The sequence below is a fragment of the Actinophytocola sp. genome, assembly GCF_036378875.1.
GTDB lineage: Bacteria > Actinomycetota > Actinomycetes > Mycobacteriales > Pseudonocardiaceae > Actinophytocola.
Map to the genome: position 1 here is coordinate 1 of NZ_DASUVO010000060.1, position 57,671 is coordinate 57,671.

General features: G+C 66.2%; 53 protein-coding genes, 2 tRNA genes and 1 pseudogene (1 of these 56 running past the window's edge). 27 read left to right on the plus strand and 29 right to left on the minus strand.

Annotation, left to right across the window (positions count from 1 at the left end; translation table 11 throughout):
- Nucleotides 1–197 precede the first annotated feature (197 nt).
- Nucleotides 198–2,357, minus strand: coding sequence for an InlB B-repeat-containing protein (locus tag VF106_RS17390; RefSeq protein ID WP_330840775.1), 2,160 nt, complete (start codon nt 2,355–2,357; stop codon nt 198–200).
- A 1,178-nt stretch (nt 2,358–3,535) separates the two neighbouring features.
- On the opposite strand from VF106_RS17390, the gene VF106_RS17395 reads away from it, so the two are divergent.
- Nucleotides 3,536–4,018 (plus strand): hypothetical protein, encoded by a 483-nt coding sequence (locus VF106_RS17395; RefSeq protein ID WP_330840776.1) that lies wholly within the window; start codon nt 3,536–3,538, stop codon nt 4,016–4,018.
- 527 nt (nt 4,019–4,545) lie between these two features.
- Here VF106_RS17395 and VF106_RS17400 read toward each other — a convergent pair.
- A complete protein-coding gene (locus tag VF106_RS17400; RefSeq protein ID WP_330840777.1) occupies nt 4,546–6,465 on the minus strand; it encodes a Calx-beta domain-containing protein in 1,920 nt (639 codons plus the stop codon).
- A 587-nt stretch (nt 6,466–7,052) separates the two neighbouring features.
- Between VF106_RS17400 and VF106_RS17405 the strand changes: the two genes are divergently transcribed.
- Both VF106_RS17405 and VF106_RS17410 read left to right on the plus strand, forming a co-directional pair.
- Nucleotides 7,053–7,508 carry a hypothetical protein gene (locus VF106_RS17405; protein WP_330840857.1) on the plus strand — a complete coding sequence of 152 codons (456 nt, stop codon included), beginning with the start codon at nt 7,053–7,055 and terminating at the stop codon, nt 7,506–7,508.
- Nucleotides 7,502–7,693, plus strand: a complete 192-nt coding sequence (locus VF106_RS17410) for a hypothetical protein (protein WP_330840778.1) — start codon at nt 7,502–7,504, stop codon at nt 7,691–7,693. Before VF106_RS17405 ends, VF106_RS17410 begins: the two co-directional genes overlap by 7 nt.
- Here VF106_RS17410 and VF106_RS17415 read toward each other — a convergent pair.
- Nucleotides 7,677–8,465: a hypothetical protein gene (locus VF106_RS17415; protein WP_330840779.1), complete on the minus strand. Its 789-nt coding sequence runs from the start codon at nt 8,463–8,465 to the stop codon at nt 7,677–7,679. The genes VF106_RS17410 and VF106_RS17415 overlap by 17 nt on opposite strands.
- Nucleotides 8,462–8,722, minus strand: coding sequence for a hypothetical protein (locus VF106_RS17420; protein ID WP_330840780.1), 261 nt, complete (start codon nt 8,720–8,722; stop codon nt 8,462–8,464). The genes VF106_RS17415 and VF106_RS17420 overlap by 4 nt, the downstream gene beginning before the upstream one ends.
- 163 nt (nt 8,723–8,885) lie before the next feature.
- Between VF106_RS17420 and VF106_RS17425 the strand changes: the two genes are divergently transcribed.
- The 3 genes from VF106_RS17425 to VF106_RS17435 all read left to right on the plus strand — a co-directional run bounded on the left by VF106_RS17425 (nt 8,886) and on the right by VF106_RS17435 (nt 10,402).
- A complete protein-coding gene (locus VF106_RS17425) occupies nt 8,886–9,179 on the plus strand; it encodes a hypothetical protein (protein WP_330840781.1) in 294 nt (97 codons plus the stop codon).
- Nucleotides 9,180–9,518: 339 nt separating this feature from the next.
- Nucleotides 9,519–9,821: a hypothetical protein gene (locus VF106_RS17430; RefSeq protein ID WP_330840782.1), complete on the plus strand. Its 303-nt coding sequence runs from the start codon at nt 9,519–9,521 to the stop codon at nt 9,819–9,821.
- 425 nt (nt 9,822–10,246) lie between these two features.
- Nucleotides 10,247–10,402 carry a hypothetical protein gene (locus tag VF106_RS17435; RefSeq protein ID WP_330840783.1) on the plus strand — a complete coding sequence of 52 codons (156 nt, stop codon included), beginning with the start codon at nt 10,247–10,249 and terminating at the stop codon, nt 10,400–10,402.
- Between the two features lie 161 nt (nt 10,403–10,563).
- Here the strand turns inward: VF106_RS17435 and VF106_RS17440 are convergent, their stop codons facing one another.
- Entirely contained in the window at nt 10,564–11,064 is a 501-nt protein-coding gene (locus VF106_RS17440; protein ID WP_330840784.1) for a hypothetical protein, read from the minus strand.
- A 625-nt stretch (nt 11,065–11,689) separates the two neighbouring features.
- On the opposite strand from VF106_RS17440, the pseudogene VF106_RS17445 reads away from it, so the two are divergent.
- Nucleotides 11,690–11,782: pseudogene (locus VF106_RS17445) on the plus strand (RNA polymerase sigma factor WhiG); the annotation flags it as partial.
- 444 nt (nt 11,783–12,226) lie between these two features.
- Nucleotides 12,227–12,637, plus strand: a complete 411-nt coding sequence (locus tag VF106_RS50905; protein WP_414639001.1) for a DUF190 domain-containing protein — start codon at nt 12,227–12,229, stop codon at nt 12,635–12,637.
- 25 nt (nt 12,638–12,662) lie between these two features.
- On the opposite strand, the gene VF106_RS17455 is transcribed toward VF106_RS50905, so the two are convergent.
- Together VF106_RS17455 and VF106_RS17460 are read right to left on the minus strand one after the other, a co-directional pair.
- A complete protein-coding gene (locus tag VF106_RS17455) occupies nt 12,663–13,076 on the minus strand; it encodes a response regulator (RefSeq protein ID WP_330840786.1) in 414 nt (137 codons plus the stop codon).
- Between the two features lie 514 nt (nt 13,077–13,590).
- Nucleotides 13,591–14,091, minus strand: coding sequence for a site-specific integrase (locus VF106_RS17460; protein ID WP_330840787.1), 501 nt, complete (start codon nt 14,089–14,091; stop codon nt 13,591–13,593).
- A 193-nt stretch (nt 14,092–14,284) separates the two neighbouring features.
- On the opposite strand from VF106_RS17460, the gene VF106_RS17465 reads away from it, so the two are divergent.
- Nucleotides 14,285–14,431 (plus strand): hypothetical protein, encoded by a 147-nt coding sequence (locus VF106_RS17465; protein ID WP_330840788.1) that lies wholly within the window; start codon nt 14,285–14,287, stop codon nt 14,429–14,431.
- A gap of 374 nt (nt 14,432–14,805) precedes the next feature.
- On the opposite strand, the gene VF106_RS17470 is transcribed toward VF106_RS17465, so the two are convergent.
- A complete protein-coding gene (locus VF106_RS17470; RefSeq protein ID WP_330840789.1) occupies nt 14,806–15,678 on the minus strand; it encodes a hypothetical protein in 873 nt (290 codons plus the stop codon).
- Between the two features lie 185 nt (nt 15,679–15,863).
- Here VF106_RS17470 and VF106_RS17475 point away from each other — a divergent pair, with 185 nt between their 5' ends.
- Entirely contained in the window at nt 15,864–16,190 is a 327-nt protein-coding gene (locus tag VF106_RS17475) for a hypothetical protein (RefSeq protein ID WP_330840790.1), read from the plus strand.
- 1,332 nt (nt 16,191–17,522) lie between these two features.
- Here VF106_RS17475 and VF106_RS17480 read toward each other — a convergent pair.
- Nucleotides 17,523–17,657, minus strand: coding sequence for a hypothetical protein (locus VF106_RS17480; RefSeq protein WP_330840791.1), 135 nt, complete (start codon nt 17,655–17,657; stop codon nt 17,523–17,525).
- A gap of 228 nt (nt 17,658–17,885) precedes the next feature.
- Between VF106_RS17480 and VF106_RS17485 the strand changes: the two genes are divergently transcribed.
- The 3 genes from VF106_RS17485 (at nt 17,886) to VF106_RS17495 (ending at nt 25,980) form a co-directional block, all read left to right on the plus strand.
- Nucleotides 17,886–20,417 (plus strand): tetratricopeptide repeat protein, encoded by a 2,532-nt coding sequence (locus VF106_RS17485; RefSeq protein ID WP_330840792.1) that lies wholly within the window; start codon nt 17,886–17,888, stop codon nt 20,415–20,417.
- A gap of 468 nt (nt 20,418–20,885) precedes the next feature.
- Complete coding sequence (locus tag VF106_RS17490) at nt 20,886–21,695, plus strand: alpha/beta hydrolase family protein (RefSeq protein WP_330840793.1); 810 nt, start codon at nt 20,886–20,888, stop codon at nt 21,693–21,695.
- Nucleotides 21,685–25,980 carry an nSTAND1 domain-containing NTPase gene (locus VF106_RS17495; RefSeq protein WP_330840794.1) on the plus strand — a complete coding sequence of 1,432 codons (4,296 nt, stop codon included), beginning with the start codon at nt 21,685–21,687 and terminating at the stop codon, nt 25,978–25,980. Before VF106_RS17490 ends, VF106_RS17495 begins: the two co-directional genes overlap by 11 nt.
- A 55-nt stretch (nt 25,981–26,035) precedes the next feature.
- Here VF106_RS17495 and VF106_RS17500 read toward each other — a convergent pair whose 3' ends face one another.
- On the minus strand, nt 26,036–26,347 hold the full coding sequence (locus tag VF106_RS17500; RefSeq protein ID WP_330840795.1) for a hypothetical protein: 312 nt from the start codon (nt 26,345–26,347) through the stop codon (nt 26,036–26,038).
- Between the two features lie 449 nt (nt 26,348–26,796).
- On the opposite strand from VF106_RS17500, the gene VF106_RS17505 reads away from it, so the two are divergent.
- Together VF106_RS17505 and VF106_RS17510 are read left to right on the plus strand one after the other, a co-directional pair.
- On the plus strand, nt 26,797–28,842 hold the full coding sequence (locus VF106_RS17505; RefSeq protein WP_330840796.1) for a GNAT family N-acetyltransferase: 2,046 nt from the start codon (nt 26,797–26,799) through the stop codon (nt 28,840–28,842).
- A gap of 59 nt (nt 28,843–28,901) precedes the next feature.
- Nucleotides 28,902–29,366 carry an ASCH domain-containing protein gene (locus tag VF106_RS17510; protein ID WP_330840797.1) on the plus strand — a complete coding sequence of 155 codons (465 nt, stop codon included), beginning with the start codon at nt 28,902–28,904 and terminating at the stop codon, nt 29,364–29,366.
- 82 nt (nt 29,367–29,448) lie between these two features.
- On the opposite strand, the gene VF106_RS17515 is transcribed toward VF106_RS17510, so the two are convergent.
- Nucleotides 29,449–30,201, minus strand: coding sequence for a hypothetical protein (locus VF106_RS17515; protein ID WP_330840798.1), 753 nt, complete (start codon nt 30,199–30,201; stop codon nt 29,449–29,451).
- Nucleotides 30,202–30,543: 342 nt separating this feature from the next.
- On the opposite strand from VF106_RS17515, the gene VF106_RS17520 reads away from it, so the two are divergent.
- A complete protein-coding gene (locus tag VF106_RS17520) occupies nt 30,544–30,738 on the plus strand; it encodes a hypothetical protein (RefSeq protein WP_330840799.1) in 195 nt (64 codons plus the stop codon).
- 264 nt (nt 30,739–31,002) lie between these two features.
- A complete protein-coding gene (locus tag VF106_RS17525) occupies nt 31,003–31,269 on the plus strand; it encodes a hypothetical protein (protein ID WP_330840800.1) in 267 nt (88 codons plus the stop codon).
- Nucleotides 31,270–31,566: 297 nt separating this feature from the next.
- Here VF106_RS17525 and VF106_RS17530 read toward each other — a convergent pair whose 3' ends face one another.
- From VF106_RS17530 to VF106_RS17545, 4 genes are all read right to left on the minus strand, one after another.
- A complete protein-coding gene (locus VF106_RS17530) occupies nt 31,567–32,019 on the minus strand; it encodes a hypothetical protein (protein ID WP_330840801.1) in 453 nt (150 codons plus the stop codon).
- 120 nt (nt 32,020–32,139) lie between these two features.
- Nucleotides 32,140–32,313: a hypothetical protein gene (locus VF106_RS17535; RefSeq protein ID WP_330840802.1), complete on the minus strand. Its 174-nt coding sequence runs from the start codon at nt 32,311–32,313 to the stop codon at nt 32,140–32,142.
- A 191-nt stretch (nt 32,314–32,504) separates the two neighbouring features.
- Nucleotides 32,505–32,642 carry a hypothetical protein gene (locus VF106_RS17540; RefSeq protein ID WP_330840803.1) on the minus strand — a complete coding sequence of 46 codons (138 nt, stop codon included), beginning with the start codon at nt 32,640–32,642 and terminating at the stop codon, nt 32,505–32,507.
- A 209-nt stretch (nt 32,643–32,851) separates the two neighbouring features.
- Nucleotides 32,852–34,153 (minus strand): response regulator, encoded by a 1,302-nt coding sequence (locus VF106_RS17545; protein ID WP_330840804.1) that lies wholly within the window; start codon nt 34,151–34,153, stop codon nt 32,852–32,854.
- Between the two features lie 1,183 nt (nt 34,154–35,336).
- On the opposite strand from VF106_RS17545, the gene VF106_RS17550 reads away from it, so the two are divergent.
- Nucleotides 35,337–36,533, plus strand: a complete 1,197-nt coding sequence (locus VF106_RS17550) for a hypothetical protein (protein WP_330840805.1) — start codon at nt 35,337–35,339, stop codon at nt 36,531–36,533.
- Between the two features lie 416 nt (nt 36,534–36,949).
- Here the strand turns inward: VF106_RS17550 and VF106_RS17555 are convergent, their stop codons facing one another.
- The gene (locus VF106_RS17555; protein ID WP_330840806.1) at nt 36,950–37,495 is read right to left on the minus strand and encodes a hypothetical protein; all 546 of its coding nucleotides are present in this window, start codon (nt 37,493–37,495) and stop codon (nt 36,950–36,952) included.
- Nucleotides 37,495–38,343: a sigma factor gene (locus VF106_RS17560; RefSeq protein WP_330840807.1), complete on the minus strand. Its 849-nt coding sequence runs from the start codon at nt 38,341–38,343 to the stop codon at nt 37,495–37,497. The genes VF106_RS17555 and VF106_RS17560 overlap by 1 nt, the downstream gene beginning before the upstream one ends.
- Nucleotides 38,344–38,833: 490 nt before the next feature.
- Here VF106_RS17560 and VF106_RS50910 point away from each other — a divergent pair, with 490 nt between their 5' ends.
- Nucleotides 38,834–39,250, plus strand: a complete 417-nt coding sequence (locus VF106_RS50910) for a WD40 repeat domain-containing protein (protein WP_414639004.1) — start codon at nt 38,834–38,836, stop codon at nt 39,248–39,250.
- On the opposite strand, the gene VF106_RS17565 is transcribed toward VF106_RS50910, so the two are convergent.
- The gene (locus VF106_RS17565; RefSeq protein ID WP_330840808.1) at nt 39,247–39,363 is read right to left on the minus strand and encodes an aromatic-ring hydroxylase C-terminal domain-containing protein; all 117 of its coding nucleotides are present in this window, start codon (nt 39,361–39,363) and stop codon (nt 39,247–39,249) included. The genes VF106_RS50910 and VF106_RS17565 overlap by 4 nt on opposite strands.
- A 45-nt stretch (nt 39,364–39,408) precedes the next feature.
- Here VF106_RS17565 and VF106_RS17570 point away from each other — a divergent pair, with 45 nt between their 5' ends.
- Nucleotides 39,409–39,801, plus strand: coding sequence for a DUF402 domain-containing protein (locus VF106_RS17570; RefSeq protein WP_330840809.1), 393 nt, complete (start codon nt 39,409–39,411; stop codon nt 39,799–39,801).
- A 483-nt stretch (nt 39,802–40,284) separates the two neighbouring features.
- On the plus strand, nt 40,285–43,107 hold the full coding sequence (locus VF106_RS17575) for a TIR domain-containing protein (protein ID WP_330840810.1): 2,823 nt from the start codon (nt 40,285–40,287) through the stop codon (nt 43,105–43,107).
- Nucleotides 43,108–43,558: 451 nt separating this feature from the next.
- Here VF106_RS17575 and VF106_RS17580 read toward each other — a convergent pair.
- The 4 genes from VF106_RS17580 to gltX form a co-directional block, all read right to left on the minus strand.
- Nucleotides 43,559–43,631, minus strand: a tRNA-Glu gene (locus tag VF106_RS17580).
- A gap of 44 nt (nt 43,632–43,675) precedes the next feature.
- Nucleotides 43,676–43,747: transfer RNA gene (locus VF106_RS17585), tRNA-Gln, on the minus strand.
- 53 nt (nt 43,748–43,800) lie between these two features.
- Nucleotides 43,801–44,619 (minus strand): HAD family hydrolase, encoded by an 819-nt coding sequence (locus tag VF106_RS17590; RefSeq protein WP_330840811.1) that lies wholly within the window; start codon nt 44,617–44,619, stop codon nt 43,801–43,803.
- A gap of 143 nt (nt 44,620–44,762) precedes the next feature.
- A complete protein-coding gene (gene gltX, locus VF106_RS17595; protein ID WP_330840812.1) occupies nt 44,763–46,232 on the minus strand; it encodes a glutamate--tRNA ligase in 1,470 nt (489 codons plus the stop codon).
- 90 nt (nt 46,233–46,322) lie between these two features.
- On the opposite strand from gltX, the gene VF106_RS17600 reads away from it, so the two are divergent.
- Nucleotides 46,323–47,555: an FAD-dependent oxidoreductase gene (locus VF106_RS17600; RefSeq protein ID WP_330840813.1), complete on the plus strand. Its 1,233-nt coding sequence runs from the start codon at nt 46,323–46,325 to the stop codon at nt 47,553–47,555.
- A gap of 18 nt (nt 47,556–47,573) precedes the next feature.
- On the opposite strand, the gene VF106_RS17605 is transcribed toward VF106_RS17600, so the two are convergent.
- Nucleotides 47,574–48,944, minus strand: a complete 1,371-nt coding sequence (locus tag VF106_RS17605; RefSeq protein ID WP_330840814.1) for an L-serine ammonia-lyase — start codon at nt 48,942–48,944, stop codon at nt 47,574–47,576.
- Between the two features lie 403 nt (nt 48,945–49,347).
- Between VF106_RS17605 and VF106_RS17610 the strand changes: the two genes are divergently transcribed.
- Nucleotides 49,348–49,677, plus strand: coding sequence for an Rv1352/Rv1906c domain-containing protein (locus VF106_RS17610; RefSeq protein WP_330840815.1), 330 nt, complete (start codon nt 49,348–49,350; stop codon nt 49,675–49,677).
- Nucleotides 49,678–49,691: 14 nt separating this feature from the next.
- Here VF106_RS17610 and bla read toward each other — a convergent pair whose 3' ends face one another.
- From bla to VF106_RS17625, 3 genes are all read right to left on the minus strand, one after another.
- Nucleotides 49,692–50,600 carry a class A beta-lactamase gene (bla, locus tag VF106_RS17615; RefSeq protein ID WP_330840816.1) on the minus strand — a complete coding sequence of 303 codons (909 nt, stop codon included), beginning with the start codon at nt 50,598–50,600 and terminating at the stop codon, nt 49,692–49,694.
- Between the two features lie 121 nt (nt 50,601–50,721).
- A complete protein-coding gene (locus VF106_RS17620; protein ID WP_330840817.1) occupies nt 50,722–51,618 on the minus strand; it encodes a serine hydrolase in 897 nt (298 codons plus the stop codon).
- The gene (locus VF106_RS17625; protein WP_330840818.1) at nt 51,605–52,462 is read right to left on the minus strand and encodes a LysR family transcriptional regulator; all 858 of its coding nucleotides are present in this window, start codon (nt 52,460–52,462) and stop codon (nt 51,605–51,607) included. Before VF106_RS17625 ends, VF106_RS17620 begins: the two co-directional genes overlap by 14 nt.
- Nucleotides 52,463–52,537: 75 nt before the next feature.
- On the opposite strand from VF106_RS17625, the gene VF106_RS17630 reads away from it, so the two are divergent.
- A complete protein-coding gene (locus VF106_RS17630; RefSeq protein WP_330840819.1) occupies nt 52,538–53,602 on the plus strand; it encodes an NAD(P)H-dependent amine dehydrogenase family protein in 1,065 nt (354 codons plus the stop codon).
- Between the two features lie 3 nt (nt 53,603–53,605).
- The gene (locus tag VF106_RS17635; RefSeq protein ID WP_330840820.1) at nt 53,606–54,091 is read left to right on the plus strand and encodes a carboxymuconolactone decarboxylase family protein; all 486 of its coding nucleotides are present in this window, start codon (nt 53,606–53,608) and stop codon (nt 54,089–54,091) included.
- Here the strand turns inward: VF106_RS17635 and VF106_RS17640 are convergent.
- The 3 genes from VF106_RS17640 to VF106_RS17650 form a co-directional block, all read right to left on the minus strand.
- Complete coding sequence (locus tag VF106_RS17640) at nt 54,078–55,553, minus strand: GMC oxidoreductase (RefSeq protein WP_524535856.1); 1,476 nt, start codon at nt 55,551–55,553, stop codon at nt 54,078–54,080. The two genes, VF106_RS17635 and VF106_RS17640, sit on opposite strands and share 14 nt — an antisense overlap.
- A 233-nt stretch (nt 55,554–55,786) precedes the next feature.
- Nucleotides 55,787–56,467, minus strand: a complete 681-nt coding sequence (locus VF106_RS17645) for an alpha/beta fold hydrolase (protein ID WP_330840821.1) — start codon at nt 56,465–56,467, stop codon at nt 55,787–55,789.
- 54 nt (nt 56,468–56,521) lie between these two features.
- A complete protein-coding gene (locus VF106_RS17650) occupies nt 56,522–57,019 on the minus strand; it encodes a hypothetical protein (protein WP_330840822.1) in 498 nt (165 codons plus the stop codon).
- 54 nt (nt 57,020–57,073) lie between these two features.
- Between VF106_RS17650 and VF106_RS17655 the strand changes: the two genes are divergently transcribed.
- Both VF106_RS17655 and VF106_RS17660 read left to right on the plus strand, forming a co-directional pair.
- On the plus strand, nt 57,074–57,460 hold the full coding sequence (locus VF106_RS17655; RefSeq protein ID WP_330840823.1) for a RidA family protein: 387 nt from the start codon (nt 57,074–57,076) through the stop codon (nt 57,458–57,460).
- Nucleotides 57,457–57,671 carry the start of an SDR family NAD(P)-dependent oxidoreductase gene (locus VF106_RS17660; RefSeq protein ID WP_330840824.1) on the plus strand. The gene runs 706 nt beyond the window's last position, so only the first 215 of its 921 coding nucleotides appear in the window; its start codon is at nt 57,457–57,459; its stop codon lies off the right edge, out of view. The genes VF106_RS17655 and VF106_RS17660 overlap by 4 nt, the downstream gene beginning before the upstream one ends.

Consider the following 57,671-nt stretch of genomic DNA (forward strand, 5'->3'; position numbering starts at 1 on the left):
GGCGACCCACTCGAACTCACCGTGACCGACGGCTGGTGGCACCTCGTCATCGCCATCGTCGGGTTGCTACTCGCCATGAGCCCCGCCCACAAAGCGGTACACCTACACCGCCCCCGCGTCGCACCCACTCCCAGCCCGGACATGGCCACGTCCGCCCAAACGGGTCCGTCAAAGGAGCTCTTTTTACAGGCCCGGAGTCAGCGGAGCACGACGAAACCGTCCACTTCTAGCGGGCCGTAACTGCTGGCGGTTCGGACGATGCGCACGGTATGAGTGCCCGGCGCGATGCTGAAGGCAGCGAGGATGCGGCGATCGACCCGCAGAATGGACCAGTTGTGGACGGTTTCTCGCAGAGTCCCGTCGATGTAGACATCGAACGTCGCGGGCAGCAGCCTCGCGCTTCCCACGATCGCGAACTCGCTACCAGTGAACATCACGGTCGCCGACGCGGATGGCTGGTTGGTCGAGCGGAGGCTGCCGCCCCAGGCCGACGACACCGAGCGGGTCGTCCAGCCCGGCGAGTAGCCGGCCGCCGTCTCCTGGAAGGCATCCACCGTGAAGGGGTTGCCGCTGCTCCAGTCACCGGGTCGGCCCTGGGCGTCCACCCCACGGGCCCGGAACCGGTAGCTCGCGGTCGGTACCACCGTCGACTCGGTTCTCGATGTCGTGGCGTTGGGCAAGGGAACCGGCGCGAAACCACCATCGTTGACCGACACCTGCAGCTGAACAGCGCTGATCGCGCCGTGCACCGAGGTCGACGTCCACGAGGTCACCACCGGGATCACCGCCGGTGTCTGCGCGGACAGTTGCCGACCCCGAGGAAGGACCGAAACCGGTGGGGTCGACCGTGCCGGAACGAAGAACCGCGCGTGCACCGTCGCCGGCGCGAGCAGCCGCAGAGCACAGACGCCGCTTCCGGCACAGGCGCCGCTCCATTTCTCCAACCGCCACCCCGGGTCCGGAGCGGCGGTCAACGTGACCTCGGCACCGGCCGCGTACCGGAGCGTGCAAGAGGTGCGGCACGTCTGTCCATACGGGTCGACCGTCACCGCGCCCTGCCCCTCGATCTCGACGGTAAACACCAACGGAGGCGCCTGGGTCAGGGCATACAGTGTCCCCGCGATCACCAGATGTCCTCGCGCGTCGAGCGATTTCACGAAGTTGAACTGCGGCGATCCGTAGCGCGAGGTCCAGCCACCCCATCCCGAGGCGAGCAGAACGGGCGGCTGCCCAACCGCGGAGAGATAAAGACTCACCGGACCGCCAACCTCGTCCGGTTCGGCCGAGTAGAGAACCGTCCCGTCCTCCCCGAGAGACACGATGGACAGGGGCCGCGCAAACAAACCCACATGTGGGCTCTCGACGAGCTTGTCGAGCGCACCGTCCGGGCTCCGGCGCCACACCTGCATTCGGAAACCTTCACCGTCGACCTGGTAAGCCGTGTAAGCCGCCCAACGACCGGCGACGTCATAGTCGCTACCCGGGTTGGGGATCATCCAGGTGTCCGCACGCGCCGTCAGTCCGAACTCCCGCGTGCCGTCATGCAGGGCCACCATGTGATTCCCGCACGCTGGGCAAGTCTGGATCCTCTCGGTCTTCCGGTACACGACAGTAGTGCCATCTGATACCGGTGACCATTTGTCCCAACGAGGATCGTCGCCGACGAGCACGTCCGTCACGCCGTCGCGATAACGGCTTATCCAGTTTTCGGCGATAAAGGGATGGAATGCGATATTGGTGACCACATCGCTGTAGACAACATCACCGTTGTCGGCCAGGTCGCCGAGCACGAAGGTCTCCTCGAGGTACTCGCCCAAGTCTCTCGCGCGCGCCACCTCCACTGTCTGGCCCGTGGCGAAGTCCCGACGGGAAATGGATGTCGGCCTACTCCATTCCGTGTTCTCCCAAGCCGCGTAGGGACCCCTTACCAGCACCGTCCCACCGGCACCCAGGTCGGTGAGACCTTCTCCGCCCGTCCATTCATACAGACGGTTGTCCGACGTGCGGAGGAACACGCCGCGCGGCGTCAGCCACCCTCGTGCGATCTGCCGTCCCGCCACCAAGGGAAGGGGCATGTCCATGCCGGTGCCACGGTCCCGGACCTTCAGCCTCGGCGCACCCGAGGAGGAGTCCAGATAAAGCACACGAGCATCCGAAAAGTCCTGAATTCTTCCCGGAACCTGGGCGACCTGCACGAGGTTCGGATTGAGAAACGGCGAGTCCTCACGAGCCGGCTGCTCGCGAGGCGTCGCCACCGCTGGCACGGATACCGTGGTAAGGAAAAAGCAGACCAACACCAGAGCAAGACGACGCACGTTCACCTCCGGATCCGCGAAAGAACGGCCGCTGACCATCATGTCCGCTGACGACGGTCAGGACCTGGTGTTGCACGCTCCCGATCGAGTGAACTCCCACATCGCCCCGTCTGGATGACACCACACCTCAGCTAGAGCCATCCCCGAACGCCGACGCCTTCCACACCTCATAACCAGCGACACAGCGCCGTCCAGCTCGCGCCACGTAACCGCGACGGCCAACCAGGTCCGCGAGACCAAGGGCTCCCACCTGCTCCTCGCCGAACTGTCAGGGCGCACGTGCATTGCTCCTCCGGAACCCCACGTCGAACACTCAAGCCAACCCCAGCGTCCGGGATGCCTCCGCAGTCTCCGTCCGCGCCGAGTACTGCATCGGCGCCGTCAAGGCCGAGCTGGAGCGTTAGGGTTCTGTCTGGCGGTGTGTGGAGGATGGGTTCGATACCAGGTTGCGGACCACGCGGGCCAGTTCCGCACACAGGCCGAGGACAACCGACGCTGTCGGCGCGTCAGCCAGCACCGCACGTGTTTCAGGTCGCCTCCGGCGCCTTCCTTGACATAGAGCGTTCCTGGACCCCGCGCCTGGGGTCGTGGTAGACGTGAAGGTGAACGCGCCGCCGGACTCCATGGGGGCGTTCGCCCTGCTCGCTGGGCAGGGTTCCCGGCCGCTGCACGCCGAACTGGACGCCTTGTCGCAGGAACCGAGTCGTCATACATCCTGGGACTGATCACCGTGTGGCGACAATGAGAGCTCAACGTTAACGTCTCGGTGTGATTGTCCGGCAGGCTAGAGGATCGGCCGGGCACAGGCAGGGAGGTCTGCAACCGATGAGCTCGTCGGAGCGGGCGACGGCGACTTCACCCTTTCTTGGTGTTGTCCCACTCCGGACTATCCATTGATGATGGATGGCACTGCGGAGGTGTTGTCCAGTTGACCGCGGGGAGACCTGCGGGTCCGAGGGTCAGGACCTGCCTCGCTGGCTAACCTCCCACGACGCGTGATAAGTCTGGAGGGCGCGAGTCACCGTCCAATGTAGAGCGTTGTTGCGCGTAGGCTCGACGCGGCCGCAGGTCTGCCCGGGCACACCAGGAGATCGCCGCTGATGCTTTCGCCCTGCTCCCGACCGCACTACTGATCACACAGAACAACCCGCAGGTTCTCGGAAGGGCTCACTGACGTGCGAGGAACAACAAAGCTTGGCCCACTTCTCGCGGCCAGCGTGATGACCGCCGTGTTCGTCGTCTCATTCATTTCTCCGGCAGCTGCCGACGCCGCGTCGCGCACCGCGACGGATCGTTTCTGCGCTAGGGCGCACGTGCAGAACATCGGTTGGATGTTCACGGTCTGCTCCGATGGCGCAAACATCTTTGTTGGCACGACCGGAGCGAGCCTACGTATGGAGGCCTTGTCACTGTCGATGAGCGGAAGCCGTTTCTGTGCCCAGGCGCACGTGCAGAACATCGGTTGGCAGGACGAGCGGTGCGCCGAAGCCGGCGGACAGATCACGGTCGGCACGACCGGGCAGAGCCTGCGCATGGAGGCGCTGGTCCTCAGGGCGGACGACAGAACGATATGTGCGATTGCGTACGTTCAGAATATCGGCTGGCAGAACCAACAGTGCGCCGTGCCCGGGGGGCATGCTGCTGAAGTGGGCACCGTTGGGCAGAGTCTCCGAATGGAAGCGCTGAACCTTTGGAGTTACTAGCTGAGTCCAGGGCATGCCGACTCTCCATGTCCGCCCGGTGCTGGCGGTTGGTCACGGCGTTCTCTGTCGACGGCGAAGTCAACCCCAACACACCGGGCGTGCTACTGCGTCTACTCCGTAGCAGGGCCCTGCCCTCCCCCGTACTGGCCTGAATACACAGCGCGGGCCGGTCATGTTCGAGACCGAGCAAGCCGTGGCGTGCTGCTGGTTCGGAGGCCGCATTTTGATGGAGGTTGGCGGCGATCGAGCGGTGCTCATGGCGGCGTCACGGTCCGCACGGCTTGTCACCCCTATCCCGATCACGGCCGGAGGCCTACCTCGACCGACCGTCGCGCGTCCCGCGATCCCGTGCCAGGCCGGCTCGCAACACGTCACCGGATGATGCCGGAGCACACTGGGCAGCGCGGGCGCCGTGAGGTTGCTGGGCCTCGTCCTCGGCGACCAGCGGCCTGTGTCACGAAGAGCTCCTTCCTCACGTCCAGCGTGAGGAAGGAGCCCTTCGTGACCCTTGTATTGGGCAGCCGTGATTACCGGGTGCAGGGCGTGCCGCTTGGGTGGGCGCTCGTGCCGTGCACGTCGGCCTGGGATTTCGCCAGCACGATGCGTGTCAGCGGGGTCTCCAGTGCGACGGCCTCCTGCGTCACCACGCCGTTCGCGACGGTGGTGCTGTTCAGCTTCAGCGAACCGATCACCAGCGGGACGGTCAGCGGAGCCGACCCGACGGTCACCGGCACTCCGTTGATCTTCAGCGACGCGACGTTCGAGCTGCCCGCGAACCCTGGCGTCAACCCGCCCGGCCCGGCGACACATGATGCCGTCGCCTGCGACTGGATGACACCCAGCTCGATGTTCAGCCCCAGGGTGCTGATCGTCGTCTTGTCGATCCTCGCGGACGACTCGGCGCGGTCACCCGCGGCGGGGGGCAGCGCTTGGTTGTCCGGGGTGAGGTTCGTGTGCGCGGTCAGCGCGGTCGTGTTCACGTTGATCAGACCCGCGTTGAGCGACGCCGACGCGACGGTCTTGCTGTCGTCGACACACGGCAGGTTGGCGGGATTCGCCACCGCCGCGGTGATCCCGGCGACGTCCGCGGCGGTCGCGGTGCACGACCAAACACCGTCACGGTCGTCGTCGACGATCGTGCCGACACCCTGGCCGTCCACGATGCCCACGCCCGTGCTTGGCGACGACAGGTTCAGCGTGAACGTCTCGTTCGGCTCGTCCACCGCGTCCGGGACGACCGGGACGGTGACCGGTTTGCTCGTCTCCCCAGGGGCGAACGTGACGGTGCCACCGGTGACCGCGTAGTCCGCCGGGGCGGCCGCGGTCCCGTTGGCCGTCGCGTAGTTCACCGTGACCGGCGTCGGGCTCGGTCCGCCAAGCAGCGACACCGTGAACGTCGCGGGGGTCGGCGCGCCGCCGGTGCCCTCGGTGACCATGACGTCGTTGACCGAGAGGCCGCGGACGTGCACCGTCGTGTTCTCGACGAAGCCCCGCGAGACGCCGTCGACCAGGTAGTCCACCGTGCAGTGGTACTCGCCGGGCGCCGCGCCGTTCGCGACCGTGATCGTCTCGTCGAAGGTGGCCGTGTCACCGCTGGCCACCGTCGCGTTCGGCGGTGCGTTGGTCACGGTCAGCTGCGGGTCACAGCTGGTCACCGTTGGGGTGACCATGGACTCGATGGCCTGGATGCCCTGGAGGATCGCCTCCGCCACATCGTCGTCCGCCGCGTTCAGCAGGATCCCGCCCGTCGCTTCGGCGATCGCAGTCGCCTGACCGGACTCGTCCTCCGGGGTGTCGACGGCGTCGCCGTCGAGGCCGGGCTGGAGGACGGGGTCGTCACCGACGTTGACCGCGACGACGCGGATGTTCGCGGCCACCAGCGCGTCGATCGTCGCCTGCAGGGCGCGGCCGTTGGTCGGGTCGTGCGATGGCGCGTCACCGAACCACGCGACGATCCTCGTGCCATCCGGCCGGTAGTTCATCGCGCCGTTGGCCAGCTCGAACAGCGCGTTGATCGCAGACTCCGGGGTGTCCCCACCCTCGTCGGCCGCCCACTGGTCGATACCGTCCTGCACCGCCACGGTATTGGCCGTGATGTCCTCCTCCACCCGGAACAGGTAGCTGTCCCCTTCGTCTCGGTAGGAGGCGACGCCGAACTGGGCGGTCGGCTGAGCGTCGAGCACGGTGCCGGTCACCGCGCTCGCGTTGGCTTGCACGTCGTCGATCGCCTCCGCCATGCTGCCGGTGGTGTCGGCGAGCAGGACGAGGTCCGGGTTCGGCGGGATCTCCGCGGTCGTGACGTTCTTGGTGATCACAGCGCTCTGCCCCGGCAACAGCGTGATGTCCACACTGGACGGATCCACGCCCGGCGCGGCCAGCGCGGGCGTACCGGACACGAGCAGGGCACCCGTGGTCGCGCACGCGACAAGAGTGAATCTTCGGATCATTTATCTCCCCTTCAGGTGAACTGAACACCTGAAAGAGGGGAGCGAGCCGGACGGAATACCGGCGTCACCCGAACGCCGGGATATCACTGCCCCAAAGGGCGGAAATCCCCGCCAATATGGTCAGGATCCCGAATAGCTCTCTGGCTGTGGCGATCACCGCCTTGCAATGCCGCCGGGCCACCGACGGCATGTAGTCACGCCCCGACATCGTCAGCGTCGAGGTCCGCACCTTCGCCTATGTCCCCCGGCAAGTACCTCGAAGTCTCACCTTCGAGGTCAACGCCGCCAATGCCATCAACGTCCAAGCCGTCTATGAAGCGCTCGCCCACCGTCGGGCCAGGCGAGGCGTTGGCGCCACGCTCTGCGCAATAACCACTTGTCAATAACTCGCCGGGAGCGTCACGTTGACGGCAACGACAGGCCAGGCACTTCACAATCCAGTAGTTCAGCGGGCGATCGGACGGCCCCAAGGGGTTGACGAATAGGAGGTAGCCCAGGCCATTGCAATTCCGCCTGATCGGGGCGGTGACCTTCAGCTCGGAGGGTAGGACACTCGTGACCGCGAGCAGACGGGCTCGTACACGGGGTTGTCCCTGAACGCGCCGTCGGTCTACCAGTTCCTCCCGGCGAGCGCCGACGTGGCGGTGATCCGGCCCATCGGCGTCGCCGTGGCCGGGCTCGTGGTCCTCGGGCTGTGCCTCGGCGTCCTGCTCAGCCGGGAGCCGCTGACGGCGACGAGGATCGTGCTGGTGGGAGCGGCGTCGGCCGCCCTGATGCCGTTTCTCCTGCCGTCGATGCACGAGCGCTACTTCTACCTGGCCGAGGTACTCGCCGTGATCGCCGCGTGCTACCTGGCCGTCGACATCATGGACACGCTGGGCGGGCCGGGCGCGGCGCTGCTCGTCGGCATCGACAACATCTTCCCGCCCGTGCCGAGCGAGCTGGTGCTGCCCCTGGCCGCGTCAACGAGGCGCAGGACGCGGTCCTGCTCGACGAGCTGCGGGCGCTCGCGCACGGCAAGGGCGCGGTGCTGCACGTGGTGACGGGCCCGGCGGTGCCCGACCGGCTGGCGCCGGAGGTGCTCGCCCAGCTCGTGCCGGACCTGCGGGACCGGGACGTGTTCGTGTGCGGGCCGCCCGGAATGACCGGTGCGGTGATGCGGAGCCTGCGTGCACTGCGGGTGCCGAAGCCACAGATCCACGCCGAACGCTTCAGCCTAGCCGCGTGAGGAGAGGAACGTCGTGAAGCGAGCACTCCCCGTCCTGGCGCTGACCGCTGCCGCCCTGGTCCCGCTCCTGCGGTTCCAACCATCGGCGTCGACCACCACGTCCACGGTCGCCGAGGCGCCGGCCACCACCGGTTCGACCGGCTACACCGGCTCGACCAGCGAGGTCGTCGCGGGCCCGAACGTCAGCACCCGCCATGGTGACGTGCAGGTCGAGAGGTGGGCTCGCGGTGCACGTGTAGGTGGGTGCGGTGTCCGGGCCGCCGGTTCGTTGGCACGATTGGGTGCGGCCGTCGCCGTCTACCCAGGTCCAGCCGGCCGGTGGCGGGCCGGGGATGACCGGGTCTGGGTCGTCCGGATCCGGGTCGTCGATCTCCGGGTCTTGGACCTCCGGGTCGTCGACCTCTGGGTCTTGGGTCTCGGACTCCTGCACTTCCGGGTCCTGGATCTCGGACTCCTGGCGCTCGGGGTCGTCGATCTCCGGGTCCTCAGGGTCCGGGTCGTTCACGGCTGGCGGCTGGACACGTGGCGTGCCACCGAGGTCGCGTACCTGGTCACCCAGTTCCTGGGCGATGCGGGCGTTGTCGTCGGCGGCCCCCTGGAGATGGTTGATCCGCAGCAGCGCGTACACCGAGCCGAACACCAGGGACACGGCGAGTACGACTCCGGCGACGATCACGACGATCCGGAAGTGGCGTGGGGCTGGGTCGTGTCGCTCGACTGCTTGGTGGGCCGCGGCTTCCGCGATGGCCTGGACCTTGTCGTTACCGGTCATGCCGTCCCGCCTCGGTGGTGCCGGCCGCCTTGGTCGCCGGGGTTGAATGCGCGGCGGATGGTGTCGACTTCGTCCGGTGTGAGTTCGCCGTCTGCCAGTGCTTCGGCGATGGCTGCGGCGGTGGACTCTGCGGCGGAGCGGGCCACGTCGTCCGGCTTGGTGGAGCGCTTGACGGTGGTCCACACGAGCACGAACGCCGACGCGAGTGCGGGGACGAGAGCCGCGAGAGCGACGAGCAGGTCAGACAGCTCACTCACCTACACCCCCGGTCGGGGTGGTGTGCGGAGTGGTTGACATGACGCGCTCCGTTCGCTTCTCGCACAACACCTCAATCAATTCAGAAACGATTGGTGGCTCACGACGTGGCAGACAGCCAGGTAGGTTGAACCGCTCCCCCGAACGCACAGGAGGATCGTTCGCATGAGCGGCGACAGCTTCGAGTACCTGCGCCAGTACCTGCTCGGCAAAGGCCGACGAGAGGCCATTGAGACCATAGCCAACCGGCTCGACCATGTGGGCAGCGGCACGTGGGCTGCGCTACAGACCCGCTACGTGCTCGCGCTACTCGACGACGCTAACCAGCGCATCGAGCAGCTGGACAAGGTGTGGAAGGCGGTGGAGCGGCACGACTCCGGCGACGGCGGCCCGGAACAGGTCGAACAGGCGATCGCGAAGCACGAGCCCCGCGACGAGCGGCCACCGTACTTCCTGTAGCGGCGTCACGGTCACCGATCCCGCACGTCTACTGGTCGACAACCGCCCGACCACCACATGACAGGACTGGGGAACGTGACCAACCTTGTGAAGCGCCCTTGCGCTCTTCCTGCGCCGCGCTCGCACTGACCGCCTGCGGCAACGACTCCAGCACGCAGCGGCGAGAACGCACCTGACCTACCCGCTACCGGGTCGAGCGGGAACGCCGCGGCCGACACCGACCAGGCCCGGCAGCAGACGAACGAGCGCGGGTTCATCGTCAAGCACCTCGGCGAGACCGCGTGCTTCGGCGGGGCCGGCAAGAACTGCGAGGTTGGAGTCTCGTTCGCCATCAACAAGGTGGAGGTGGACCCGCCGTGCAGCGAGTTCGGCTCCCACCCCGAGGGCGGGCACACGCTGCAGCTGCGCCTCCGTATCGCCACCGGCAACGACGCGAAGGTCGTCGACCGCGTCGACGGGATCAGCAACCCGTTCAGCTTCGTGGAGATCGACAAGGACAGCGTCACGCGTGACACCAACTTCGGGATGTGCGCGGACCCCTCTGTCAACAAGTTGCCGGACACCCACGGCCCAACCAGCAGCATCAGGGCGTCATGGACCTTGAAGTCACCGAGGCGTCCGGGATCATCGCGTTGCAGCTGATGGGCGGCGAGGAGGACGGACAGCGCGGCTGGAAGTGGAACTACCCTCCACAGTCATGAGCGGACGCAGCAAGGACCCATACACCGCTACCAGCGCGATGACATCGAGAACATGGTCAACCGGCTGGACGCGCTCGGCTTCACCCACACCTCGGCCGGCGAACAGGCCCGCTACGTGCGCGCTGATCGACGACGCCAACCAGCGCCTCGCCCAACTGGAGAAGGTGTGGCAGGCCGTGTAGCGGCACGACTCAGGCGAGTTCGACCCCGACAAGGTGGACCAGGCCATCAAGACGAGCGACCCCGGCGATCTGCGGCCACCACCGGTGTAAAGGGCTGCCACCTGCCACGACACGGACGTATGGTGGCCGCGTAACCACCACTCCCGACACCACACCGGCCGGTCTGGACGACGCCGAGGTCTACGTGCGCGCCGACGCCCCCGACAGCTATGGCCGCTGGTACGTGCGCACTGACGACACCGTGGTCTACCAGTGGCCCAACGGGAAGTGGAACGAGAACCCGATCGTGTCCGCGGCGACGCTGCGCACGTCGCCTGTATGGGCGAGAGTAGGCGATTAGCGCACCACCCTGGACTCGCTAACGTCCCTCACCTGGACAACCCCGGTAACCCTGCTGTCCACACCCGACGGTGGCAGTGCGGAATTCACGCACCAGCAGACAGGAAAGTGGGGCGGACCGGTCGGGTAGACCGGCCCGCCCCACTTCGCGGTATTGATGGGTCAGCACGCACCGCGCACGTTGGGCAGCAGGCACCCTGTGGTGAACGTGCCGGCGATCGGTTCTGTGACGTTGTTGGTCGTGTCCGTGATCGCCACGTTCGTGTAGCTCGCGGACGCGAGTTGCCGACTCTGTCCCGACGGGCAGGTGAAACTGCCCGGTCCCGGCGGGCTGATCGTGAGCGATGCGGTGATCGAGCCGTTCTTCCCCGACGTGAACGTACCGGTCTCCGACACCGGTGCGGTCACGGTGGTCTTGTTGGCGGCGCTCGGGTTGGATCCGCCTCTGTTCACGCAGACGTAGGTGGCCGTCGCGTCCGCGCTGGCCACGTAGTCGATCTGTGCGTTGTTGCCCAGCCCCGCTTCCTTGAACGAAACCGTCAGCTCCGTGCCGCTCAGGCTGGCCGACGCCCGCAGGAAGTGTGGACTGTCGGCGCTGGCCGGCAGTGCGAACGCCACCAGCAGAAGCAGCGGCGTACACAAAAGTACCAATACTCGTTTCATGGATGTTCGCCAATCTTTCCGGCATCAGTGTGTTGACTGTCGAGCGCTGGAATCCAGAATTCCGGCAGGCGTCACACAGCACGGACCTCCGCCGCGTGTGCCGCGACGCCCTGCGGGCGTCGTCATCCTGACGTTACGACTGTTCGAACCACGACCTGCCGGATTTGTTCCAATCGCCGGACGTTGTATTGGATATTTCCTCAGTACCCACCTCGAATTCCGCACTCAAGGTGAACCGAAGAAGTTTATACCCAGAACCGGACCCTGCCTAGGAATCGCCGATTCTGTCACCGAGATGGCGCGATCGTTTCCATGCAGTGAACTCGATCGTCCACTCCAGACTCGGCCACGCTATCTACCCGACCGCGCAAGCACTTCGGAGAGAACTGCTTACTGACTGAACAGAAGGCTCGGCAGATACTATCTCACGTGGAGCGGTCACGATACCTTTCAGATCAAACGTAAATTTTGCCTTGCAATGATCACATCGCCAATAATGCTCGGACATTTGCGGGGCGTGAGCCACTCCGCGAACACAAATCGCTCCGCCCTGAAACCGACGTGCTCGCGATGCCACCACCGAGAGATCACAGGCCGTTATCGCGCGCACCAGGAGGCGTAGGTTCCCGTCGCGCCGCTCGTCGACCCGGACAACCGGCGCCAACTCGCCCAGGTGATCGCGCACCTCGCCCAGCGGGACCGGGTCGTGGTCACGCTCAGAGGCGCAGGAGGCACCGCGTAGACCGGCCCGGCTGGCCTGGCGGGCGGTGGCGAGTTGGTTCTTGAGCACTCGGATGTCGGATTGCATCGCGGTGTGTTCGCCCTGTGGTCGACCGCAGAGCAGATCAGAATGATCTCGTCATTCGGGAGGTGGACCGGCCCCACATGCAATTTTGTACCGGCCCACCTCACCCCGTATTGGAGCATGGTGAGGGCAGACACGCCCGTCGACGCAACGAGTTTGCCTCGTCGCGTTCCGTACGGGTCCGTCGTGCTGTCGGCTACACGTATGGGGGAAACGGCCACGAGCCGTTGACCGCATGACCAGAGCGGGCGTTCACTCGATCGTTGCGATGGAAACCGCCAGGCCCGTGGGCATGGCCTGATCTCGGCCTCGCCGTGGAGGCCGCATGGTTCCTGGCCGGAACATCACGGAAACGCTGTGGCTCGTCATCCGCGAGCGGGAAGCGAGCCGGCTCTCGGGGCAAACGCTTCGATTGTCGTCCTCACCGGACAGGGCGACATCTGGCATCACTGGTCGCTGTACGCCGAAATCGTCCATCGCGCTCGCACGGCCAGGCTGGTCGAGGCGACCGTGATACGCGAGATCGACAGATCCGACAGCATCGCCCGTATCCATCTCCAGCACCGGTTCCAACCCGGCAGACTGCCGCAACTGATCGTCATCATCGCCGAGAACCGCGTCCATGGTTTCCTGCCACGACTGGACAAACTGGAGATCAATGGGTTCTTAGACGCTGGACACGATCGACGTCATCCGCTGTTTCACCGAACAGCCGACCGAACAGCGGCCTCAACGTCGGGGCAGCGGCACCGCTGGGCCCAGCGGTGAAGAAGACCCTCGTTCATGGTTCGCATTAGTCCGCAGGTGATCCGATCTCGTTGATCGCCGCCGACTGGGGCGACACACACCCGCCGAGCTCCGCCTCGACCGCAGCACACAGTTTCTCCAAGCTGTCCGCTTTGGTCAGCACATGCCGCACGCCATAGGCGCGGGCGAGCGGCATAACCTCCAGCTCCACAAAGTTGGCAGTCGCGAAGATGACCGGCAACCTCGTTGTCTCCGGTTTCGAACACAGCTCCCGCACCAGCTGGTAACCGTTCATCCCGGGCATCACGATATCGGTCACCACCAGGTCAGGCATCTCCTCACCGACCGTGACCAAGGCTTCCGCCCCGTCATGAGCCTCCAACACCCGATGACCCCGACTGCTGAGGATCGTGCGCAGCACCTCACGGTTGACCAGGAGGTCATCGACGATCAAGATCATGGCCATCGACTTACCCACACTTCATCGAGCACGCCAGCACCTAGCTGACGGACCCGATCGCCGCCTCGGCCCCACCGATAACCGCGGAGTCGAACATCATCTCCGTTGCCTGCGTTGTCACAGACACCCCTCGGCGAGCCCCTACATCCAGAGGTTTGTTGCGAACTCTCAGACAACCACAAACCAGAATCATCGTGGCACCGAAAAGGCAAGGTCGGCGCAGAATGCCACCCGTTCGCGAAGAAGCGGGTCTCCATGACTGGAGCACAAGCACAAGCCGTTACGGATGACACACGCGCTCGTGCAAATCGCGGCCGCCCTCATGGAGAAGCCGAACGAACGACACTGGGGCTACGACCTCGCCAGCTCGTCCTCGGCCAGCGCGGCCTTGCGGGCCTTGTCCCACACCCGGGCGATGGTGCACTCGGCAGATGGCCCCCGGTCAGGTTGCGGACAGCCGGCCGTCTGCAGCTGTGCCGAACTCCTTCAGGTGCTCGTGCAGGATCTTGGTGAGCTACGGCGGGGCCGGGACGTGCCGGACCTCCTCCGCCTCCGCTCGCTGTTTCAGTTGTCGTCGATCGCGTCGTTCCCCCGAGTCGGTCCACGCGGCGCCTGCGGTGGGGGCCGTCTGCGACAGCAGCAGTTCGCCCCAGCCTTCCTCTGGCAATTGGAGGTCCGGCTTGCTCAGCATCGCGGCCTCCTCAGGTCGCAATGCCGAGTAGTACATGACCGCGAAGAAGGCCTTCAGACGCGGGCCGGATGACCGTCGCGGCTGGCCCTCCACCAGTTGTGCTGCCACCTCGTCCAGCAGCCGTTTCGCCTGCTTCTTGTTGATGACTACCCTCTTGTCGATGGCCCGTACAGTCTTCGGAGCGGTCCATTTCACGTCGTGCAGATTGTTTGCCGATAGGGCTTTCAACTCGACCGCGTAGTCGAGCGCGTTATACAGGACGGCACGCTTCCGCGTGACCGTTTTGGCGGCTCCCTGCTTGCCATCAAGTTTTGTGGACAGCATCTCGAGCGCGGTCCGGGAGCATCGCGACATCGTCCAACCGCGACACGGGTAGCGTGTTCGAGGCCATCCATTTCAGCGCCCGCTCAATCTCCTCTGGTTTGGCGCTGTCACGCTTCTTGATGTTGAACGCCCACCCAGTCAGCGCCCGCCGGAGTATCCGCGCATCCGGCGCTCGACTGCGTTGTGACCTGCCGTGCCGGTCGTGCTCGACGAGGACGGGCCGTGGCTCAACCCGGTGCTGGCCGGGTTATGGCTCGGGGTGTTGGGGCTCGTGCCCGCGTGGTCCGGACTCTCGCCGTGGTGGTGGCTGCCGGTCGGCAGTCCTGGCCTGGCTGCCTAACCTGATCAGAGGTTGACGCCGTGTCCTGGTCCGACCAGCTCACGTCCACCGCGCCAACCGGCACCGACCCGATCACTTACAGCGCCGCGACCTGGCTCACGTGGACGCACTGGTACACCCCAGCTGATTCCAGCGCTCATGGCGACGTCCTCACAGATCCTCGCTGCGGTCACCAGCGACGAAGAGATCGCCCCCGATCTGGAGATCGTGCGGGCCGCCAAAGGGTCTCACTCGCCACGCTCGTCGGCAACGCCGTCCGCGCTGTCCGCCCGGACCGACGAGGATCCCGGCCTGGCCGCCGTGCTAACCACCGTGGTCGCCGCACCGTGCTCGACAGCGTGCGTGGCGCCGACAAGAAGCGTCAGTGAGCGCGCCTATCGCCTCGGCGCAGCCACCTCGACCCGGATGTCGGCGGAGTCGCGTAGCACCAGCACGGATGACCGGTAGCCGGTCGCGTATCGGCCGCTGATCAGGAACCATATGCCGTTCGAATGCGTGAGCAGTGACATCCCGGAGTAGCGGTAGTACGTGTCGCCGTCGGCACCAGGTACCTGTGTCGCCTGCGTCTGGGAGCCGGGCAGATCCAGGTAGTTCTCGCTGAAGATCGTGACGAGCGGAAGTCCGGCGGGGTTCGTGTCGGTGACACGCGCGGCTCGACGGCCGAGGTCCTGTGCGTAGACGGTCGCCGCCCAGAACAACGCGATAACGAGCACGACGTGGAGGGTGACCGTCGTCGGCATGCCGAGCGAGGCGGCCTTGTCGGCGAACAGGGTCGACCCCAGCCGCAGGACGAGCCCGGTGCCGACGGCGAGGACGGTGGCCGCGACCAGCGGCGGAAGGCCCAACCCGCCGGCAACACCGAGCGCGGAGACCAGCCCGGTGATCGACAGCGCCGCTCCGACCGCGACCAAGGCTATGACGAGCCGATCGGTATCGGTGCCCCGCTTCCTGAGCAGACCCACGAACACCTGATCGAGCATGAGGAGCACGATCCAGGCCGCGACGAGACGCACGACGGCACCGAAGGTCACGTCGGCGCTGCGCAGCACGTAGTCCTGAACGGACGGTTGCAGCAGTTCCTGCCCGAGGCCGAAATAGCCGTAATAGGCCCGGTTCCGCGTCCAGCCCGTATAGACCAGCAACGCGGTCACAACGGTGATCGGCGCGGCCGCGCTCAGGATCAGGTCGACGAAGCCCTGGAGGGTGAACCTCCCTGAGGGCTTTGTCTCCCGCTCCTGCTCCAGCACGGCCGCGTCACCCCGGCGATTCGCTCGACTCGGAGGGTGGCTCAGGCGGCTCCCCGCTGGCGCAGTCGCCGCCGCTGTTCTCCTCGAACCGTATGCCGCATGCGTATGTGTAGTCCTCAGCGGATGATGACCGAGCGGGTGGAGATAATCCGGGAACCGACAATGTGGATGGCCCCGGTGCACCAGTGAAGTGGATGGTCGTTGGCGTCTCGCACGGCGCGCTCCGCGTGCCGCACACGTACGCGTCGTCCGCCGCGGCCGAAACCTCTGCCGTGGCCGAGATCTTTGCAGTGGCCGAGATCTCCGCCGTGGCCGATGATCGATCCGGTGGGGAGAAGCCGGGGTTGGGCAGGTCGGATTGCCCAGATGTGTCCGTGGAAACAGCCTCCGGTGTGGGCGGCCCGGGCTCAGGGACACCCGTGCAACCGGCGAGCATCAGGATTCCCATCGCCGCCATGCCGCAGCCGGCAATCGCGATTGCCATGCCTTTCCCCACCGTGATCCCTCCTTGAGTGTCGCCTCAGAGAGAGAGTCGTGGGCGCGAGCGATCCATGACGGGCAGGGGTCAAGATTCACCCGACATGGGTGACCGCGCCTTAGGATGGATTGGTGGTGGCTACCCGGTGCTGCGCCCGGCCGCGTCAGACGCCTACCTCGGATCCGCCAACCTCACCCGCCGGCCAACTCGGTCGCGCCGAGGCCGGCTTTCACCCGTACCCCCGCCGGGGGTACTAACCGCGTATCGAGCCGTATTCGCCTGTACCGAAACGTACTGAACCGCATGACCGAAAAGGTTCGTCCTGCGAAAACGCAGGTGCGACACGCCCACGTGACGGGTTCAAGTCCCGTCACTAGAGGTCAGTGAATCTATCTGGCCTGCCGATCGGGTAATCGTCCTTGACGACTACGACCTTGAGACGACCCGCCTCAGCTCACCCCTCGGAGATCTGAGATGACTGATCCAGCACCGACAATCCGTGCAGCCAAGCGAATCACCGATCATTGGCGGGATCGACCAGGCTGGAAGCCTGGAAGACGATTCGACAAATGGTACCTCGTATTCAACGATGTCAGCGAAGTGCGGGATATTGCGGCGCGATGCCGGGCAGAACTACGGGCGCTGCCGGGGCTAAATCCTGAGCCGGACAAATGGCTCCACATGACAATTCAGGGTGTCGGTTGGTCCGACGAACTTAAGCAATAGTCGATCAGTTCGCTCTCTACAGATCGAGGTCAGCAGGTAGCGCGATGTGCTGCAGCATGCAGGTTTCGGGTGTGGATAAACGTGCACGGCCTAGGGTGAGGTTCCGTCAGTTCCAATGATGGAGGCTCAGTCCACGTGATCGATCTTCATCCTGGGTGAAGTGGTCGGTGTTCACCCGTTAAGGGGACGTCGCGTCTGGTACGCGGTTGGCGAATCTCTGAACCGGCTTCTGGGGCTGCATTGACGACCTTGCGAACATTAAGAACAAAAGCATCTGGAGGCATATGAAACTTCGACCGCCGCGATAATCGGCATCACACGCCCACGCCCCATCGGCGGTGAATACGGCACGATTGCGCACGTGCGTCAAGGAATTTCTATAGCTGACCTGCTCCTGGAGAACTCCCGATGGCAACGGCGTGGTCCGCCTCTGTCGTTCTCGTCGTACAGAGGTAGCGCCGAAACGCCCAACAGCGTGAGCCATCACATCGTCACCTGCGCTTACCGTACCCCTCCCTGGTACATCCGAACGGGTACAGCAAGTAGCCCGTTCGGGGGAAGAGACGAGTTGGTCATCCAACTCGAGAGCGGGCCAGCACAGGACATGAAGTGCGCAGGCTCGCTGCTCGGGTTGGTTTGGCTAGGGAAGCAGGTGTTCGAGGATCCAAGCGGTGATCGCTCGGACGACGCCGGACACGGCGCCGGCGAGTGCGGCGATACCGATCTTGCGTTGTCGCGTCGGCCTCGCGGTTTCGGTGGTCTTCTCGCAGGTCAATGCTTCTCCTGAGGTTGTGGTGTACGACGGGAGCCGACCGGTCTCCTTGGACGCTGGTAGTGCAGCAAGAGCGAGGGGTGTCCGGTCAGGGGATCGGAGCGACTCGGCCACGCCGAGGCGACGAGCCCGGCCGTGACTAGGGGAGGAACGCCGAGATTTGATGCGCTGGTTACGGTGTCCGGTGCGGTCCGGTGTCGAACAGCCGGACAGAGCAGAAGGGCGCAAGCGGTGGATGGCGATCCGGAACAGGTCCTCGACCCAGCGGACATCCAGACACTGAAAGAGTTGGCCCGCAGGTTCACCGCGCTTGCCGGCACGCGTACGCGAGCCTCGCTGATAAAGAGCGCCGCTGCGCTGCCGGTGCGCGACGGTCGCCAGCCGACGCTCCCGAAAAGCACACTGAGCGACCTGCTCGGCGGCAAGTCGATGCCGTCGCGGGACACAGTCGTCACGTTCCTGACCGTGTGTGGCCTCAGCACCGCTCAAGATCAACAACCGTGGCTCGCGGCCTGGGAGCGGGTCAACACCGCCCACCTGCGTCGCCCGGCCGGCACGGTGCGGGTCCGGGAGGCCCGCGCCCGACTGCTGGGCGTGCACGCCGCTATCCAAGCCAACTTCAACCAGCCCAGCTGCGGCAACCCGAATCACCACGGCCCAGCCATCAAGAATGGCGTCGAGGACGAACTGCCGGTCTACGTGCCGCGCGATCTTGACGTCGACCTGCGTATCAAGCTGACCGCAGCGCGGGAACGCGGTGGCTTCGTGCTCCTGACCGGTGATTCGTCGGTGGGCAAGTCCCGGACCCTGTTCGAGGCGCTCCGGGAGGTGGTGCCGGAGTGGTGGCTACTACATCCCTCCGACGCCGTCCAGGTCCGCCAGGCCGCCGAAGGTGCCCAGACGGACCGGCTGGTGGTCTGGCTGGATGAGCTGCAGCGCTACCTTGACGGCGCTGGTGGGCTGAGCGCGGCGACAGTCCGCACTCTGTTGAATATGGGTGCGGTGCTGGTCGCGACGTTGTGGCCTGACCGGTATGCGGTTTATACGCGGCTGCCCATGCTCGGCCAGCCCGATCCTCACGCTGGCGAACGCGAGTTACTTGGCCTGAGCGAGGTGGTCCACCTCGACGCCGCCTTGAGCCCTGTCGAACTGGAACGAGCGCGGAAGGCGGCAGCGGCCGGCGACGCCCGGATCGCGTTGGGCCTGCAATCAACGGATTACGGCCTGTTCCAGGTCATCGCCGCCGCCCCGCAACTCGTCGCCCGCTGGAAAGGCGCTGACCCGTACGCCTCCGCGGTGCTGAACGCCGCGATCGACGCTGCCCGCCTCGGTGTTCAGTCCCCCGTCACCACGCAAATGCTGCGCGCTGAGGCTCCCGGCTACTGCAATGGCCGGCAACGCGCTGCCGCCCCGACCAGCTGGTTCGAGTCGGCCATGGCCTACGCCACCGAGCAACTCCACGGCGCGACCGCTGCGCTGGCGCCGACCGCCGCACCTGACGTAATGGGACCCCAAGCTATGGGCCAGCCCACCGGATACCTGCTCGCCGACTATCTGCACCAGCACGCCGGGCACGAACGCAGCAGGACCAAAGTCCCCGCCACCTTCTGGCAAGCCATCCTCGACCACCTCACCGACTCCGCCGACCAGACCCGGCCTGGCCAGGCCGTCGAGGACCGGATCCGTCCGTCGGCTGAGTCAACGACAGCCCTTGCCGAGGGGCCACCCGGTGTCGAAGACTGCGGGCGGCTGGCCGCCGCAGCGGTCAACCGGGGGTACTACCGGTTGGCGGCGCGGTTCGCCCTTCCCGCCGCCAATGCCGGTGACACGAATGCGATGCAACTGCTGGCGGCGTTGTGTGACTTCCGTGGAGCGGAGGAAGACGCGCGGGCGTGGCGGCGTCGAGCCAACCCGACGGGCGGGGCACAGCACATAGACCTCGCCGACCTACTCAACTGGCATCACGAGGAAAGGACCGACACATCGGACCACACCACCGAGGGTGAATCCGCCAACCAAGCGGTCGCCCTGGCCGACTCACTGCGCAGCGAGGGCAGGCACACCGAGGCGGAAAAGGTACTGCGGCCACACATCGAAGCGAAGCGCCCCGCCGCCATGTGGTCCCTGATTGACCTACTGGACCGCCTGCACAGGGACGAGGAATGCATGGTCCTGCTGCGCGAACTCACCGACATGGGCGAACCTCTCGCGCTCTGGCGCCTGGTTGACAGGCTGAGCGAGGCCGGCGCCGACCAGGAGGCCGAGCGACTGCTGCGCTCGCACGCACAACCCGGCAACGACGGCACGCCGGGCGATCCCAGCGCCATGTGGAAACTGGGCTGGTGGCTGGTGCGGCACGATCAGATCCCGGAAGCGATCGACTGGTTCGTTCTCAGCGCCAAGCACAGCCTGCAAGGAGCAAAAGAGTTGGTGAAGACGTTTAGCGAGTTAGGCTGCCTCGAAGCCGCCGAGCGTCCACTGCGAGCACAGGCCGCGCAGCACGGCTGGGTGGCGACCTTGTGGCTGGCCGCACTGGTCGGGCTACTCGGACGCCACGACGAGGCTGTCACGGTGCTCCGTGAGTCGATGGAGGAAGGATGGTCTTCACTACCCGGCAGCACGTCAGCGCCACCGACGATGTCTCCCCTCGCGGAGGCGCTGCGGCATGCCGGCCGGGGGCAGGAGGCGGCACAGATCGTGCTGTACGGGATAGAACCGGGTAGCGTGACGGCCCAGCCGTGGGAACTACCCACACCCCAATAGCATCAGCCGTAGTCACCACGTTGGCCGCGCGCGGTGCAGAAGAACGGCTGGACCATTGCAAGCGTTCGACATCCGGTTTTCTACACATTGAAGCCAGTGGTCACCCACGACCTCCGACCTCTCTCAGACCCGGCTTACTAATTCGCGTGTGAAGCCAGGCGGGGAGACCGTGATGGGCGCACGAGTTAGCCTGTCGAAGAGTTGAGCCGTTGATTTTGTTGGCCAAGCAACCGCGTAACAGGCCCACCTCCCACCCCGCAGTAGGATTCGAGCTAGCGGTTGGGGCACTTGATGGACGTGTGCGCATTAGTCCGTTCGTGTGGCCGGGGGCGGAGCGGAACAGCTGTTGACGGGTGTGCGATCACTAGCCGGTAGCGCACTTGCAGTCGGGTGCGCGTGGTGGTGGGAGGTGTGGTGGGCCGGGTTGTGTGCGTTCATGGTGTCGGGAAGCAGGTCGCTGGGGAGCGGTTGCTGTTGCATGATTGGGCGCCTGCGGTCTTGGATGGGCTGGCGCGTGCGGATTACCGCGACGCGGTCGGCGCTGATGATCTGGTGATGGCCTTTTACGGGGATCTGTTTCGCCCGGCTGGGCAGACGTTGGCTGTGGGTGATCCGATGTTCACCGCGGCTGACGTGGAGGCTGGTCTGGAGGAGGAGCTGCTTTTGGCGTGGTGGCAGGAGGCCGCGCGGGTGGATCCGAGGGTGGCACCCCCAGATGGGGACACGCTGGTGAGGGTGCCGGGTTCGGTGCAGGCGGCGTTGCGGCAGCTGTCCCGGTCGGCGTTTTTCGGTGGTGTGGCGTTGCGGGCGTTGGTGTTCGATCTCAAGCAGGTGCGCCGATACCTGCAGGATGCACAGTTGCGGAAGGCCGCGCGGAGTGTGGTCGGCGATGCGATCACGGCGGAGACGCGGGTGGTGGTGGCGCATTCACTGGGGTCGGTGGTGGCGTATGAGGCGATGGCCGCGATGCCGGGCCACGGGGTGCGGGCGCTGGTGACGGTGGGGTCGCCATTGGGGATCGCGAATCTGATTTTCGACCGGCTGGACCCGGCCCCGGAGGGTGGCCGGGCAGCCTGGCCGGGTTCTGATGAGCTGGTATGGACGAACGTGGCCGATCGGGGGGACGTCGTCGCGTTGGAGAAGGACTTGCGGCCGCGGTTCGGGCCACGGGTGATCAACGCCGTGGTGCACAACGGAGTTCATGCCCATGACGCCACGGCATACTTGACCGACAAGCTGACCGGCGCGGCCATCGCGGGAGGCCTGCGTGCACGATGACACCACCAGGCCACGGCGGTATCTGATCGCCACGGCGATCGCCCACTATCCGAACGCGCCGCACTGGGATCGCCCCGGTTTGGCCGCGGCCCGGGATCAGGTGGTCTCGTTGTTCACCCAGGATCTCGGGTACGTGCATGTCAGCGACCTGGGCCTGAATCCGACCCGAGGTCAGCTGACCAAGCTGCTGCGGGACTTCAGTCGGGATCCTGCTCGCCGTCCGGACGATCTGGTGGCGGTGTACATCGGAGGTCACGGTGAAGTTCTCGAGTCCACCGGTGATCATGTGCTGCTGACCGCGGACACCGATCCGGACGACATCGAGGACGCGCTGCCGACGGCGGAGTTGGCGCGCAAGATGCTGCTCGGGACCCGGGTCCGGCGGGTGCTGCTGATGCTGGACACCTGCTACTCCGGTCGGGGCGGCAATGAACTCACCGCCGCCGCGGTCACCTCCATGACCACCGGATGGGGCGACGACGACGGGGCGGGTCTGGTGGTGATCACCTCGGCTCAACCTGCCGAGCAGGCCCAGGCCGGTGCGTTTCCGCGACTGCTGCGCGATGCGGTCCACAGCCTGCCCACTGCCGGTTACAACCCCGACACGCTGCCGCTGGATTCCGTCGTGAAGGCGATGAACGCGCATGCGGCCAAGCCCGGCTACCAGACGGTCGGCTTCAGTGTGGCCGGCTTGGCCGGGGAGATCCCGCCGTTTCTGCCCAACCCGCGTCACGACCCGGGCATGACCGAGGTCGACCTGGCCATCCAGCATGCCAGCGAATGGGAGATCCAGGCCGAACGCCGTGACATCGAGTTCCGCACCCGGCTGCTGGTCCGCGCCATGGGCGGCACCAGCCACACGGCCCAGGATGGCTGGTGGTTCGCCGGCCGCCACACCGCATTGCTCGATATCACCGCCTGGCTCCACCACTCAACATTGACTAGGCCGCTGCTGGCCGTCACCGGCGACCCGGGCTCCGGCAAGACCGCCGTCCTCGGCCTGATCGCCACCCTCACCCACCCCGACCGGCGTCGCACCGTTCCCCTGCACACCCTGGGACTGCCCGCCGCAGCCGTGCCCCGCTCGGGTGCGGTGGATGTGGCGATCTACGCCCAGAGCCTCACCACCGAGCAGGTACTGGCGGGCATCGCCGCCGCGGCACACCTGCACGCCACCACCCCCGGCCAACTCCTGGAGCAGCTGGCCGGCAGGGACGCGCCGCTGACCGTGCTCATCGACGCCCTCGACGAGGCCACCGACCCTGACCACCTCACCCGGCAGCTGCTGCATCCCTTGGCCCAGCACGCGGACGGACGGCTCCGGCTGCTCGTCGGTACCCGCCCCTACCTGCTCGACCGCCTCGGTTTACGGCGTGAGAGCGAGATCGATCTGGACGCCGACCGCTACGCCGACCTCGACGCGCTCACCACCTACACGATCCGCGGCCTCCTGGAAGCCCACCCCCACAGCCCCTACCCGCATCAACCACCCGCGCTGATCCGCGCGGTCGCTGACGCGGTCGCCGCCGCGGCCCAGCCCTCGTTCCTGGTCGCGCGCATCATCAGCGCCACCCTCGCCGCACAAGACCACATCGCCGACCCCCGTGACCCGGCCTGGCGCGCAACACTGCCCTCCTACCCGGGCGACGCGATGCGCCGCGACCTGGAAACCCGGCTCGGCGACAACGCCACCAAGGTTCGCGACCTGCTGCGGCCCCTCGCCTTCGCCGAAGGACAGGGCCTGCCCTGGGAAGACATCTGGGCCGCCGTCGCCTCCCACGCCGCCCACACCACCTACACCGACGACGACCTGCTCTGGCTACGCCGCCACGCCGGCTCCTACGTCGTCGAAGCCACCGAAGCCGGCCGATCCACCTACCGGCTCTACCACCAAGCCCTCGCCGACCACCTCCGCAACGGGGTCGAACCCGCCAGCATGCACCGCGCGATCACCGACGTCCTACACAACCGGGTACCCCGCGCCCTCGAAGGCCGACGCGACTGGACCCGCGCCCACCCCTACACCCTGCGCCACCTCGCCACCCACGCCCAACACGCCGACCAGCTCAACACCCTGATCACCGACACCGACTACCTCGTCCACGCCGACCCCGACACTTTGTTGCCTGCCCTGCACCGGACAACCACCGACGACGGCGATCTGATCGCGGCGATCTACGCCGTGTTGCGCGGCGCAAGCCACCAAGCCCGCGCCATACCTACCTCCCGCCGTGCCCGGCTTCTGGCATTGACCGCAGCTCATTTCGGACTGACCGACCTACAGCAACGCTTCAACGCCATCGATGACAGTCGCTACCAAATCGAATGGGCACACGACCTCGGCCAACCCCACCAGCGGATCCCGATCGACGACTCCGTACGCACGATGGCCCTCGGCCGCCTCGGCAAGCACGGCTTCGTCATAGTGTGCGGCACCGACGATTTCCTCGCTGACCACGTCATACGCGTCTACGACACCACCGGCCAACCCGTTCTCCCACCCTTGACCGGCCACACCGACTGGGTGTCCGCCGTTGCTATCGGCCGGCTCCACGATCCCGCCAACGTCCAACTCGACCACGTCGGAAATCACGCCGACGTCATCGTGTCCGCCAGCGCAGACCACTCAGTACGGATATGGGACGCGACCGGGCAACAAGTCGGTCAACCACTGACCGGGCACATGAATACGGTCCTTGCTGTCGCCATTGGCCGTCTCAACAACCAGGACCGCATCGTGTCCGGCGACAGGGACGGAACGATATGGATGTGGGACGCCGCCGGACAGCAGATCGGCCAACCCTTGACCGGCCACACTGGCCCGGTCACCGCCATAGCCATCGGCCGCCTAGACAGCCGAGACGTCATCGTCTCCGGCGGTCAAGATGGGTGTGTTCGAATATGGGACACCAAGGGGCAACAAATCGATCAACTAAAGACCGGAGATCGGGTCAACGCGGTGGCCATCGGCCGCCTCGGCAGCCGAGACGTCATCGTCTCCGGCGGTGATGCCGGTACCGTGCAGGTCTGGAACAACGATGGACGCTTGGCCAGTACACCTCTCGTCGTGCACACCGGCGAGGAACAGGGTGCGTTGGACCACACCGGCTTCGTTTTTGTCTCCGCGGTGACCGTCGCTCACCACCCCGATTATGGGGGTATCGTCGTCTCTGCCCATGGCGACGCGACCGTTCGGGTCTGGAACAGCGACTTGGAACCGATCGACCGGCCACTGATTGGCCACAACAGCCGGATCCAGGCCGTCGCAGCTGGTCGATTTGGTGAACGCTTCGTTATCGCCTCGGCTGGCGATTCCAAGGTGCTGATCTGGGACTCACCCAGGCTGACTTACGGCCAGTCTCAAGCCGGCCACGCAGGCGGGATCAACGGAGTAGCCGCCGGCCAGCTCGGCCACCACGGCACTATCATCGTCTCCGCCGGGGTCAACAACACGCTGCGGATCTGGGACACCACCGGGCGTCCAATCGGCCAACCCTTGACTGGCCACACCCGGTTCGTGGACTCAGTAGCAGTTGGGCACCTCCGCCACCACGGCGATGTCATCATCTCCGGTGGAGGTGACGGCACAGTATGGGTGTGGGACGCCGACCAACACCCAATCGGGCGCCCCTTGGACTGCCGCGCCACCGATATACACGCGGTGTCCGTCAGCTACACAGGCGACCGCGTCATCGCCCTCTCCACGGATTTCCGCAATGCCAAAGTCTGGACCTGGCATCCCAACGAACAACCCGTAAGCAAGCGGCTCAAAAACTACCACGGACTGGTGACCGCTGCGGCTATAGGTCGAATCGACAACCGCGACGTTGTCGTGTGCGGCGACGACAATGGGGCCGTGCGGATATGGGACACGAAGGGCCACCTGACCCAACACTTCCCCACCGGAACCACCCACACGATAACCGCCGTCGCCATTGGTCACCTCAGCGCCTGTGGCGACATCATCGCTACCGCAAGCAACAGTGGCACGGTGCGGCTGTGGGACGCTCACGGCCAAGCGATTGAACAGTCCATTGTCGGTCACACAGGATCGGTCTACGCATTGGCCACCGGGTGCCTCGGTGACCGCAATGTCATCATCTCCGGTGGCCGCGACGACAGCACCGTCCGGGTCTGGGACATCTGCATGTCGCGTCCTGTGGAGATCGTAGACCTCCTAACACCGGTTTACGCAGTGGCGCTGCTAACCAACAACAGTATATGCATTGCCGCAGACAACACTCTCTGCTACTGGACCGGAAAGGATACCTTTAGCAAAGGTTAGCCAATCTATAATTTGACTATATTTCACCGACTCATAAGCTGCTAGCTAAACGTAGTCACACACCAGGTTCAACCACTCTTCGACCTCCCCGCAGCGGTAGGTGTCCGATGAACGGGCGCAGGTGCTTGGCCGCCATCAACACCTGCGACTGCCGCGAATGCTCACTGCCACGCGACATCACCAGATGCCGATTCAACAGATCATCCACCGTCGCATGGCTGTGCAACCGGCGACTGCGACGCACCTGACCCAACAGCCGGCGACATGTCTCCTCGGCCTGTTCCCGCGCCAACAGCCCTGCCGCGATCGTCTCACCGAGATACCGCGGCCGACCCGTAACCGGATGCAAGCCCGCGTAGACCTTCACCCGCAGGGAACCGCTGGGTAGCCAAGTGGCCGACCCCTGCGCTCCACGACGGACCGGGGGCTGACTCGACGACTTCACAACACGAGCCATGGCCATTCACCATACCCACGGTACGACTCGCGCGCGTCACGATCGGGTACAGCTTGTAGTCTGAACGAGGCTACGAAAGCTACTTAAAGTAGACCAGGTAGCTGCCGGATAACCACACGTATCGCGGAGATAACCGTGGCCCGGTGATCGCATCCGTGTCGAGGGCAGCACCTGGTTGTTCGAAAGCTGAGCGAATCCGGGTGAACGTCGATGTTACAGCACCTCCACTTGTCGCATAGGAGGTGTCGCGCCCCATCCGTTGCTGCGTCCAGTCAGGTGAATCTCGGACAAAACAATGACGCAGAACGAGCAGTCGGAGCGAAACTTGACCTGTGGTCCTTGCGTCCGACGACGTTGCCGTGGAGTCAGTGGTCAGCGATGACGGCGAAAAGATCGAACATTTGATCGAATTGGGGAATGGGTCGAGGAAGACTCTCGGGCTGTTGCCGAAGGCCGCCTATTACGAAGCTGCTGCTGAGGGCCGGATTCTGACTGCGCGGGTCGGTGGTCGGGTCGTTGGTTACGTGCTTTTTCGGCTGCCGAGGAACGAGGTGGTGTTGACGCATCTGTGTGTTGAGCAGGGGCACCGGCGTTCGGGGATCGCGCAGTCGTTGGTGAACGAGGTCAGCAGGCGTTACCCGATGAGGTTGGGTGTGCGGGCGAAGTGTCGGGACGACTACGCCGACATCAAACGGGTGTGGCGCGGTCTGGGATTCGCCCAGTTGGGCCGGACACGCGGCCGGGGCGAGGACAACGCCGCGATGACCGTCTGGTGGCGCGACCACGGCCATCCGAACCTGTTCACCACGGCCGACGAGCCCACCGTGCTGACGGTGGCCATCGATACCAACATCCTGATGGACCTGCACACCCGCAAAGCCGCTCCTCAGGCAGAACGCTCTCAAGTGCTGCTCGCCCCAGACGTCGCGGACCGGATCGAGAAGGTCGTTCCGCACGGTCTCGAACGCGACATCGAACGCCATCCAGTACAGCTCCAGGAGCGTCTTCTCGAGGCGACGAAGCACTACCGACGTCCACACGGATTCCCCGCGAAAGCTGAACAGCTGTTCACAGCATTGCAAGAGAGTTACCGCGCGAAATTCCCTAACCGCACGCCCTCGCCCCAAGACGTCGGCGATCTCTGGCAGCTCGCCGAGACCGCTGCCGCCGGAGTGAAGGTCCTGCTCACCTGGGACGAACGCCTGTGCACAGTTGTCGCGCCGGTGCTGTTGGAGATGAGCCATCCGGAACTCTCCACGTTGCGAGTCATCGACCCCGACCACCTGGTCATCCATCTCGACGAACTCGCACACGCGGCGGCCTATCGACCGCAGGTGTTATCCGGTAGCCGCTTCAGCACCGAACTGGCGAACTCGGCGTCAGAATCAGTCTTGCTCACCTTCCTTGACCGCGCCGGCGGCGAAGCCAAGAACGAGCTCAAGGCACGGCTCCACGCGCTGGCCCAGCTTCCGCGGTCGCATTCAATCATCCGGGATCTCGGCGGTAACCCGGTCGGCTGCTACTCCTCCCTCGTCGACGGCCAGGTCGTTCGCGCGCCACTGCTTCGCGTCGCAGACCATCCGGACGCCGACACCATCGCCCGGTACCTGCTGTGGACGTTGCGGCTGACCGCACGTCAGCACGGTGCGTCGGTCGTGCGCATCGACGATCCGTATCTGTCGGGACTTGCCGTGAGGGCCGCAGGGCACGAGTACTACCAGCGGGTCAACGACGTGTGGTTCTCCTGGGTGATCGACAAAGCAGCCTCAAGCCGTGAACTCAGCGCTGCGGTCACCACAGCACGCGACAAAGTGGGTCTCGGACCCGCTGCCCTGTTATCTCCGAGCCTGTCCCCGAACGTCGCTGCTCAGTACGAGCGAACATGGTGGCCGGCGAAGATCACCGACAGCGCCTTGCCGCACTTCGCCATCGCCATCAAACCCCGGTGGAGCGCCGAGCTGTTCGGCGAACCACCCACCTTGACACCGCGGTCAACCACGCTGGCGCTCGGCCGAGAACACGTCTACTACCGAAGCGGCCATCCCAGCTGCTTGAAAGCCCCCGGCCGAATTCTGTGGTACCTCACCAAGGACCGCGCGACCGGTCCCGGTCGCTTCATCGGCACGTCCCTTCTGGACGCGATCGACGTCGGCGCACCGGAAGAGCTCTATGCCAGCCTCGCGCACTACGGCGTGTTCGCCCTCCGCGACGTTCGCGAGGCAGCCGGTGATCTTGGTCGAGTCCAAGCTCTCCGACTGTCCTACACGGAAATGTTCCGCCGCCCCGTCCCGTGGACCGACTACATCAAACTCCCCACCAGCGCCGCGGGGCCGAGGAAGATCCAGGCTCCGGTCAGCATGCCCAGAGCTGCCTTCGACGCCGTCTACGCCATAGGAAACAGCTGACCGACACACACCACCAACCTGACAGCCTTCAGCGTCGAGTACCGATAAAGTAACCGGTCGTGACCGCGATCGCCGCCGAACCCGAACCGCAGACATCCCTCCTGCGACCGCTCGTCCTCTCGCTGCGGCCACGGTTCGCTAACGCGATCCTGGACGGAACCAAAACCGTCGAACTACGACGGACCCGACTGTCCGCGCCGAACGGCACGCTGCTCATCCTCTACGCCAGCACACCCGTCATGGCGGTCATCGGCACCGCCATCCTCACAGACCGCGACACCGATACCCCCAGCCGTATCTGGCGCCGACACCGCCTCAGCCTCAGCCTGACCAAGGCCGAGTACGACGCCTACCTGGCCGGTGCCAGCACAGCCACCGCGGTCACCGTCGCTTCGCCCCAACGGCTTTCAGAGCCATACACACTGTCCGCGCTACGCACCAGAGCCACCTTCCGGCCACCACAGAGCTTCAGATACCTGTCTGACCAGGACCCCGTGCAGCTGCACGACCTTGAACGGTCCTGACGAGAGCCGCCCCCGAATGAACATCGGGTAACCCCACAGCTCCCGGCTGCGTCGCTGTTCGAGGCTGGCGTTCCTGCTACGCCTACACGGTATCGGCGCGTGCGGGAAGTTCGTGTTCGGCTGGTGAGAGCTCGCCGAGTTGTTCCAAACGGATCCGGTACAGGTTGCGCATCCGCCGGTAGTCGAACTCGCCGCCTTGCGGTACGCGTTTGACTTCCAGCAAGTTCCTGCGTTCCAGATCGCGGCGGGCTCGGGTCCAGGTGTCAGCGGACAGGCCATACATCGTGCGTTCGTCTCCGGGTACGTACCGTGCCGCGTCCCTCCCTTGCTGGACATCGCGGATCACCATGATCAAAGCGAGCGAGGTCGCGGGCAGGTCGATGATCCACCCCTTGGTCCACAGCGTCAGGGGAAGGCTGATCCAGCGCTCTCCCCGTTCGATCGGCCGCTCGTAGTCCAGTCCCGGTCGACCTGAGCTTTGCGGGGTCAGCAGGGTGATCAGCGGCAGGGTCCCCTTCCTCGGGGTCAGCCGGATGAACCCCTCGCGGTCCAGCCAGTGCAGCGCGTCAGCAACACGTCGCGCCGGTGGTTCGCCCGTGACCCCCAGCATGCGTGCCCAGTACGCGGGAGACGGTGGTCGGCTGATGTCGTGCGGCTTCCTGGTGGCCATCATCGTGATGGTCAAGAACAGCTTCAACCTGACCTCACCGCCTCGTCCGCCTTGGAGCAACCGGGCCAGCGGAGCGGCGCCGTCGGTCGACCGCAGGAAGTCCTTCGCGAACGGCACCTGCTCCTGGCGTTGCGCCTTGGTCACGCTTCTGCCCAGCAGTTCCATGCCCTCCTCTCGCTGGGCTTGCGTGGGTAGTTTTCGCTGCGAAGAGGCGGCCCTCGTCATGATCAATTTACCTTTGTGCAGGAGAAACAGGCGGTACGGGGGTAGCCGGGGGTCCGGGGGGTCACTGTTGTCCTTCCTCTGCCGCGCAGTCGTGAAGCAGCAGCTGCACAGGCGGTTCGTTGCTCAGGTGCAAGCACATTCAACGCCTGTGTAAGGGTAGTTCACATCCTTCACAAATACTACAAGTATGGTTTGACCTGCGTATATGCGCTCCGCGATGCTGGTGAAGTAGCCAAGAACGGATCGTTCGGAGCCCGGAAGGGGTTCGGAAGGAGGTAGCGGGTGAGCGATCGATCGCAGGGTCGAGGCATGTGGTTGGCGGTCGTCATCCTGGGCGCCGTACTGGGGGCGGTGATCATCGGTGGCTTGTTCTACATGCTCGGCGGCTCAGCCCTGGTCACTCTGGGTGCCACCGGAGCCGCATTCGTCGGCATCTTCAGTCTCGGCCTCAAGGTGTACGAGTTCCTGTCACCGTGATCGGCGGGCACCCGGGGCCGCCATCGGACTCTGAGTCCGCCCCGGGTGCCTAGCCCGTCGCGTCGCGCTGGCCGGGTCGGGTGATGGTGATACGACGAGGGTCGCGGGTGGACTGACTGCTGTGCGGGGTGGCGCCTGCGCGGCGAGCGCTTGGCCGAGCGTGAATGGGTTGGATGTCGTGGACGTGGGATCGGCCGGTGCTGGGGGATCACGGCCAGTGGCTGCGGTCGAGAAGGGTGAGTCCTGCCGGCTCTGCCGGCCGTCGTGCACGGGCCCCCGGTCGTCGACGCCCTGCGCGCCACCGCCGTCATCATCACCAACTGCACTACCTACACCGGCCTGCCCGCGATCGTGCTCGAACTCGACACCAGCCAGTGCGGCGAAGCCGGCTACGCACAGCTGATCAACCTGAACTGGAACTCCACCGAACGCTGGCGCTACGGCCTCGTCGATCCCGAGAACGCCACCAGCCCCTTGTGGGTCGCCTACCTCCGCGACACCGCTGCCCACGCCCATGGTCGAACTGGTTGAGCAACTTGACCGTGCCATGGACGCGGCCGGCGACGTCGACTGACCCGCACCATTGACCGAGCAGGCCCCGAGGTCACCACCCAGCCAGCCTGGCTCCGATCAGACAAGGTGTCCCGCACTCGCAGCAGCTAGTGTTCGAGCGGCTCAAGCTGCGTCTCTCCGCCCTCGATGTCGAGAATGATCACCCATTCGATGCAGGAGCCGAGTCTCGTCGGGCGCCCGTGGCCCCGAGGCCATAGTCGGCGACCCTGGTCAACGCCCTACAACCAGCCGGTGCTGGGCAGTGCCACGAATGGATCAGCTGAACCGCTCGAACAGCGAATGGCCCTTCTCAGCGGTGACGCGGACACTCAAACGCCTCGCTGGACGGCGCAATAGGCCAGGGCTCAGCTCCGGTGGCCGGCGTGCCAGTACTCGAGGTTTGGCCGGGCCAGTCGCGACGAACAGCTGCCCGGTCACCCACTCGAGGCCCAGCCAGAACCGCGTGGGAAGCTCGGCCAAGTCTGTCTCCATGATCGAGATGTAGAATTCGGCCGACCGCCTCGACGAGGACTTGGCGAAATGTTGCCAGAGGTCCTGCTCACTCCGGTCAACGTGGCCGATGTTGCGCCATGCAGTGCCGAACCCGCCCTCGTCCAAGCCGGGCCGGGTGTCAGCTTCGGAGATCCAGCACTCGCCAGTGAAACGAACCGAACTCATGCCCTCGATCTTGCCTCCTACAACGCTCCAGTGCCATGCCAGCGCGATCAACGCAGGCCAGTAAACAGCGACCCGAGTTCAGCCGCCGGTCTATGGGGCGCCAGTTCCGGTATTCGTCGCGAACCGGCAACCTCACCGCCCGGAGCACGACGGGTAGTGCGCACTCCCCCGTCACTGGCAATCGACGGCCGGGTAACACACCCTTGATGACGCGTTCAGCTGCTGGTGGCTCACGAACCACGCCGAGCCGAACCACCGCGTGTTCGAGCTGTACGGTCCGGCCAGCGCGATCAGCGGATCGGTCGGCAGCCCGACGGGCAACGTCCTGGGGTCGTCACCCGCCACGCCAAACGCGGTGATGACTAGCGGCCGCGGTTCGCATCACCAGCCGCTGACGGGGTCGAACCGGTCGTCGTCGGCCACCGCACGCGGCGACGGCGAAAGGGGGAAGGCACTATTGCACTGCTGGTGAGCGTGTCACTGCTGGCAGGCTTGGCGCTGCCGGACGTGGCGGGCCCGCTGCGGCAGGATGGTGCTCATAGGACGGTCCAGGTGACCGTCGATGCGGTCGTCGGACACAGGCCCGCGTCGACCTGGTCCACGTCCGCGGCGCCGACGATGTCGTCCGCGCCCGGTCCGCCGGTGAGCCGGTCCGAACCGGCGCCGCCATGCATGGTGGCCGAGCAACCGCGGATCGGCTGCTGGCGAGGGCAACAATGTGGCGGCGGTGTGCCGCGAACTGGGGGTTTCCGAGCAGACCTATCACCGCTGACGTAACTAAGCTTCCGCCAAAATCGTGGAGGCTTCGCTGTAAGGCAGATCAGACCGTCTCTCTGATGACGGCCCGATCAGCGCATATAGACCCGACGGTTTCGAACCCGAACTACCGCCTCGAGAATCGACGCTTCTCCCGCACGGGGGCGCGCGCGAGAACTCGACGTATGACTCCAAGCGAAATGTCGTGACGATTGTATTTCGAGCGCAGGTGAGCGAAGACGCGCTCCGCTGACCAGCCTGGACGCTGGGCCAATTCGAGGATTTGCTGCTCTACTTCGGGAGAGAGAACACGCCCCCGCCCGGTATGTGTCGACACCTGCTTCTCGTCGCGATCTGATCGGATTACGTGGTCGCGAGATTTCAGCTCCGCCGCGAGGGCACTCGCCTGCGTACGACGCTGCATTCCCAGCTTTGCAAGGATGTGCGACACGTAGTTCTTGACTGTCTTCTCGGCTAGGAAGAGCCGTTGAGCGATCTGCTTGTTTGTCATGCCTTCGCCGACCAGATCGAATACTGCCCGTTCCTGATCAGTGAGCCCTGCGAGGGGCCCCTGGCCTTCACCTTGCCGGATACGCGCCATCAGGGCTTGAGTCATTCGCGCATCGAGCAGTGACTCACCTGCCGCAACCTTCCGGACAGCAGCGATCAACTCGGCACCGAGTACCTGCTTGAGGACGTACCCCGATGCGCCGGCCATGATGGCGTTGAGCATTGCCTCGTCGTCCGAGTAAGACGTGAGGATTAAGCAACGCAGTTCTGGCAGTTGTGAGCGAAGGTCTCGACACAGCTCTATCCCGTTGCCGTCCGGCATCCGGACATCCAGCACGGCAACGTCGACGTTGTGGTTGGGAATCGTCGCGAGCGCGCTGGTCACGTCGGCCGCGTCACCAACGATGGTCAGGTCGGGCTCGTCCTCGAAGAGGTCGGCAACGCCACGACGAACGACCTCGTGATCGTCGACCAAGAAGATCCGGATCGGTGACGTAGCAGGGGCCACGTCAGGCGACTGATCCTTGGACGCACCCGAACCTTGTTCCACAGGCAACGCAGGTTGCAGGTTGATCAACGCTCCAGCGTGCGCATAGCCGGCCCCTTTTCCCTGATGAGGTTCTTCGTCGGACTGAGCGCTATGGACCTTCGGCCTCCGGAGCTCCTCTGCGGCGTTGATCCAGACCTGGTGCCACTCGCCGGGGTCGCCATCGCATGCTTCGACATATGCCTTCACGACGTCCCATGTCGGCAAGCGTCGTCCGGACGCCGCTTCCGACAACACCGAGATCGCATAGCCAGTTCGACAAGATAGATCACGATAGGTGCCACCGGCCTGGGTGCGAAGCTCTCGAAGACCGAGGGCGAGCTTGGCCAGGTCAGCGTGGGCACTCTCGACGGGCCTTTCGGGGCGCGGCATCTCTCCTCCGCTCTCCTCGGCCTTCCCCTCGAGAGGAACAAGGCCGAGGAGTAGCGCCAGTGACTAGTGTGCGGAACGCCTGAAGGGGGCCATGCTTGTGCTGGTCTGGGCGCCGATCGCCACAGCCACCGCGGCTGACACAGCAGCGAGTAGGCCGTTGCCGCTCGCGACGAGTATTTGCACGTAGCAGGCGATCACGAGGAACGAGATCAGCTGGAAGAGCATAGGCAGCGAATGTAACCAGCCACCCTCCGATGTCGCGGAGGGTCTGACCGGTTGAGTCCTCGCGTGACTCAGCCGCCAGGGGAAGTGGCGCACTCTGTGGTCCTCTCGTCTATGTCCGGGATGGATCGTCGTAATCCAAAACGGCAAGATGGGCGTCCCGCCGTCCTGTCGTTGACACAGGTCAACGACAGGATTGTGACCGGCCACAGGCCGCAGCACCAGCGCGAGGGCCAAACTCGATGTGAATACTACTTACAGTAGCAGCATTGAGGTTGTTCGGTTACTATAAGTTACGTTGATAGTTGTTCGGTTCGCCATCGCGTGACACGTGGGTTAGATCAGGGCCCTTGGACTCTGTTGGTTGACCGACGAAATTTACGAGTATCACTCACGCGCTCCGTCTATCCGGGATGGATCCGCTTCCAGTCGCAAGCCTCGTGGGCGCGAGGATCGCGACATCGCGCTCAGCAACCCACCGTGCACCGCGTTGCTGAGGCATGCGCGAGTTGTTCGGTCGACCAGCTGACCCGGGCACATGCAACCCCAGCCGTCGAGACCAATCGGGCATACATCAGACCCGCTCCGTCCCCATCGATGCACCGTGCTCTGGCGCCGCGCGGGGGTGCGCGAACCATAGGGAGCGGCGTTCACAGCCGAAGAGCCTCGCGTATCGCTGTGAACAGGCCCGCTGCGGTACCGACGCCGACAGCCACGAGGGGCTGTACGCGGCTAGCGCCCCAGCGGCCGCGGCACCTGCGGCCACAGTGATAATGGCCCATCGCGGAGGCCCATTCGGGTTAGACGTCAAGGGATCGCGTGCGCTGGTCATGCTGTTCACTCCTTCGTGGCATCGAGGCTGACTACCTCGGGTGCCATCAGCAGACCAGCTCACGACACGTCCGTTCCCGACAAGCTCGCGGGGCTCCAAACCCGACGCCAGCCGGTACGGTCACAGACGATGGTCCGGAAACAACCCAGTGCCACCGACATGGCCTTGATCGCCGCCGCTAGCGAGCGCGGCGCGGCGGCTACTCCCACGCAGCTCGAACGGTGGCGCGCTGCTGGCCTCCTGCCCGGCAACGAGCAGCACGGTGCCGGCCAAGGCCGCGGAAGCGTTTCCACCGCCCCTCCGGAGGCAGTCGACCTGGTCGTGTGGCTCGGCACCCACACCCGCCCAGGTCGCCGTCCTGGCGACCTCGCGCTGGAAGCATTCGGAGCTGGCCTGCCAATCCCGGAGCCGACCGTGCGCGCGGCATGGATTGCCGCATCCACCGATAGCCACTTGGACACCCCTCCGGAAGCAGAGGGTGCTATCGACCGCAGCGACCGGATCGCGGAGATCGCTCAGGAGGTCGCCCGCAAACACAGCAGCAAGGGCGCACTGCTCCCCAGACGCATTCGCGACATTGACCGGCGCATCACCGCCGCTGGCATCTCCTTCTCGCCGCCAGAACTGGGTGCTTTCGACAGGGGAACCTACGACACCGAGCCTTACACCAGTCGAGACCTTCTCACCACGGCGGTCTCGACGGTCCTTGGGGGCACCAGCGAAGGCACCGAGGCAGATCTCGCCGCGATCACACGAGCTTTGGTACCGACCGGTGCCGCCGTCCCAGTCGCTTCCATGCTCGAGTACCGCAACGACGGCCCTCAACTCGCTGACATCAACGACGGCCACGGTCTGGCCTTACTGCCTACCGGCGACGTCCGGCACGACGTAGCTCGCGTCGTCACCGAAGCACCCCTCGCACACCTGCGAGCCGCCTGGCACGCAGTCGACGACATGCACCAGTGGGCAACGGCATTGTGCGACGTCGTCGAGACCGAACTCGACGAACTCGCCGCCAAGCGACCTTCACCGGACTACCCAGGCCTGCGACAGTGGTTCTTCGGCGTCATGTTCGGCCTCAACCGGATCCTGATACGCCACACCCTTCTCGAGCCCAAGCCGCCCACGCACGCCCGAGCAGGCACCGCAGTGATGTTGCTATACCTGGCCACCGGCATAAGCCGACTACGAGTGATGGAGCCCGACAGTCAGTTCGAGCTACTGCCGGAACTCTTGCCGCCCTTCGTCTATCGGCTGACAGAACTCGTCGCCGCCGACCCGCCAGCCAGCTTGCGCACTCCAATGCCCACCTACCCGGAGACCTAGGTGCCGTCACAAGGGCCTCCCGGCCCAACGTGGCGCCTGGCGGTTTAAAGCTCCAGAGGACAGCCGCTTCGACCTGGCCAGCAACGGTGCGCTGCGGCAGCTGATTCGCCAGGGGACGGGCGGCAGCCGGGTCCCGGCCAGTGCGGAGACGGTCGCCGGCGCCGGCCACTACTTGCAATGGAGGGCTGCCAGGTTCGCGTCGTCGGCCAGGAAGTGGCTCATCGACAGGACGACCACCACCGACGCAGGGTGACCAGGGCGACCACCGAGTTGATCGTGGCCAGCGTGAGGCCGACGCCGAGCATGACCACAGCAAGCGTGGCCGGCAGCATTACGGTGAGGATCGGTCTCAAGGTCGTCGCCCTTCGTGGCCGGGATCCTCCCCAGTTCGACGACCGGTTCTTCCCCTTGTGCCTCTACGTTGCCGAGTCCCGGCGGTGCTGATTGCCGAAGACCTCGTCGAGCTTGGTCGGCCGCCGGGTGCCCTGAAACAGGCCCGACGCGCGCACGCCCAGCTTGAGGTGCGCGTTCGTCGTCACCTCCTCCTGCCGCACCCGCAAGTCGTCGAAGGCCCGCCGCACGTCCTCGAGGGGCTCGTACGGGGCGATCGCGGCGATGAAGGTCTCGGCGCGGTCAGCGAGCACCTGGTTGGCGGTGGCCGCCGTGAAGCTCTCCTCGCTGCGGGCCGACGAGCCGAACGCGCTCGCCATTCCGGTCAGCACCGCGGCCGAGAGCGCCGCCACGCCAGCGATCACGCCAAGGTTCGACGAAGACAGACTGACGCCGCCGGATACCCCGGCGAGGATCGCGACCGTCGCGGAGATCCAGGTGTTCCATCGACGCCACCAGGCCGCCTGCGTCCGCTGGGCGTCCGCCCACCCCTGGTGCCGGTCGGCGATCCGCCGAGCCTCGCTGATGTAGGCCTCGCGCTGCCCCTCGGCGGAGGACTCCTCCGGCGCCATCACGCGACGTTGACGGCGGGCAGGCCGAACACTGGGAAGTGCTCGGGGCCCATGAACGTGGTGAGCTCGGCGATCCGGTCGCCGCGCACGGTCAGCACGGTGATCTCCCAGGCGTGGAACGGTTCACCCTCGACCCGGCGCAGGTAGAGCGTCACGGCCGGTTGCCCGTTCGCGGTGGTGCTTCGATGGCGCCAGTTGCCGCATGAGCCGAGCGGGACCGCCTTCTCGGTGACCAGCGTGAGGCCCTCGTACCAGTGCGGCAGCGGCGGCATCGACCAGGCGGCCCCCTCGGTGGGCAGCCTGACCATCGCGTCCGTGTCGCCCCGCGCAAGGGCCTCGGCGAACCCGCTGACGACCTCCCGAAGTCTGGTGTTGTCAAGGGTGCGTAGGGTCGGCTGCTGGGTGCCCTTCGGCACCCGCTGCGCGACCGGCCGACGGGCCAGGGCGGAATTCACCGACGTGGTCGAGGTGTCCATCATCTCGGCGATCTCGGCGTCGGTGAACTCAAGCACCTCGAACAGCAGCAGCGCCGCCCGCTGGTTGCCCGGCAGGTGCTGGCAGGCGGCCACGAACGCCAACGCCAGCTCGACGAAGTCCAGGCACGTGCGCGTGGCTACTGTGTACAGCCAGGGGCGCAGCGAGGCGCGGCCCTCGAACCGGGCCAGGCCGCGCCAGACCCGCAGTAGGGCGTCCTGCAGCGCGTCGTGGGAGTCGTGGGTGCTGCCCAGCATGTGGTCGCAGTGCGCGTGCAGTTCCCGGCGCAACGGCTCCACAAGCCGGGTGAAGGCGTCGTCGTCGCCCTTGCGCGTCCTTGTCAGGTCGTCCACGATCGATACGTTGCTGTTCACGGCCGTGATTGTGCCCCACGGGTACGGCAGTGGATGCCGAACGTTCATGTGCAACCGCGTCCCCAACCTCATATGTCGTGGTTCGAGGCTCTCTGGGTCGGTGAAGTCAATGCCGAGGAAGCCCTCCCAGCCGAAGGCAACGGCCTCGGTACCGCGCTGCGGAAAACTCACTACGTCGTCGAACGCGGTGGTGATTTGAGGAGCTGGCGGTTGATGGTGTGTCCAATGGTGGGGTCGGGGGGGGCGTGAGTTGTTGGGCGAGGGTGCGGGTGTGGAGCTCAGTGGCTGTTTCGATGAGGTAGCAGAGAGGGTGTTGGTGGCGGTACGGGCTCTGACGATGCCGACGAACGAGGTGATGAGCACGATGGGACTGATGGGCCAGTAGTAGAGGGCGGGGACGGCGTAGAGCAGTGCCCAGGCGGCGAGGTACTGGCGCTGGTGTAGCGGGCGTGGGCGGTAGTGATGTCGGTGCGCAGGGTGTCGGGCAGGATTGTCCAGAGTCGAGGCCAGGCAAGACGGGCGTGATTGGACCCTCGCCGACCTGGCCCGCCCGATTCGACTGTCCACATTCACTGGACACACCGGAGCAGTGCTCGCAGTCGCCTATGGCAGCGGTGTGCTCGCCACTGCCAGCGCCGACAACACGGTCGAAGTGCTTGACACGGCGGATCCAACCCGCATCACACGAACAGCGACACTGGTCGGGCATACCGGCCCGGTGGTCGCAGTGGCCGTCCACAGCGACTCGATGATCGTCAGCGCTGGTGCGGACGGAACGGTCCGCCGCTGGGAACTGGACCCGAACAGGGTCGCCAACCTGCTGTGCAGGAACGCAGACGGCAACCTCAGCGCAGAACAGTGGGAGGCTCGCCTTCCTGGCATTCCTTACCGCCCACCCTGTCCCTAAAACGAGGGCGTGCGCGGCCGGCCGAAGCCCGTGAACCAGCGGAGCAGTGCTGGCTCCAAGCCGTCGGTGTTCGCACCCGCCCAGGCGACGTAGCCGTCGGGTCGGATGAGCATCGCTGGTGCTAGAGCGCTACAGGATCGCGAGAACAGCTTCACTCCATGGCCTGGCCGGACGCTGCTGGAACGCGTGTCGTGTTGCTCGAGCCCGGGGTGAGCATGTCCATCCCCGCCTGGCGGTCCACCCGCGGAACCGACCGCGCCCAAGCCGGACCGACCACCTGGTACGTGGACCTCGTGCACGTCTCGACCACGCAGGACTCGATCACCGTCCGGGACCTCTACGCAGATGTCCTGGTACCCACCGACGGTCGCCACCAGCGATTGCTCGATCTCGACGAGTTCGCCGACGCGATCGAAGCAGGACAACTCGACATCGCCACCGCCGTCGACGGACTCCGACGATGGCAACGCTTCCTCGACCAGCACCTGCACACCGCCCGCGACCCCAGCCCGACATGGACCGACTTCCCACCCCGCCGCTGCACGACCTAGCGGCACTCCCCAGCCCGCTAAGGCCCGGCCGCCGTCCACTGACCTCAAACCCGCGCACGAGCCGTGCCAGCAACGCCGGCCGGCGCCCGTCAGCGCCAGCGGGACGGACGCCCCCTTTACCCCGACCAACGCCCCTCGCCGACGGCGACGACGCGCCCCCAGCAGGCGACCACGCCAGGCACCGAACCAACAGCGGCACGACCCGACTGACGCCCGCCGCGGTAGCACCACCGGCTGGCCCCGCCGTCGGCGGCACCCGGGCCCCCCTTCCGCACGGGTGCTGAGACACCGCCCCCGCACGCGTCCGCCTGTCGGCGGCCAAGGCCGGCCAAAGGCTCAAGATTCGGGGTTCCGGGATCGCCTGGACGTCCCGAGAACCGAGATACTTTCAACGACGCTGGTCAAAGCATGGACGTGACAGCGCCGCGATACGCCCACACAATGCCGCAGCACTAGCCTGGAGGATGGTACTAAACTTGACTCGTGCCCGATGCGGAAACTTTGATCTTCATCAACTATCGGAAACTGGATGCAGCTGCCGCTGCCGCGTTCCTTCATGCGGAGCTTGCGGATCGTTTTGGATCAAGCGCGGTTTTCCTGGATTACGAGTCCATTCCGCTCAGTGCCGAGTTTTCCGCTGTGCTGCTACGTCAGGTGCGTAACAGCGCAGTATTGCTGGTCGTTATCGGTGATCGCTGGCTGGACGGTAAGATTGGCCGACGTCCGATCGATTCCGCGGACGACTGGGTGCGGCGGGAGATTGCGGAAGCCTGGGCGCACGATGTCCCAGTGGTGCCCGTTCTGCTGAACGGCGTCAAACTGAACCCAAAACGGTTGCCGGACGAACTCGCTCCGTTGGCCAGACTGCAATATTTTGAGATCCGGACCCGGCGTCAACGGTCTGATATCAGACTTCTCGGGGACCGCCTTGTTGAGCAGATTCCTCAACTCAGGTCCCGTTTCTCCGCCAAGCACATACCTCTCGTCACGGAGTACCGGCACCCCATCGCGCTCGGAGTGCATCGCGCCATGGAACACGGCACCGACATGCCCCCACCATACATCCCACGGGACGTCGACCAAACAATTCGCGACGCACTTCGCGCGCGCAAGCACGTTCTTCTCATCGGTGACTCGACGGCTGGCAAATCGCGTACCGCTTACGAAATGATGCAGACCGAGTTGACCGGTCACCGGCTCATCGCGCCGGACGACGCGGAAGAACTGGTCTCGGCGTTGAGTTCCCTGACGAGTGAGGAACCGCACGTCCTGTGGCTCGATGACTTGCACAGGCACCTGACCGCCGGCGGGCTGACACCGAGCGTCATCAGGAGGCTGCCCAAGTCGGTAGTCATGATCGCGACGATCGGGGCGCAACACTACGCGCTGTACAATACAAATCTCGAGCGGACGGCGACTGGCGTCCCGGAACGCTGGCGGGAGGTCGTGCAGGCTTCGAAGGCGTTGGAACTGTTCACCCAGGTACGCATAGAGCGCCGATGGTCGCCGGCCGAACTCGATCTCGCGGCAAGCAACGACGACCCTCGTCTGCGCCGGGCCGCATCGCTGGGGCAGAACTACGGCGTGGCAGAGTACATGGCCGCAGGACCGCAACTACTGCAGAAATGGCGCGCTGGTTGGTCTCCTGGCGGGAACCCGCGTGGCGCGGCCTTGGTCGCCGGGGCGGTTGACGCATATCGCGCGGGAATGCGGACACCGCTGTCGCGCGACGATTTGGTCGGTGTTCACGACACCTATCTCGACGCTCTGGGTGGCGCGCAACTCCACCCGGAGGCAATCGACGAAGCCCTGGCGTGGGCCACGAACCTCGAGTACGGCGCTACCAGTCTACTGATCAACGGCGGCGACGACACCTACTACCCGTTCGACTACGTCGTGGAGGCCGTTGGTCGTGACGGTACCTCGATACCGAGTGCCACATGGGAGTTCGTTCTGGGGCACATGCGCGACGCCGACTTCATGACGGTGCTCATGAGCACGTTGGCGCACGACGAGTTGAACTACGCCACGCGCGTTTTCGACACGGGCTCGGACGCACCTGGCGCGACCTACACGATCGAACCCGAAGCGCTAACCGACGACATGACTCGGCTCATGCTCCTCGCCGGAGGTGAGCGAGCACTGTATGTCGGTCTAGATCGGGTCAGCCAACTGTTGAGCGACGCGAAAGAGGGCACTCCGGAGCGGGAGTACGCGGTTGGCATATATCACCGGGAAAGAGGGGACACCGCCCAGGCGGAGACCTTTCTGCGGCAGGCGGCGGAGCACGGATACCTCGACGCGATGGCTGACCTCGGGGCGCTGCTGCTCAAAGCGCATCGCGATGACGAAGCAAGCGACTGGCTGCGGCGAGCAGTCGACGGAGGAAGTCGGGAGGCGCACTGCAACCTGGCCCTGCTGTGCTTGGAACGTGGTGATCTCGCGACCGCCGCGAGGCTGTATGACGAGGTCGCCGACATCGTCTCGGCCGCCAGTGCGTTGAACCTTGGCCACCACCTGATGGGCAGCGGGGAGCACGAGTTGGCGCTGCGGTGGCTGACACATGCGTACGACGCCGGCGACGCGTCCGCCGCCGCTTCGCTCGGCGCGCTACACCTGGTCAGAGATCAACCAGAGGAAGCGGAGCGCTGGTGGCGAGAAGCATCGGCGAATGGCGACGTCGCCGCGACCGGTGCCCTCGGAGAGGTGCACGTCTGGCGTGCTGAGTTCGACGAGGCCGAACCACTGCTCCGGCAGGCGGCCGAGGCAGGACTGGATCGGCCAGCCGGTCTTCTCGGCGTTGTCTACCTCGTGCGGGACAACGACTCCGCGATGGCCGGACACTGGTGGAGAAAGTCGCGGGCCGAAGAAGATGCCGAGATCAGTCTCGTGATCGGCAATATGCTGTTCGAGAACGGCAGGCTGGAGGACGCGGTGCCCTTCCTGGAGAAGGGCGTCGAGGCCGACGGTGGTGGGGCGGCCTACGACCTCGGACAGCTGTACAAGCAGCGAAACGATATGGAGAAGGCCGTCTTCTGGGCGCGCCGCTCCGCCGACGAAGGATATGAGCACGGGCCGGTGCAACTCGGGGGCATGCTGATGGAACTGCGGCGGTACGCCGAGGCGAAGGAGGCGTTGTTGCCCGCACACGAGGCGGGCGATCACCGGGCTACTCACAACCTGGGTGTCGTCAGCCTCTATGAAGGACACCGGGACGCCGCGATCCGCTACTTCACCGCGGCGAGCCAAGCCGGTGTCCCAGAAGCGACGGCCGCACTCGCTACATTTAGAGAAGAAAAGTCATGATGCGTGCGTAAATCTGATAGCTCGCTACAGCCGGCGGGGACCAAGCCCTACGAGTCTGGTCAACTCGCCTATCCGCGTAAATCAGTCAGAGCATCAAAGATGACGTGACGTCATCTTTGATGCTCGTAATACAGAATATAACGGCCTCCTGACCCGTATCACGCAACTGCAGAGGTGCCAAGAACACATTCGCACCCATCCCACAAGAAATCGAAACAAGACGAGCATCTCACATCCATCGACCGCCGCCGCACGACAAAGTCGTTTCAATCACAGACGAGCTGCGGACGACCCAAACTTCGACCTAGCACGCTATGTCACCCTTCGTAGCCAGCCTACCAAGTAGGCCTACCATGCATGGAATTCACTCCGGCGACCGGCATGCCACGGATCCATACCACAGAAGATCAACCAGGCCGCCTCCCGGAGGAAACGGCCTGGTCAGAATATGTAGCCCCGACGGGATTTGAACCCGCGCTACCGCCTTGAGAGGGCGGCGTCCTAGGCCGCTAGACGACGGGGCCGCGACCAGAGAGAACCTTATCAGAAGCCGATTTGGCTCTCTCTGCTGGGGTACCAGGACTCGAACCTAGACTAACTGAACCAGAATCAGTCGTGCTGCCAATTACACCATACCCCATTGCTACTGCTTCAGCTGATCAGCGACCCGCTCCAGCAGCACCGGAGAAGATGTTAGACCACGCCCTCCCGGAGGCGGAAATCGGCCCCGGCTGTTGCTCGTAGCGGCGGGGTCCGGTACTCGCTCACGAGCAGTTCTGGCAGGTCAGCGAGGGTTTCGATGGTCTGGATGCCGGGTTCGGCCACTCTCGCGGGCCGTTGGCGGGCCAGCCACACGCCGTGCAGGCCCGCGTCGCGGGCGCCGATGGCGTCGGTGTCCAGGAGGTCGCCCACGTGCATGGCCTCGGCCGGGGACACGCCCATGTGGGCGCAGGCTGTGTGGAAGATCACCGGGTCCGGCTTGGCGGCACCCAGCTCGCCGGCTATGACCAGTGTGTCGAAGAAGCGGGCGATGCCGAGGCCGGCCAGTTTGGCCCGCTGGTGGCGGCCTGAGGCGTTCGTCACGGCGGCGAGTTTGAAGCCCGCCGCCCGTAGCCAGTCCAGGCATGGGAGGGCGTCGGTGAACAGGCGCCATGTCGTGTGTAACTGGGTGCGACGACGTTCCTCGAGTTCGGCGACGACATCATCGTCGAGGAGGGCGCCCAGGTCGGCGAAGAAGGCCTTCGTGCGGGCCCTGTGCATCGCGTCGTAGGACAGTTCGCCGGACACCACGCGGGCCACGTGCTCGTCGGTGGTCCGCTGCCAGCGGGACCACATGTCGTCACGGCCGATCAGGTCGCACAGTGCCCGTCGGGCGGAGCTGGTGAAGTCGACGAGCGTGTCATCGATGTCAAGGCAGACCGCCCGGATCCGGGGTGGCTGGTGCCCTGCCGCCAACCCGGTCGAGCAGGATCGGTCGGAGGCAGCTGGAAACGGCACGAGCCCAAAGGTCATCAGCAGAGATTAGGCCGCCTGGGGCACCTTCCGATTCGGCTATAGAGGTGATTGTGGGCCCTCTGACACGATTAAGTAGGCACCCTTCGCGAAGTAGCCGATTACACTCTATCGGTCCTCGCGAGCGCAGCGTTACGGGTCTGTCAGGATCGTGATGCACGCAATCTGGACAACGTGCGGTCGCGGCCCAGCAGCTCCAGCGACTCGTACAACGGCGGCGACACGGTCCGCCCGGTCGTGGCGACACGCACCGGGCCGAACGCCTTCCTCGGCTTGAGCGCCAGCCCGTCGATCAGCGCGACCTTCAGTGCCTCCTCGATGGCGGCCGCCGTCCACTCCCCCACGCCCTCCAGCGCGGCGATACTCGCGTCCAGCACGGCCGCGTCGAAGTTCTTCGCGGCCGCCTCCGGCTCCGGCGCGAACTCCTCCTCCGGCACGAACAGGAAACGCACCATCGTGACGGCGTCGGACAGCACCGTGACGCGCTCCTGCACGAGCGGTGCGATGGCTCGCAATGTGGCCAGCTGCGCGGCGGACGGCTCGTCCGGCAGGATTTTCGCCGTCACGAGATAGGGCACGACGCGCTCGGTGAAATCGTCCGTGGAAAGCCGGCGGATGTGCTCGGCGTTGATGGCCTCCGCCTTCTTCAGGTCGAAGCGGGCCGAGTTCGAGTTCACTTTGGACACGTCGAACGCGGCGACCATCTCGTCCATCGTGAAGATGTCGCGGTCGTCGGCGATCGACCAGCCGAGCAACGCGAGGTAGTTCAGCATGCCCTCGCGGATGAAACCGCGGTCCCGGTGGTGGAACAGGTTGGACTGGGGGTCGCGTTTGGACAGTTTCTTGTTGCCCTCACCGCGAACCAGCGGCAGGTGCGCGAACTCGGGCGTGAACGTGGTCACGCCGATCCGCTGCAGCGCCTCGTAGAGCGCGATCTGCCGAGGCGTCGAGGGCAGCAGGTCCTCGCCACGCAGGACGTGCGTGATGCGCATCAGCGCGTCGTCGACCGGGTTGGTGAGCGTGTACAGCGGGGCGCCGTTCCCCCGCACCAGCACGGGGTCCGGCACGCTGCCCGGCTTGAACACGATCTCGCCGCGCACCAGGTCGGTGAACGTGATGTCGTGGTCGGGCATCCGCAGGCGCAGCACCGGTTCGCGGCCCTCGGCGCGGAACGCGGCCTTCTGCTCGTCGGTCAGCGCGCGGTCGGCGTTGTCGTAGCCGAGCTTCGGGTCCTGGCCGGCCGCGCGCCGCCGGGCCTCGACCTCCTCCGGCGTGGAGAACGACTCGTACAGCTCGCCAGCGTCGAGGAGCCGGCGCGCGATGTCGGCGTAGACCTCGCCACGCTGGCTCTGCCGGTACGGCCCGTCCGGGCCGCCGACCTCGGGGCCTTCGTCCCAGTCGAGGTTCAGCCACCGCAGGCCGTCGAGCAGCGCTTGGTAGCTCTCCTCGCTGTCGCGCGACGCGTCGGTGTCCTCGATGCGGAACACGAGCTTGCCGCCGTGGTGACGGGCGAAGGCCCAGTTGAACAGGACGGTGCGGATCAGGCCAACGTGCGGCGTGCCCGTGGGCGACGGGCTGAACCGGGCGCGGACCTCGGCAGATGCAGTAGTCATGGCCCGATCAGGGTATCCGGCTTGACTCTCCCTCCCGGCGGGTGCATGCTGAAGTTATTCAACAAGAATTGAATTTGACTGGAGGGGATCATGGCTGAGCGGACCACGTGTGTCGTCGTCGGTGGCGGTCCTGCGGGGATGGTGCTGGGGCTTCTGTTGGCACGTGCCGGTGTCGAGGTGACCGTGCTGGAGAAGCACGCCGACTTCCTGCGGGACTTCCGGGGCGACACCGTGCACCCCACGACGCTCGACCTGCTCGACGAGCTGGGGCTGGGGGAAGCGTTCGCGAAGCTGCCGCAGAACCGGGTGCAACGGGTTCAGCTGCCCACGACGGAAGGCATGGTGCAGTTCGGCGACTTCACGCAGCTCAAGGGCCCGCACAACTACATCGCGATGGTGCCGCAGTGGGACCTGCTCGACCTGCTCGCCGACGCGGCGAAGCAGGAGTCGACGTTCACGCTGCGGATGGAGACCGAGGCCGTCGACCTGGTGCGAGAGCACGGCCGGGTGGTCGGCGTGGCATACCGCACCGCGGGCGGTGAGACCGGCGAGATCCGTGCGGACCTGACGGTCGCCGCCGACGGCCGCCGCTCGGTGCTGCGCTCCGCGGCGGCCCTGCGGATCAGGGACTTCCCGACACCGCTCGACGTGTGGTGGTTCCGGTTGCCGCGCAAGGAGGACGACCCGGAGGGCGGGATCGGCGTGATGAGCCGCTCGCGTGCCGTGGTCATGCTGGACCGCGGCGACTACTGGCAGACCGCGACGCTGATCCGCAAGGGCAGCGACGCCGAGCAGCGCAGGCAGCCGGTGTCCGAGATGGTCGCGAGCATCGCCGAGGTCGCGCCGTGGCTCTCCGACCGGGTCGACGCGGTGAGGACATGGGACGACGTGAAGCTGCTCGACGTCCGCCTCGACCGGCTGAACCGCTGGTACCAGGAGGGGCTGCTGTGCATCGGCGACGCGGCGCACGCGATGTCACCCGTCGGTGGCGTCGGTATCAACCTCGCGGTGCAGGACGCGGTGGCAGCGGCGACGCTGCTCGCGACGCCGCTGCGAAAGGGCACGGTCACGACCCGGGACCTGGCGAAAGTGCAGCGGCGCCGGTGGCTGCCGACGGTGGTCGTCCAGAGCGCACAACGGTTCCTGCACGCGCGGGTGCTTGGCCCCGCCCTGTCCGGCGAGATCGAGATCGTGCGCGCGTCGGGGAAGCTGCCGCTGCCGGTGCGGATCATGAAGCGGTTCCCGTGGTTCCGCCGGATCCCGGCCTATGTGGTCGGGCGCGGCATCCGCCCGGAGCACGCCCCGGCGTTCGCCCGGCGGTGAACGCCGGCGGCCTCGCGGTCAGCACTCGATGACGTTCACCGCGAGGCCGCCCCGCGCGGTCTCCTTGTACTTGACCTTCATGTCGGCGCCGGTCTCCCGCATCGTCTTGATCACCTTGTCCAGGGTGACCACGTGGGTGCCGTCGCCACGCAGCGCCATCCGGGCTGCGTTGATGGCCTTCACGGCGCCCATCGCGTTGCGCTCGATGCACGGGATCTGCACCAGGCCGCCGACGGGGTCGCAGGTCAGGCCGAGGTTGTGCTCCATGCCGATCTCGGCGGCGTTCTCCACCTGCTCCGGCGTGCCGCCCAGCACCTCGCACAACGCGCCGGCCGCCATCGAGCACGCCGAGCCGACCTCGCCCTGGCAGCCGACCTCGGCTCCGGAGATCGACGCGGTTTCCTTGTAGATCACGCCGATCGCGCCGGCGGTCAGCAGGAACCGGACCACGCCCTCGTCGGTGGCGCCCGGCACGAACCGCGCGTAGTAGTGCAGTACCGCGGGGATGATGCCGGCGGCGCCGTTCGTGGGCGCGGTCACCACCCGGCCGCCGGACGCGTTCTCCTCGTTCACCGCGAGCGCGAACAGGTTCACCCAGTCCATGACGCGCAGCGGGTCGGTGGAGAACGTGTCCGACGACAGGTGTTCGTACATCTCCCGCGCGCGGCGGCGGACCTTCAACCCGCCGGGCAGTGTGCCCTCCTGGGTGTAGCCGCGGCGCACGCACTCCTGCATGACGTCCCAGATGTGGGCGAGCCCCTTCCGCACCTCGTCCGCGGGCCGCCAGGCGGTCTCGTTGGCGAGCATGATCTCGCTGACCGGCAGACCGGTGCGGCGGCAGTGCGTGAGCAGCTCCTCACCGGTGCGGAACGGATAGGCGACGGCGGTGTCGTCGACCTTGATGCGGTCGGCGCCCTGCGCGGCCTCGTCGACGACGAACCCGCCGCCGACCGAGTAGTAGGTGCGGGCCCGCACCGAGGCACCGGCGCTGTCGAACGCCTCGAAGGTCATTCCGTTCGGGTGGAACGGCAGGCTGCGGCGGCGGTGCAGTACCAGCGAGTCGTCGTCGAAGTCGATCTCGTGCCGGCCGAGCAGCACGAGCCGGCGCGTGGTCCTGATCTTCTCGACCCGCTCCGCGACGGCGCCGGTGTCGACGGTCTCGGGTTCCTCACCCTCGAGCCCGAGCAGCACGGCCGGACCGCTGCCGTGCCCGTGGCCGGTGGCGCCGAGCGAGCCGAACAGCTCGGCCCTGACTGACGCGACATCGGTGAGCAGCCCGTCCTCGTCGAGCCCCGTAACAAAGGTACGGGCGGCCCGCATGGGCCCGACCGTGTGCGAACTCGACGGCCCGATACCGACCGAGAACAGGTCGAACACACTGATCGTCATCGAACCTCCGTGCCGCCGCCCCTACTCGCCATCGTAGGTCGCCGCGGGCGATCGGTGTGACAGCCGGACCGACCGGCCGCCGTGGACGGTCCGGCCGGCCCGCCCCCGACCTCGCTCCCCTGTCGTACCGCTCCGGGCTACGACCGGCAACTCAACAGCTCTTGGTAACGGACGGTGAGCGCCACGCGATGCGAGATACAACGACCGGAACAATCCGCGGGGTTTCGGGAAAGGCGACGCGCCACGCGTTGCGAGAACTCATCCGCTTTTCGAGAAAGCCGAAACCCATCATGGATCGAATGACGCTCCTCCGCGTCGCCGTGCCCGGCGGTCTGCTTCTCCTCGGACTCGGCATCGGAGCCGTGAGCACCTACTTCGCCAAGGCGACCGAAGTAGGGACCCCGTGGCGGCTCCTGTGCACACGATCACGGAGACGGTCGAGAAAACCTTCACCGAGACCGCACCCGCGCCGCCGCCGGTGACGGTCACGCAAGGGCCTCCGCCGCCGGCGGCACAGTTCGGCGACGGTCCTTACCTGGTCGGCACCGACATCACTCCGGGTGAATACAAATCGGACGGACCCGGGCCCGGCGGGATGTGTTACTGGGCCCGTCTGAGCGACAGCGCCGGCAACGACATCATCGCGAACAACCTCACTGAGGGGCCGACTCGGCTGACCGCTGTGGCGGGTGAGTACCTCGAGGTAAGCGGGTGCACGTTCGCGACCACATGAGCCGGCTCCCAGTTTCAGGTGAGTGACTCGGCCGCCACCTCGGCCGCCGCCGCGATGGGGGCGCTGTCGTAGTCGGCGCCCTCGACCTCCTTGGTCGTCATGATCGCGATGACCAGCGGTGTGCCGTCCGGGGTCCAGGTGATCGCCACGTCGTTGGCCGAGCCGTAGTAGCCGCTGCCGGTCTTGTCCGCGGTCTTCCAGTCCTTCGGCACGCCCGCGCGGATCCGCTCGCCGCCCGTGCGGTTCGCGAGCAGCCACGCGGTCAGCTGTTCCTTCTCCGGCGCCGGCAGCACGTCACCCAGTACTAGCGACTTGAACGCCTCGCCGATCGCGGTCGGGGTGGTCGTGTCGCGGACGTCGCCGGGGACGGCCGCGCTCATCTCCGGCTCATAGCGGTCCAAACGTGTCTTCGTGTCGCCGATGTTCCTGGCGAACGCGGTCAGCGACGCCGGACCGCCCAGTTCCTTCAGCAGCAGGTTGGCCGCGGTGTTGTCGGACACGGTGATCGTCGCCTCGCTCAGCTCGGCGACCGTCATGCCGGTCGCCACCCTGGCGCTCGTGACCGGCGAGTTCATCACGAGGTCCGCTTCCGTGTACGTGATCCGCTTGTCGAAGAACCCGGTGCTCAGCGGGTGCTCGTGTAGCAGCGCCGCCACCAGGTAAGCCTTGAACACCGACATCATCGCGAACGGCTCGCCGTCCCGATAGGACAGTGTCTGTCCGGTGTCGACATTCAACGCGTACACGCCCAGCCGGATGCCGTGCTGTTTTTCCAGGTCCCGCAACGGACCCGGGTCTGCCGGCGTTGCGGACACGGTCGTCGTGGTCGTGGTCGTGCTCGGTGGCGCGGCGGACGTCGGCGCCGCCGAACAGCCAGCGACGAGCGCCACGCCGAGCACGGCCGCGAGCAAGGTCTTCCCCATGTGGTTCCTCCCTGTGGTGATCACCGATGACGGAAGCACAACCCGCGCGGCGCACGCCAATACAGCCACCACGGAAGGCCGATATCCGTTTCGAATCACCGCAGGTCAGCGCAGCCGGTTCTCACCAGCGACCCGACCGCAACTCGGTGACGGCGAGCCGCGCGCACTCGCCGATCGCCGCGTCGACCGCCGGGAGCGCCGCGTCCGCACGGGCGGCGAACGTGAACACCGCCACCGCGATCGGGGTCTCGCCAGGGAACGTCACGACCGCGACCTCGTTGCGGATCGCGCCGATCGTGCCGGTCTTGCCCGCCACCACCACCCCCGCGTGCGGGAAGCCGGCCCGCACCCGGTGCGGCCAGACCTGCTGCCGTAACAGCCGCCGCATCAACGCGCACTGCTCGGGCGTCACCACGGCGTCCGACCACACGTGCGACAACAGCCGGGTCATGTCCCGCGCTGTCGTGGCGCTCGCGAACGCCGGGTCGTACACGCTGACCGTCAACGCCTCGTCGTTGTCCGCAAGCAACGCGAATGCCTCGGCCGCCGACGTCGCGCCGGTGTCCCGCACGAGCGAGGCTTCGATGTCGGCCTGACCGCCGACGACCTTCGTGCCGGCCAACCCGCACGCGGTCAGCACGTCGCGCACGGCGTCGAGCCCGACCGCACCGAGGATCACGTCCGCCGCCGCGTTGTCCGACACCGCGATCATGGACGCGGCGAGGTCCCGCCACGACAGCGTCACCGGGTCGAGGAACGTGGCCACCCCCGTCGGACCCGGTGAGCTCGACTGGGGATGCACCCGCACCGTCGCGGTGGGGTCGATTGTCCCGTCCGCGAACCGTTGGCACAGCGCCACCAGCAGCGGCAGCTTGTAGACCGAGGCCATGACCACCTGCTCGTCCGCGCCGACGCCGATCTCCCGGCTCGGCGCGTCGACCACCGGCACCGCGTGCAGCCAGCCAGCCGCCCCGGCGTCCCGGAACGTGTCGCGAATGCGTTGCTCAACCGACGCCACGGCGGTCCCCCGTCAGCGCGTCCTCGATCACTTCGCGCAGCTCCGGCGTGGGCGGGCGCCAGACCAGTCGCACGCGAAGGTGGAACTCCTCCCCGCCGAGCGCGACCCGGTCCACCCCTGGCGTCCGCAGGTCCGGGTCGGCGGTGAGCCCGAACGCGCGACCGGCGGCAACCGCGGCGACGGTGTCCCGGTCCGTCGGCGCGGGCAACAGAACCGGGTCGAGTCCCTTGGCACGCAAGGAATCCACGAGTAGGTCACTCGCCGCGGTGTTGTGGCTGCGTGGCGCCGCGGCGAGCGCCAGCTCACGTAGGTGGGCGAACCGCTGCACGGTCCGGCCGGCCGGCACGAGGAACTCGGCCGGCAGCTTGACCACCTGCCCACACTCCAGCGGATGCACGAGCGCGGGATGGTGGACCACGGCACAGTCCAGCTGACCGGCCGTGACCGCACCGACGAGCTCCACAGTGGACGCCACGGTGGTGACCGCCCGCGCCCCGGCCCGCCGCACCCCGTCCACGACCGCCGCGATGTGCCACGCGGGCAGTTGCGGCACCACGCCGATCCGCAGCTCCGTGTGCGCGCCCCGGTGCCGCTGCGCGTCCTCGGTGAACCGCTCCGCGTCGGCCAGCAACGCCGCGGCGCGAGGCAGCAGGTCGGCACCGGCCGCCGTGAGGCCGACCCCACGCGCGGTCCGCGTGAGCAACGTGACGCCGAGCCGGTCCTCGAGCCGCCGAATCCCCTGGGACACGGGCGGTTGCGTCATCCCGAGCCGGTCGGCGGCGTGTCCGAAGTGCCCCTCCTCGGCGACGGCGACGAACAAACGGAGATGTCTGAGCAGATCCACGCTGGCCATGAAACCAGGAATCAGCCACTGACCAGCCACTAGGCAGTGAAACGTGTTTCAGTTAGCCTCGAAGGCATGATTGCCACGGTGGTGTGGGGTACTGGCAACGTCGGCCGTGCCGCTGTTCGGGCCGTGGTGGCCCATCCCCTGCTGGAACTGGCCGCCGTGCTCGTGCACGATCCCGGCAAGGTGGGGCGGGACGCCGGGGAGATCGCCGACCTCGGCCGCGAACTTGGCGTCCTGGCCACGGATGACGTGGACGCGGTCCTCGCCGCCAAGCCAAGGGCGGTCGTGTACGCGGCCTCCGGCGACGTCCGGTTCGACGACGCGCTCGCCGACGTCGTGCGGGCGGTGCGGGCCGGCGCCGTGGTCGTCACGCCCGCGCTGTACCCGCTCTACGACCAGCGCAACGCACCGGCGGAGCTACGAGAACCTGTTCTAGAAGCTGTCGCGGCGGGCGGTGGCTCCCTGTTCGTCTCGGGGGTGGATCCCGGCTGGGGCAACGACGTCCTGCCACTGCTCGTGAGTGGACTCGGCTCGGCCGTGGACGTGGTGCGCTGCCAGGAGATCTTCGACTACTCGACCTACGAGCAGCCCGACTCCGTGCGCTACCTCGTCGGCATGGGGCAGCCGATGGACTACCAGCCGCCGATGCTCATGCCGTCGGTGCCGACCATGGTGTGGGGTGGACAGGTTCGGCTGATGGCGCGGGCCATGAAGGTCGACCTCGACGAGATCCGCGAGACCCTCGACCGCCGGCCTCTCGAAACGACCGTGACCACACCGAACATGGGTGAGTTCGCCGCGGGCACGCAGGGTGCGGTGCGGTTCGAGGTACAGGGTGTCGTCGACGGCGAGCCGCGGATCGTGATCGAGCACGTGACCCGCATCCACCCGTCCTGCGCGCCGGACTGGCCGCAGCCACCCAGCGGCGCGGGCGCGCACCGCGTGATCATCGAGGGTCGGCCGCGCATCGAGGTCACCGTCGAGGCGACCGACGAGGGCGAGAACCGGTCCGCGGGTGGCAACGCCACCGCGGCAGGCCGGCTCGTGAACGCCATCGACTGGCTCGTCGACGCCAAGCCAGGACTCTACGACGCACTCGACGTACCCCTGCGGCCCGGCTATCTGAGGAAGTGAGACATGCGCATCGACATTCCAGAAGGCAAGGACCCGATCGGCTACGTGTGGGGCGAGATGGTGCCCGGCATCGGGGTCGCCGCGTCGAAGTTCTCCCTTGCCGTGTACGCCAACAGCACGCTGGGCCTGCGGGAGTTCGAGGCGGCCCGGCTGCGGATCGCGCAGATCAACGGGTGTGTGTTCTGCCAGGACTGGCGCACCGAGCGCGACGGACAGAAGGTCGAGCCAGGCTTCGAGGACGACGTCACGAACTGGCGCACCACCGACGCGTTCGACGACCGCACCCGACTGGCCGCCGAGTACGCCGAGCGGTACGCCACCGACCACCACAGCCTGGACGACGACTTCTGGGACCGCATGTCCACGCACTACGCCCAGACCGAGATCGTGGAACTGACCATGAGCATCGGCTCGTGGCTGGCCTTCGGCCGGTTGAACCGCGTTCTCGGTCTGGACACGGCGTGCGTGCTGCCCGTCAGAAGTCAGTAGCGATGATCTTCTCGATGTTCCGCTCCGCCAGCGCGGTGATCGTGACGAACGGGTTCACGCTGGTGTTGCCCGGTACCAACGCGCCGTCGATCACGTACAGGCCGGCGTAACCGTGCAGGCGGCCATAGTTGTCGGTCGCCTTGTTCAGCACGGCGCCGCCCAGCGGGTGGTACGTGAGGTGATCTCCCCAGGTCTTGGTGCCACCGAACAGGTCGGTGCGGTAGATCGTCCCCTCGGTCGAGTTGATCTTGTCGAAGATGGTCTTCGCCATGTTGATCGCCGGCTGCTTCCACGCCGTCTGCCAGTTCAGGTCGACGCGGTTCGCGGCGGCGTTCCAGGAGAACTGGGCGCGGTTGGGGTTCTTCGTGATGGACAGGTAGAACGACGCGTACGTCTCGATCCCGGTCGGCAGCGGGGCGACCTCCGCGAACGCGCCACCCGCCGCCCAGTTGTCGATGCCGGCGGTCGGGATCGACGTCTGCACGGCACCGGTCGGGTCCCACATGTGGTTGGCCCGGCCAACCATGACGTTGCCGTTGTCGCCCCAGCCCTTGCCGACCTCCCCGTTGAGGTTCGACAGCGCGCCAGTGGCCTTCAGCTTGGTGAGCAGCTTGCTGGTGCCGACGCTGCCGGCCGCGAAGAACACCCGGTCCGCCGTCACGGTCTTGGTGGCGCTGACGGTGCCGTCGGAGGTGAGCTGCTCGATGACCACGGTGTACCGCGTACCGGCCGGCGTGACCGAGGTGACCCTGTGCAGCGGCGAGATCTGGACGCGACCGGTCGCCTTGGCCTTGGCCAGGTAGGTCTTCGGCAGCGACTTCTTGCCATAGTTGTTGCCGTACAACAGTTCTCCGGCCACCGCGGACTGCGGCGCGGAGCCTGCTGCCTCCTGTTTCATGTAGTTCATGTCGTAGGCGTTGGGCACCAAGGTGAACGCGAATCCGGACCGCTGCGCGTGTTTGCGGCCGACACGGGAGTACTGGTAGCAGTCGACGGTCTCCCACCACGCCGGGTCGACGTTGTTGACGCCGAGTTCGGAGTTGGCTCTCGGGTAGTAGGTGCCGTACATCTCGTCGGCGCTCACCGACGGCAGGATCGCGCCGAAGTTCTCCCGCTTCGGTGTCACGGCCATGCCGCCGTTGACCAGCGATCCACCGCCGACCCCGCGTCCCTGGTAGACGATGATGCCGCTGAACTCCTCGGCGTCGAGGATGCCGGTGTAGCGCGGCACGTCCTTGTCGATCGGGAAGCCGAGGAAACTGCTGATCGGCTGCTTCGTCCTGGTACGCAGCCAGTACGAGCGATAGTCCGGGGTCTTGGTGTTGGCGAAGATCTTGCCGTCGGTGCCGGGCGTGTCCCAGGCCATGCCCATCTCGACCATGTGGACGTCCACTCCGGCCTGCGCCAACCGCAGCGCGGCGACCGAGCCGCCATAGCCGGTGCCGATCACCAGGACGGGCACGTGCGCACCGTCCCCGATCGCGGCCGCGGCTCTGCCGGCGAGCGCAGCGGTCGCGATAATAGAACCAGTTCCAACGAGTAGCGAACGACGGGATAAGCGGCCGGAAACCTTGGCAGACGTCGATGTCTCGGTCATGAGAGCTTCCTCACGCACGCAGGATTTAGAACAAGTTATACGTGACCCGAGGACATCGCGCTACCCGCGAGCGGTGACAGTGGCTCGATCTCGAAGATCTACACGGCAGTGGCAGATGCCCGGTGGACGAACCGGTTGACGAGCGCCGCGACCTCGTCGGGCCGTTCGAAGACCATGCCGTGGCTCGCGTCCAGCTCCTCGACAACGATGTTGGGCCGGCGCGCGGTGAGCGTGGCGAGGTCGCGGCGCAGCCCGGCTCGGTAGGCCGCCATCAGGGCGGTGAACTCCGACGGGAGGCCGGGAAGGTCCCTGGTACCCAGCACGACCAGGAACGGGCTGGTCACGTCGGCGAAGACCGGCAGGGAGTCGGCGAACTCGGCGGAGGACCGCAAGGCCGCCATGATCTCGCGACCAGGACGCGTGATCATCGCCTCCTGTGCGTCGAAGATCGCGGTGAGCTTCGCCAGGTCCTCGGCCACGCGATCCGCCGGCATCCCGGCGTAGTTGGCGGGATGGGTCGCGGCGGCCCGGTGGCCGTCCAGACTCACGACGGCGGGGCAGTCCGGATGGCGCCGCGCCCACATCCCGGCGAGCATCCCGCCGAGCGAGTGCCCGACGACGGCCGGCGCGGACAGTCCGAAGTGGTCGGTCACGGCGTCGAGGTCGTCGAGGACCGCGTCCCATTCCCATGGCCCGTCACCGGATTCGCCGTGCCCGCGCAGGTCGACGGTCAGCACGCGCCCGGCGAGCCGCGGCACCACCTTCTCCCACATGCGCATGTCCCGCCACCACCGTGCAGCAGCACGACCGGCGGGCCGTCGCCACCATGGTCATTAACCGCGATGTCTACCGTGCCGGACCGGATCATCCTTGTCTCCCAACGTGCCGAGTCGAGCGCGCACCGACGCGACGGCGACCCCGCCGTCCGGGTGGCGCCGCAGTTTGTCGCGGCTGACCAGGTCGTGCACGCCCTGCCGGGTGATGCCGAGCATCGCCCCCGCCACCGAGAACGAGACATGCTCGCGCGCGGGATGGCCGACCCGGCGCGCGGTGATCCGACCAAGCGGGGTCGCCCACCAGCGCTCCGGCGGGTCGAACGGCGTGTCGCCCGGGTACAGCACGGCGATCAGGCGCACGGCGACCTGCCGCGCGAGAGCGTCGTCGGCGCCGAGCAGCTGCGCCGCCCACATCTCGGCGTCCTGCCGCACCCGCTCCCGCAACCGGTCGATTCCGGTGTCCGGCAGCAGGATCTCGAGCGGGTCCAACAACCGGCTCGTCACGAGCCGAACCAGGTCGTCCCGCAGCTCCACGTGCTCTGAGGTCGTCGCCACTTAACAGACACTAGCAAGTACTTGACAGTCAGTGTCAAGTGCTACCGTCGAGCCGTGACAGCACGACGAGCAATCCTGAGTGGATCCACGTTCGAGGAGCAGATCGGCTACGCCAGAGCGGTCGTCGACGGCGACTGGGTCCACGTGTCCGGAACGACCGGCTTCGACTACACGACCATGACGATCTCCGACGACGTGGTCGAGCAGGCCGAACAGTGCCTACACAACATCGAGGCCGCGCTGTCCGAGGCGGGCTGCGGGTGGGCCGACGTCGTGCGGGTGCGGTACCTGCTCCCCGACCGCGCGGACTTCGAACCGTGCTGGCCCGTCCTGCGCCGCTACTTCGGCGAGGTCCGCCCGGCCGCGACCATGCTCATGTGCGGTCTTTCCGACCCCCGAATGAAGATCGAGATCGAAGTGGACGCCCGGCGCCGGTCATGACATGGGACGTACATCGGCTGCCGAGGGCCGAGGGCAGGACATTTCTCGTCACCGGCGGCAACGCGGGCATCGGGTACTTCGTGGCAGAGCAACTCGCCGGCACCGGTGCGACGGTCGTGCTCGGCAGCCGCGACCCGGCCAAGGCGGACGCCGCGGCCGGCGCGATCCGCGCCCGCGTCCGTGACGCCCAGGTGCGGCACGTGCGGCTGGA

What these genes read in the sequence shown, in the direction of transcription:
- VF106_RS17390 (WP_330840775.1), bottom strand. Translation starts at nt 2,357, where the DNA reads ATGATGGTCAGCGGCCGTTCTTTCGCGGATCCGGAGGTGAACGTGCGT.
- VF106_RS17415 (WP_330840779.1), bottom strand. Translation starts at nt 8,465, where the DNA reads ATGACCGGTAACGACAAGGTCCAGGCCATCGCGGAAGCCGCGGCCCAC.
- VF106_RS17565 (WP_330840808.1), bottom strand. Translation starts at nt 39,363, where the DNA reads ATGCTCATCCGACCCGACGGCTACGTCGCCTGGGCGGGTGCGAACACC.
- VF106_RS17455 (WP_330840786.1), bottom strand. Translation starts at nt 13,076, where the DNA reads ATGATCTTGATCGTCGATGACCTCCTGGTCAACCGTGAGGTGCTGCGC.
- VF106_RS17395 (WP_330840776.1), top strand. Translation starts at nt 3,536, where the DNA reads ATGACCGCCGTGTTCGTCGTCTCATTCATTTCTCCGGCAGCTGCCGAC.
- gltX (WP_330840812.1), bottom strand. Translation starts at nt 46,232, where the DNA reads ATGACTACTGCATCTGCCGAGGTCCGCGCCCGGTTCAGCCCGTCGCCC.
- VF106_RS17570 (WP_330840809.1), top strand. Translation starts at nt 39,409, where the DNA reads ATGGCCTGGCCGGACGCTGCTGGAACGCGTGTCGTGTTGCTCGAGCCC.
- VF106_RS17630 (WP_330840819.1), top strand. Translation starts at nt 52,538, where the DNA reads ATGATTGCCACGGTGGTGTGGGGTACTGGCAACGTCGGCCGTGCCGCT.
- VF106_RS17645 (WP_330840821.1), bottom strand. Translation starts at nt 56,467, where the DNA reads ATGCGCATGTGGGAGAAGGTGGTGCCGCGGCTCGCCGGGCGCGTGCTG.
- VF106_RS17440 (WP_330840784.1), bottom strand. Translation starts at nt 11,064, where the DNA reads ATGAAACGAGTATTGGTACTTTTGTGTACGCCGCTGCTTCTGCTGGTG.
- VF106_RS17540 (WP_330840803.1), bottom strand. Translation starts at nt 32,642, where the DNA reads ATGCATGGCGGCGCCGGTTCGGACCGGCTCACCGGCGGACCGGGCGCG.
- VF106_RS17545 (WP_330840804.1), bottom strand. Translation starts at nt 34,153, where the DNA reads ATGCCGCGCCCCGAAAGGCCCGTCGAGAGTGCCCACGCTGACCTGGCC.
- VF106_RS17400 (WP_330840777.1), bottom strand. Translation starts at nt 6,465, where the DNA reads ATGATCCGAAGATTCACTCTTGTCGCGTGCGCGACCACGGGTGCCCTG.
- VF106_RS17605 (WP_330840814.1), bottom strand. Translation starts at nt 48,944, where the DNA reads ATGACGATCAGTGTGTTCGACCTGTTCTCGGTCGGTATCGGGCCGTCG.
- VF106_RS17555 (WP_330840806.1), bottom strand. Translation starts at nt 37,495, where the DNA reads ATGGCGCCGGAGGAGTCCTCCGCCGAGGGGCAGCGCGAGGCCTACATC.
- VF106_RS17600 (WP_330840813.1), top strand. Translation starts at nt 46,323, where the DNA reads ATGGCTGAGCGGACCACGTGTGTCGTCGTCGGTGGCGGTCCTGCGGGG.
- VF106_RS17425 (WP_330840781.1), top strand. Translation starts at nt 8,886, where the DNA reads ATGAGCGGCGACAGCTTCGAGTACCTGCGCCAGTACCTGCTCGGCAAA.
- VF106_RS17550 (WP_330840805.1), top strand. Translation starts at nt 35,337, where the DNA reads ATGGTCCGGAAACAACCCAGTGCCACCGACATGGCCTTGATCGCCGCC.
- VF106_RS17590 (WP_330840811.1), bottom strand. Translation starts at nt 44,619, where the DNA reads ATGACCTTTGGGCTCGTGCCGTTTCCAGCTGCCTCCGACCGATCCTGC.
- VF106_RS17515 (WP_330840798.1), bottom strand. Translation starts at nt 30,201, where the DNA reads ATGGAACTGCTGGGCAGAAGCGTGACCAAGGCGCAACGCCAGGAGCAG.
- bla (WP_330840816.1), bottom strand. Translation starts at nt 50,600, where the DNA reads ATGGGGAAGACCTTGCTCGCGGCCGTGCTCGGCGTGGCGCTCGTCGCT.
- VF106_RS17460 (WP_330840787.1), bottom strand. Translation starts at nt 14,091, where the DNA reads ATGCTGTCCACAAAACTTGATGGCAAGCAGGGAGCCGCCAAAACGGTC.
- VF106_RS17635 (WP_330840820.1), top strand. Translation starts at nt 53,606, where the DNA reads ATGCGCATCGACATTCCAGAAGGCAAGGACCCGATCGGCTACGTGTGG.